Raw genomic sequence first — 54,969 nt, 5'->3', positions numbered from 1 at the left:
CGCCGCCCACCGCGCGGGGATGCCGCTGTCCTCGCACTACCTCTACCCCGCCGAGCACATCGGCATGGACGGCATGGAGCACACCGGCGCCACCAACCGGCTCGGCTACTCGCACACGGTGTCCCGGCTCGGGCGGGCCTATTCCGACGCCATCACGCTCTTCGTGCGCTCCGGGATGTCGATCACCCCGACGCTGTTCAACTCCTCGGTCATGTACGCCGACGACCGCTCGCTCGTCGAGGACCGGCGCACGCGCACGCTCTACCCGTCGTGGGAGTACGAGCGCCTGGTGAAGAAGGCCGACGACGCCAAGCTCCCCGCCGCCGAGGCCGTGCGCGCGCTGCTCAAGTCCAATGTGGACATGGTGCTGCGCGTGCACCGCGGCGGCGGCCTGGTGATCTCCGGGACCGACGCTCCGCTGGACAACCCCGCGATCTCGCTGCACACCAACCTGCGCGCCATGGTCCGCTACGGCTTCACCCCGCACGAGGCGCTCACCACCGCGACCGGCAACACCGCGAAGTGGCTCGGGCACCAGGGGCGCCTCGGCGTCGTCGCGCGCGGCGCCATGGCCGATCTGTCCTTTGTGGACGGTGATCCGCTCGCCGACATCAACGCCGCCGCAGCCGTTCGCCAGGTCATGGTCGGCGGGGTGCTGCACACGGTCGAGGACCTCCTCAAGCCCTTCACCGCCCCCGCCGCCCGCATGGCCCCAGCCAAGGTCCTCCGCACCCCCGCTCTCCGCCACGAGCACTCCGACACCTGGTGGCACACCCCCGAATGGCAACAGCAGGTCTGCTGCGGCGCCCCCCACTAGCCCCCGTCCCGCAGGCCGCAGGGTTCGCCGGTCTTCAAGACCCACAAACCCCCGCCCCAACCGTCTCCAACGACAGCAAACCCCGCAAGACCGCGGGGTTTGAGGCGGTTAGCGATGATCAACAGGGCGGTTTGCTGGTCTTGAAGACACCTCAACCCCGGCGGCACTGTGACCGGAATCCGCAGCGCAACCACCTACAGGACAGGCCTAGCCCCCGCCCCGCAGGCCGCAGGGTTCGCCGGTCTTCAAGACTGGCGAACCCCCAGCTCAACCACCCGCAGGAGGGAAGCGGTGGCCAGCGGAGAAAGGCGAAGGCGCCGCGTCCCGGGTGGGAGCGCGGCGCCTTCGGAGGTGGAGAGGGACAGCGGCGGAGTGCTACTGGCCGCTGGCGGCCTGGCTGGAGACGACGGCGGCGACGACGGTCGCGGTGACCGCGGCGTTGATCGCGGCCAGCGCCTGCGAAACGCCCTTGGCCGCGGCGTCGTCGCTGGCCAGCTCCTTGAGGCGGGAGCGGGCGTCGCTGCCCTCGCCGCCGGGGTAGACGTGGCGGCCGAGCTTGCAGGCGTGCAGCAGCGCGCCGAGCGCGGCGGTGCGGTCGTCGCCGTCGGCGCCGCCGAGCACGACCTTGTCCAGGCGCGCCTTGATCTCCGCCTTGGCGGCGGCGTCCTTGACGGGGAAGCGGTGCACGGGGATGAGGCCGAGGACCTTCTTGCTGTTCTCCTCGATCACACCGGCGTTGGACAGGCGGTCGGCGTAGGTGTCGCGGGTGTGCTTCTTCGCCTTGTTCAGCCACGAGGACGGCTTGACGGGCTCGCCCTTCTCCACCAGCCCGGCCAGCGCGGAGTCGAGCGCGGCGTCACCGACGGGCTTCGCGTCGGTGACGACGATCTTCTTGTCCTCGAACGCGATGCGGTCGGCGAGTGCCAGTTCGGTGAGCTCGGCGCCGGCGAGGCCGAGCACGACAGCGTCTCCCGAGTGCAGCTTGCCGTCCTCGTCGTCGAGGGCGAGCAGGAACAGTTCCTCGGGAAGGGTCCTGGAGGTCATGTCGCGCATTGAACCACGCCTCACGTTTGCCCCATCGACGGTATGTCCATCGGAAGATGGACCAAGCGGCCCAATGTCCTCCGGTGTTCGCCGGGTGTTCCCAGAGCGAGCTGGCCGACCTTTGCCCGCTTGAGCGAAAGGTGCGCCGGGTGCTCCCAGGTCATGCCGATCCCGCCGTGCAGCTGAACGGTTTCCTCGGCCGCGCGAACGGCCAGCTCCGAGCACTCCGACTGGGCGAGCGCCACTGCGACATCGGCGTCGGCCGAGCCCGTGGCCAGCACGTCCGCCGCGTGCCGGGCGGTGGCGCGGGCGCACACGAGCTCCAGCCAGAGGTCGGCGAGCCGGTGCTTGATCGCCTGGAACGAGCCGATCGCGCGCCCGAACTGGTGACGCTCCTTGACGTAGCGGACCGTCTGCTCCAGGCACGCTTCCGCGATGCCGACCTGCTCCGAGGCCAGCAAGCCCGCGCCGACGCGCAGCGCGGACTGCACCGCGGCCGTGGCGCGATCACCCGATGCGATGACAACACCTGGGGTGGATGCCAAAGACACGTCGGCGATGCGGCGCGTCATGTCGAGCGACACCACCTCGGTCACGGTGACCCCGGGGGAGTCGGCGCGCACCGCGTACAGCGCTGGACCCTCCACCGGAACGACGAGCAGCGAGGCCGCCCCCGCGTCCACCACAGACGTCACACGCCCGGTGAGCAGGCCATCCTCGACGGAAACGGTTGCGGGGAAAGGAGATCCTGGCGCCGTGGTGAGCGGAACGGCGAGCGCCCCAACTGTGGTACCCGAAGCGAGCGAAGCCACCAGGTCGGACTCGCACGCCACCAGCGCGGTCGTCGCGAGCACCGCGCTGCCGAGGAACGGAACCGGCGCGGTGAAGCGGCCGAGTTCCTCCAGCACCACAGCTGTCTCGCGCAGCGAAGCGCCCTGGCCGCCGTGTTCCTCCGGCACGTGCAGCCCCAACGCGCCGAGCGAAGCGAGCAGTTCCCACAGGGAAGCGTCGTACGACGAATCGGACTCCAGGCGCGCGAGCACCGCCGAGGGCGGGCAGTGGTCGGTCAGCACCGCGCGGACGCTCGCTCGGAGATCTTCCTCGATCTCGGTGTACAGCAGGTTCATCGCGGGAGGTCCTTCCACGGGCCGGCGTCGGAGCGCGGTTCGGTCGGCAGGCCGAGCACGCGCTCGGCGATGATGTTGCGCAGGATCTCCGAGGTGCCACCCTCGATCGAGTTGCCCTTCGCGCGCAGGTAGCGGTAGCCGGGCCCGCGCCCGGTGAAGTCGACGATGTCCGGCCGCCGCAACGTCCAGTCGTCGTAGCGCAGGCCCTCCTCGGCCATCAGCTCGACCTCGAAGCCGGAGATGTCCTGCGCGAGCTTGGCGAAGGCCAGCTTCATGCCGGAGCCCTCCGGACCCGGTCCGCCCGCCGCGAGTTGCTGGCGCAGGCGCACCCCGGTCAGCCGCAGCGCCTCCGCCCGCGCCCACAGCTTGACCAGGCGCGCGTGCAGTTCGGGTGTGCGCAGCTCCGGGCGCTCCCGCCAGGTGCCGGCGACGATGCCGATCATCCCGCCCTCGCGCGGGATCGCGGCGCCGCCGATCGCCACGCGCTCGTTCATCAGCGTGGTCCGCGCGACCTTCCACCCCTCGCCGACCTCGCCGAGCCGGTGCGCGTCGGGGATCCGCACGTCGGTCAGGAAGACCTCGTTGAACTCGGCCTCGCCGGTGATCTGGCGCAGCGGTCGCACTTCGACGCCGGGTGCGCTCATGTCGCAGACGAAGTAGGTGATGCCCTGGTGCTTCGGCAGCTCGGGATCGGTGCGGGCGAGCAGGATCGCCCAGCGCGCGGAGTGCGCGCTGGAGGTCCACACCTTCTGCCCGGTGACGATCCAGTCATCGCCGTCGCGCACCGCGCGGGTGCCCAGCGCCGCCAGGTCCGAGCCCGCGCCCGGCTCGCTGAAGAGCTGGCACCACACCTCCTCGCCCGTCCACAGTGGACGAAGGAAGCGGTTCTTCTGCTCCTCGGTGCCGTAGGTCAGCACGGTCGGCGCGGCCATGCCGAGACCGATGCCGATCCGGCGCGGGTCGTTGTCGGGCGCCCCTGCCTCTTCCAGCTCCGCGTCGACGACCCGTTGCAGCTCCCTGGGCGCGGCCAGCCCGCCGAGCCCGACCGGGTAGTGCACCCACGCCAGGCCCGCGTCGAAGCGGGCGCGCAGGAACTCCAGGCGATCGGTGCTGCCGGGATCGTGCGCGGCGAGCAACTCCCGCACCCTGTCCCCGATGTGCGCTGAATGACTCATTGAGGGAATCTAGCGTCCCCAATGACTCATTCAGGGAATCCGAGGTTTACGCCAGGCGGGTGATCTCCACATCCACCTCCAGCGCGGAGGCGGCGCCGCCGGAGTAGATCCCCTTCAGCGGTGCCACGTCGGAGTAGTCGCGGCCGAGCGCCACCCAGACGTGCCGGTGCCCCACGGGGATCGCGTTGGTCGGGTCGTAGCCCCACCAGCCGCCGGTCCACGCCTCCACCCACGCGTGGCTCTCACCCTTGACCGTCTCACGCACTTCGCCGTCGGGGTTGGTGTGCAGGTACCCGGACACGTAGCGCGCGGGAATCCCTATGGCGCGCAACAGCAACAGGCTCAGGTGTGCGAAGTCCTGGCAGACGCCCTCCTTGGCCTGCCAGGCGTCAACGGCCGAGCTGCGCACGCTCGTCCGGCCCGACTGGTAGGTCAGGTGCTCGTGCACCCAGTTGGCCACGTTGAGCACCGCGTCGGCCGGGCTCGCCCCACGACGCAGCTCGCGCGCCACGGCGGCCAGCTCGCGGTGGCGGGGCACGGTCGAAGTCGCCTCCAGGTACTCGGTGTAGCGGTCGATGACGTCCTCGGAGCGCAGCCGGTTCCACGTCGCGGTGGTCACGGGATCGCCCGCCGCCGCGGTCTCCACCACTGACGAGCCGACGATCTTCAGCTCGGTGTGCGGCGCGTGCAGGTCGAAGGAGGTCACCGTGTTGCGCCAGTAGTCGGTGTAGCGGTAGGCGCGCGTCGCCGGAGTGGTCTCGACGCGGTTGACCACGACCTCCTGCCGGTGATCACCGCGCGGGGTCAGCCGCACCTCGTTGAAGGACTGCACGACCGGCGCGGAGTAGCTGTAACCGGTGCTGTGCACCACGCGGACGCGCCAGCTCACGAGACCACCTCCGCGTTGTTCCACGCCACCCACGGCGCGGAGTGGAAGTACTGCAACGACACCGCCTCGCCGACCTCGTGGATCATGTCCTGCAACGCGCCGAGCCGACTGGGCAAGTCCTCCAGCAGGTCGGCCGGGCGCAGGAACTCCAGGTCGCTGCGAGCCCGCCCGAGCAGCCGCAACGCCTCGGCCTTGGCCCCGATCCGCACGCTCGGCCGCTGGTCCAGTTGCTCCAGGCACGCCTCCGCCTGGCGCAACGCGTGGAAGACCGAACGCGGGAAAAGCCTGTCCAGCAACAGGAACTGCACAACACGGCCCGCGTCGATCGCTCCGCGATAAGTCCGCAGGTAGGTGTCCTGAGCGCCAGCAGACCGCAACACCGTGACCCACCCGGGCGAGGAGAGCTTGTCACCGACGCGGGACAACAGCAGCCGCACCACCATGTCCACGCGCTCCACCGAGCGGCCCAACACGAGGAAGCGCCAGCCGTCGTCGCGGCTCATCGTGGAGTCGGCGAGCCCGGCGAACATCGCGGCGCGCTCCTCGATGAAGGAGAAGAACGCGTGCGGACCGACGCGCCGGGCGTAGCGCTGCCGCTCGGCAATCGCGTTCCAGGTCGCGTTGAGGCACTCCCACATCTCCGTCGAGACGACCTCGCGCGCGCCCCGCGTGTTCTCCCGTGCGCTGGTCAGGGACGACGTGATGGAGCCGATCTGGTCGGGGGAGTAGGCGACGAGTTCGGTCAGCGACCACGCGTCCAGTGACAGGTGCTCGGGCGGCGCGATGCCCAGAACGCCGAGCAGCTGGCGGCTCGTCGAGTCGGGGTTGACCGTGGCGTCTTCGAGCAACTGGTGCACTGAGACGTCGAGAATGCGGGCGGTGTCGTCGGCGCGTTCGACGTAGCGGCCGATCCAGTACAGCGATTCCGCGTTGCGTGCGAGCATGTCGTCCTCCTCCCGGTCACTGCTGCTGTTGTTGCGCGGCTGTCAGTTCCGGTCCCTGTTCGGTCACTCGGCCGTCCACGGCGTGCGCGCTGACCAGCCCGGGATCGCCCAGTTCACGCTCCACAGTGGACGATCGCGACGCCAGCACCCACGTGTCCTTCGAGCCGCCGCCCTGCGAGGAGTTCACCACGAGGCTGCCCTCCGGCAGGGCGACCCGCGTCAGCCCGCCAGGCAGCACGAACACGTTCTCGCCGTCGTTGACCGCGAAGGGACGCAGGTCCACGTGTCGCGGCGCGAGCCGATCACCGACCTTCGTGGGCACAGTGGACAGTTGCACCACGGGCTGCGCGATCCAGCCGCGCGGGTTCTTCCTGACGCGCCTGCGCATCGAGGCCAGCTCGGCGCGCGAAGCGTTGGGGCCGAACATGATCCCGTAGCCGCCCGATCCCTCCACCGGCTTGATCACCAGCTCGTCCAGGTGGTCCAGCACGTGCGCGCGCTCGTCCGCCAACCAGCACCGATACGTGTCCACGTTGGGCAGCAACGGTTTCTCGTTGAGGTAGTACTGAACGATCTCCGGAACGTAGGTGTACACGAGCTTGTCGTCCGCGACGCCGTTGCCCACCGCGTTGGCGATGACCACGTTGCCCGAGCGCGCCGCGTTGATCAGCCCGGCGACTCCGAGCACCGAGTCCGGCCGGAAGTGCACCGGATCCAGGAAGTCGTCATCGAGCCGTCGGTAGATCACGTCGATGGGCCGCTCGCCCTCGGTGGTGCGCAGGTAGACCACGTTGTCCCGGCAGAACAGGTCGCGGCCCTCCACCAGCTCCACGCCCATCTGCCGCGCCAGCAACGAGTGCTCGAAGTACGCGGAGTTGTGCACGCCCGGCGTCAGCACCACCACGGTCGGATCAGCTGCGTTCGGTGCTGCCGAGGCCCGCAGCGCGCGCAGCAGGTGCACGGCGTAGTCGGAGACCGGCCGAACGCGGTGCCGCGCGAACAGATCGGGGAACACTCGCGCCATCGTGCGACGGTTCTCCATCACGTACGACACCCCGGACGGGCAGCGCACGTTGTCCTCCAACACCCTGAACGTGCCCTGCTCGTCGCGCACGAGGTCGATCCCCGACACGTGCAGCCGCACCCCGTTGGGCGGCGAGATCCCGAACGCCTCGCGGTGGAAGTGCTCGCACGAAGCGATCAACCTGCGCGGTAGTACTCCGTCCCGCAGGATCTGCGCGTCCCCGTAGATGTCGGCCAGGAACGCCTCCAACGCCCGCACGCGCTGCACGATCCCGCGTTCGAGCTTCGCCCACTCGGAGGCGGTGATCACGCGGGGGATGAGGTCCAGCGGGAACGGCCTCTCCTGTCCGGACAGCGAGAACGTGATGCCCTGGTCGACGAACGCCCGGCCCAGCGCCTCCGCCCGCGCCCCGAGATCGGCGATCTCCGTCGGCGCGATCGACTCGTACAGGCTCTTGTAGGCCGGACGGATGCCGAAATCCGTCGCGAACATCTCGTCGTAGGCACCCGCGTACGGTCGCGTCGGGTTGAGGTAGCCGTCGAACAGCGCGCTCGTGGTGACCGGGGACCGCGTGGCTCGATTCATCGTCCACATCCTGTCTGAGCTGGGCGGCACCTCCAGTTAGGACAGTGTTAACGACGGGTTTCCGCGCGAACACCCCTGAACGGCTGATCAGGACGTGGGCCGTGGTTCTGAGCGGTGGCTGAAGGTCACACCCCGGGAGCGGCTGAGCGGACTTAGGGTTGGGCGTGACCAAGGAACTGAGTCAGCTCGGCGCTCACTTCACCCTGGCCGAGGCCGCCAGGGTGGGGCTGACCGCGAGCGATCTGGGCGACCTCATCGACCAGGGCGAGGTGTTCCAGCGCGAGCCGGGAGAGCGCTACGCCAGGGCGGGCTCGCCCTCGGCGCTGTGGCTGGACATCTGGGACGCCACCACCGCGCTGAAGGGCTCCGTCGCCTGCCTGGAAACCGCGCTCGCCTGGTACGGCCTCGCCCCCGAGATCCCCAAGCGCACGCAGATCGCCGTGCCGCGCGGCAGCGCCACCGAAGCGAACTTCCGGCTTCCGGTCGAGGTGTTCGAGTACGACCCGGACACCTTCGACGTCGGCGCGGGCCTGGTGGAGGTCAACCGGGGCTGCGACGCACCGATCTACACCGACCACCGCGCGGTGGCCGATGTGATCACGCGCCGGGACCTCGTCAGTGAGGAGCGCGCGCGAGAGATCGTGCGCCGCTACAAGCCGCGTGCCGACAGCCACATGACCCACACCGCCCGGCTGCTGGGCGTGGAGAGCCAGGTCGCCGAGTTCCTTGCGAGCACGACGTGAACGACAAGCTGAACGGGCTGTCCGCGTACTTCACCGCAGAGGAGGCAGCGGCTGTCGGGTTGGGCGAAGCTCGGCTGCGGTCTCTCCTCGCCAAGGGCGAGATCGCCAAGCGGGAGGACCTGGACCACTACTACCGGATGGGACACCGGGAGTCGCTGTGGCTGCTCATCCACGACGCCACGGCCTCCGTGTCGGGATCGGTGGCGTGCTTGGGAAGCGCGCTCGCCCGGCACCACCTGACCGACGTGATCCCGAAGCGCGTGCAGATCGCCGTTCCGCGAGGGACTGTCGTGACGAGGCTGCCGTGGTTCCCGGTCGAGGTGGTCGAGTACGACCCACAGACGTTCATGGTCGGCTGGTGCCTGGACGAGGTGAACCGCGGCTGCGACGCGCCGGTGTACTCCGTGGAGCGCACGCTCATCGACGCCATCGTGCGACGTGATCACGTTTGCGAGGACATCGCGAGGGAAGCCGTCCGCCGCTACAAGGCCAATCCTGCGAGCCACCACGAAGAGCTGACCCGGACCGCATTGCAGCTCGGGGTGGAGCGCCATGTCTCGGAGTTCATGGTGGGCACGACATGAGCTGGAGCGGGACGTCACTGGGGATGCGCATCTACCGCGCCGCGGGCGGCGTGCCGGGATCGGTGGTCTGCCTGGGAACCGCGCTCGCCTGGCACCACCTGGCCGACGCGGTCCCCAGGCGGGTGCAGCTCGCGGTGCCCCGTGGCAGCGAACCGCGAAGACGGCTCAGCATCTCGTTCCAGGTGATCGAGTACGACCCGGAGACCTTCACTGTCGGCGTCAGCCACGCGGAGCCGCTCCGGGGGGCCGACACACTGGTCACCGGCGTGGAACGGACGCTGGTCGACGCGATCGTGCGCCGAGACCACGTCCGCGAAGCCGTCGCGCGGGAGGCGGTGCGGCGCTACAGGACGAGATCGAGGAAGTGGACATCGGCCGACCGGGCGATGCTGTTCCAGGTGGCGCGGATGGTCGGCGTCGAGGAACGGGTGACGGAGTTCTTCGAGAGCACGATCTGAGCACAGTCCACAGTGGAGACAGGGGAGTGCGAACCCGGTGCGAGCACCTGAGCTGAGCCCAATACCCTTGGCGGATGCGCAGGAACACCAAGGCGGGGGAACGCGCCGTCATGCTGGGCGCCCTGGTCGCCTCAGTGGCAAGGGACGTCATCGTGGAGTCCGAGTGCGGGCTCACCGAGTCCGAGGTGCGGCTGCTGTGGATGGTCGACCCCACGGCACCTCCGAAGATCATCGGCGAGTACGCCGAGCTGATGCGCTTCGACCGGGGCTCGCTGAGCCTGATCGGCGGCAAGCTGGAGCGCATGGGCCTCGCCGAGCGCGTGCCCTTCCCGGGCGACCGGCGCTTCCGCACGCTGAAGCTGACCACGGCCGGGCGCAGGCTCCGCACCCGCCTGATCAAGAGCGCCGCGGCGCTGCTGCCGCTGGAGGCCTTGACCGCCAAGGAGCAGGAGCGCCTGGTCACCCTGTTGACCAAGGTCCTCTCAGCCGTCTGAGGGCAGCTCCAGCGTGACGACCGCGCCGTCCCCTGCGTCGGCGTTGGCGAAGCGCAGCTCTCCGCCGAGCACGCGCGCCTGCGCGACCGCGATCGTCAGCCCGAGCCCGTGCCCGCCGCCGCGGTCGCTGCTGCCCGTGCGGAACCGGCTCGGCCCGTCGCGCAGCAGCTCCGCGGAGAAGCCGGGCCCGTGGTCGCGCACGCGCAGCACGGCTCCGTCGACCTCGACGATCACCGGCGGCTTGCCGTGCTTGCGGGCGTTGAGGAGCAGGTTCACCAAGACGCGCTCCAGCCGCCGGGGATCGGTGCGCACGGGCTCCTGCCCCGCGACCACCACCTCAGCCTCTGGCAGGATCGCCGCGACCCGACGCCGGACGAAGTCGCCGAGCACCAACTCGGTCAGCTCCGCGCGCTCGGTCGCGGTGTCCAGGCGGGCGACTTCGAGGATGTCCTCGACCAGCCCGCGCAGCACGCGCACCCGATCGCGCACCATCTCCGCCGGGCGCCCCGCAGGCAGCAACTCCGCCGCAGTCACCAAGCCGGTCACCGGAGTGCGCAGCTCGTGGGCGATGTCGGCGGTCACGCGCCGCTCCGCGACCAGCCGCTCCTGCAACGCGTCGGCCATCGCGTCGACCGCGCGCGCGAGGTCGCTGGTCTCGTCCTGCGGCCGGTCACCGATCGCGTCGTGCACGCGAACGTCCTTCTCGCCGTCCGCGACGTGCCGAGCCGCCACCGCCGCCAGCCGGAGTCGTCGGGACAACCGCGCGCCGAGCACCACGCCGAGCAGCGTGCCGACCCCGACCACCGCCGCCGAGCTGAGCAGCAGGACCTCGTCGAGATCGGCGAGCGCGGTGTCCCGGTCCTGGTAGGAGCTGCGCAGCGAGAGCACCTTGCCGTCGATCTCCGCCGCCGCCCAGATCACCGAGCCGCCCGGAGTGCGCTCCAGGTAGGTGGCGCGCTGACCGCCGCGCACGGCCTGCAACAGCTCGGCGGGCACGTCGGGGGAGTCCAGCGTGCTGCCCAGCACCGCCTGCCCGGTCCGCGCGTAGTCGCGCAGCACCAGCTGGATGCGCTCGTCCTGCAACCGCCGCGCGTCATCGACCTGCATGCTGATGAACTCCGTGCGCACCAAGACGCTCAGCGCGATCGCGACCAGCGCGCTGACCACGGCGATCACCGCGCTCAGCCGCCACCGCAGCGTGGTGGGGAACAGCCTCACGGAGCGCTCTTGAGCTTGTAGCCGAAGCCCCGCACGGTCTCGATCCGATCCTGGCCGATCTTCGCCCGCAGCCGCTGCACGTGCACGTCCACCACGCGCGAGTCGCCGCCCCACTGGTAGTCCCACACCTGCTCCAGCAGGACCTCGCGGGTCAGCACGTTGCCGGGGGACTCGGCGAAGCACAGCAGCAGCCGCAGCTCCGTCGGCGTCAGCTCCAGCCGCCGCCCCGCGCGCCGCACCTCCAAACCGTCCTTCTCGATCTCCAGATCACCGAAGGACAGCTGCTTCGCCGAAGGCTGCTCAGCCCGGCCCATCCTGCGCACCACCGCCCGGATGCGCGCCACCAGAACGGTGCTGTCGAAGGGCTTGGTCACGTAGTCGTCCGCGCCCGCCTCCAGGCCCAGCACCACGTCCACGGGGTCCGCCCGCGCGGAGAGCATGATCACCGGAGTCGGGCTCTCGTCGCGGATCTGCCTGCACAGGCTCACCCCGTTGATGCCCGGCAGCATGATGTCCAGCAGCGCCACGTCCGGCCGCTGCGCGCGGAAGGCGGCCAGACCCGCGATCCCGTCCTCGGCCACGGTCACCCGGAAGCCGTCGCGCTCCAGGCTGAGCTGCGTGGCCTCGCGGATCACGTCGTCGTCCTCGACGAGCAACACGTGCGTGGTCATCGGCCCGCCTTCACGAACGCGGTCCCGTTCCACGAGTACACGGTCGTCTCCTCACCGCTGGGACAGCACGAACGATCACCCGCGCGGTACCGGCCGCGCACCAGGACCAGGCCGGAGCCGGGGTCGGGCTGCATGACCACACCGGACTCCTCGACGGCGAACAGCTGCGCGGGCGGCTGCCCCGGTGGCAACGCGTAGACGTAGGCGGCCCGGTTGTAGCCGTAGGCGGTGTAGGTGACCGCACGGCACTCCTGCACGTTGAGCACGACCTCGCTGACGCCGTCCCCGGTCACGTCGACGTAGCGGCTGTCGACCGGGTAGCGGCCGCTCTCGCACGGGCTCAGCATGAGTTTGATCTTCTCGTTGACCTTCGGGTCGCCGCGCAGCAGGCCCACCACGTCCACGGTGACCGGCTGCCCCGCGATCGTGGTCGGCACCGGGCGCTCGACCTCGGCGGCCCTGCCCTCCACCCGCACCCCGCTCGGGGCGGCGCACCCCGCCAGCGCGGCGATCAGGGCCGCGCAGCCGAGCACCGTTCTCGCCGTCCGCACTCCACCATTCTGCCCATGCCCGAGTGACCGCCCTCACCGGAACGCGCCGTCGACGTGCGCTGTTACCCAGCCGAGGGCCAGGTGCCGGAGGACTGTTACACGACTGAGGGGAAGCGGCCGGAAAGCGTCCATAGCGTCGAGGACGAGCGAGCCGAGGGGACGATCATGGAGCAGGTACGACAGCCGCGACGGGTGCTGGCCGGGGTGGGCAGGGCCGTCGTCGTGCTGGTGTCGGCGACCGCGCTGGGGGCGAGCGCCCTCGGCTGGACCGCCTATCGCGGAGTCACCGTAGCGGTCACCACCGATGACGTGATCGCCGCCCCCGCGACTCCGCCGAGCCGGGAGAAGGCCGCCGCCGCCGACACCACGTTCCTGCTGGTCGGAGTGGACAGCAGAACCGACGCGCAGGGCCGCCCGCTGTCCAGGGAGATCCTCGACGAGCTCCAGGCGGGCAACCCCAGCGGCGAGCAGAACACCGACACGATGATCGTCGTGCACGTGCCCGCCGATCCCACCAAGAAGGCGTTCGCCGTGTCGTTGCCGCGCGACTCCTACGTCGACATCGCGGGCGGCTACGGCAAGCACAAGCTGAACTCGGCCTACTCCAGGGCGAAGAACGCCAACGGCGGCAGCGCCACGGCGGGCAGGCGCAACCTGATCGAGACGGTGAACAACCTGACCGGGTTGCGCGTGAACCACTACGCCGAGATCAACATGTACGCGTTCAGCCAGATCACCAAGGCGGTCGGCGGCGTGCCGATCTGCCTGAACAAGGCGGTCAAGGACAACTACTCCGGCGCCGACTTCCCGCAGGGCGAGCAGGTTCTCCAGGGAGCCGACGCGCTGAAGTTCGTCCGCCAGCGCCACGGCCTGCCCAGGGGGGACCTGGACCGGGTGCGCCGCCAGCAGGCGTTCCTGGCCGGGCTCGCCTCGCGGGTGCTGTCGGCGGGCACGCTGACCGATCCCGGTAAGGTCACCGCGCTGCTCGACGCGATCAAGACCTCGGTCGTGCTGGACCAGAACTGGAACCTGCTCAGCCTCGCCGAGCAGGTGCAGGGCCTCAGCGGCGGCCGGATCGAGTTCCACACGATCCCGACGCTGCGCTCGGACCTGGCCACGCCCGCCGACGGCACCGCGGTCGAGGTGAACCCCAAGCAGGTCAAGGCCTTCGTCCAGGACCTGCTCACCGCGGTCCCGGCACCGCCGGTCCAGATGCGCCAGGGCCTCGGCTCCGGCACGGTGGCGCCCGAGCAGCACCAAGAGACGATCACCGCGAACGGAGTGCACTGTGTCAACTGATCGGCTTCGCCGGGGGTCACCTGATCGGCCTCAGGCCCACCGCCGGGGACTGCCGTGGTGGGCGGTGGCGCTGGCCGGGATCGCGGTCACCGGCGCCGGAATGGCCCTCGGCGAGACCTACTTCCCGTTCGCCCTCGCGGGCGGGTGCGTGGTGGCCGCGCTGCTGGCCGATCGCTCCGCCCTGTTCACCGCCGCCGTGCAGCCGCCGCTGATCGCGCTCGCCGTGCTCGGCGCCGCCGCCCTGTTCAGCGGGTCGCTGCTGCGCTCGGCCTCGGTCTTCGCGTCGGTGTTCCCGATCCTGGCGGCCACCACCGGCGGCGTGGTGCTGATCGTGCTCGTCCGCGTGCTGCTCAACCGCAGGAAGACCGGCTCAGACGCCCAGTAGCTCGGTCTCGGCGCGGCGAAGGCGGGTGGTCCGCCACCCCAGCGCGACCGCGCCGGCAACCAGCAGCGGAGGTCCGGCCAGCAGCACCACCGCCGCGCCGATGTCGATGCCCGTCCCACCGGCGGTGAGGACCCGGCCGAAACCGCCGAGCAGCCCGCCGAGCAGGAACGCGCCGAAGAACTGCGCGAGCCAGCGGCCCCGGTCCGGCGTGATGGCGGTGACCAGCAGCGTCGCCGCGGCCAACGCCAGCGCCACGCTGCCGAACAGCACATCGATCGCCGGGCTCATCGAGACGTACGGCAGCGGGTGCACCAGGTAGTCCAGGTCGATCCCGGGCTCCGGCGTGACGCTCAGGTCGCCGACGAGCCACCACGCCGCGACCGCTCCGCAGGCCAGCAGGTGGGCTTGAGCGCGCATCGGCACCCGCGCGGGGTGGCGATCCGCGACGGACTCCGGGTCGCGGATCAGCAGCCAGGTCCGCCGCACGAGCACGAACGTGACGAACAGGATCGTCGGCAACTCGATCACCGCCACGAAGAGCGCGCCCATGTTCAGCCAGACCCCGCCCGCCGCGATGATCCGCCCCGCGTGGCCCAGGTAGCCGCCGATCGCCAGCGCGACGAGCAGCAGCGGGTACCACCGCCGGTCCAGCTCGGGCGTGGTGAGCACCTCCACCAGCAGCGCCGCGACCAGCAGCAGCGCGCCGAAGGCCAGCACCATGTCGATGATCGGATTGCTGGTCAACGGCCTGACCAGGTAGTCCATCCGGATCCCGACGGGGAGCCCTGTGGACTTCTCGCCGGTCAACGCCCAGCCCGCGACCACCCCTGCGACCAGGAGGAGGAGCTGGACCCGCAGGGGCGCCCCGCGCACCCCGGCGGGACGGCCGTAGTCGTTCATGGTCACAGCGTGGCGCTTGAACGGTCCAGAAGGCCAGGGGACTATAGATTTTTTAGCGAGAGAATTCGTTATTCGGAGGCGATCTCGCGTTCGAGCGGAGTTCGGAAGCGCGGTGTGAATCGGACCTCGCCGATCCACGTCCGCAGGCGTTCCACCTCAATGTCCACCGCTTTCACCACCGCGCGCGGCTGCTTGCCGAACAGCCGGACGCCGATCGTGCCGTCCTTGCGCTGAGCCCAACCGCCGATCACCTGGCCGTCGCGCCACACGGTCGGCCCAACATTGCCGGTGGAGTCGAACAGCGCAGCTCGGTGGGCTTGCGGCAAATACCAGTCACGGTGCTTCCACCCCATTGGTGTGGGGTCCAGCGCGGGCAACAACGCGACCCACGTTTCAGTTTCCACCTCAGCTGAATCGCCGGCCAGCAGGAAACCTTCGACTGTGTTATCGCTCGACCCCGCAAGCGGGTCATCGGTCTCCACAATGACTGCCTCCGCCCCAGCAGCGTGAAGCGCTTTGCGCGTATCTCCGAGTCCCCATCCGGTCCACCACTTGATGTCTTCCAGCGTTGCGGGACCGAAGCGCTCCAGCCACCGGCGCACCAGCTCCGCCCTGGCCTCGGCGGCGGGCGGCTCGGGCGGTCGCGGCGGCGCGAGCGTCCACCCGAACTGGTTGCTGGTCCACGACCCGCGCGGAGCCGTCCTGCGGATCGCGCCGTCCACCGCCAGCACCCGCAGCACGCGTGAGCACACGTTCTGCACCGCCTCGTAGGGCTTCCCGGCCGCGACGACCACCTTCTCCCGCAGCTCGGGAACGGCCGCCGAGAGCTCCGCCGCCGTCGCCTGGCCGCGCTCAGCGAGCACGTCGAGCACCGCGCCGTGCGCCCGCGACAACCACTTCTCGTCCCAGCCGCCGCCCTCGTGCAGGTACTTCACCAGCAGTGTCCGCTCTCGCGCCGCGATGGTCCGCGCCGTCGAGGACCACACCGCCGGTGCCACGTCGGCCGACACCACGAACATGGTGCGGCGCATGCACAACAGCCGTTCCATGTCTTCGAAGAGGTGCTCGGTCAGCACCCGGAGATCCGGCGAGCGCATCCGTGCCCAAGCGGAGAGGAACACCGTCGCCGGGTCGGTCGCGTGCAGGGCGAGCACGGCATCGGCCACCTCGACGACCGAGTCCACCCGCCGCGACGGGGCCAAGAGGTGCCGGGCGCCGATCAGGGCGCGGCGCTGCGGGGCGGTGATCTTTCGCATCACGCGTCCATCTTCGGCGCGGGAGCCGCTCAGCGCTTGAACGAACGCGTCACTCCGGCGGCCCGAACACGCTGTCCACGTGGTACTCCGCGATCCGCGCCGCGTCGTCCTTGTTCATCGAGCCCAGCACGACCGCTGCGCGCAACCCGTCCGCGACCGCGAGGAAGACCCCCGCCTCGCGGTGCGGATCGCGCTCCTCCGGGAAGCCGCCCATCGCCTGGAGCTCGGCGAACTGCGCCGCGAGCGACCCAAGGGATTCGGCGTAGATCCGCTGGTTGATCTCGGCGAGCCGGGGGGCCACGTGCGAGCGGGAGTCGAAGGCGATGATCACCCGTGCCTCCTCGACGCTCTCCTCGTCCATCGGCAGGCCCGCGACGGCGATCGCCCGGAACAACCCGCTGATCGAGGTCGGCGGCAGCAGCGGCTCCAACCGGGTGCGGATGCGCTCGCGCGCGCTCTCCACGATCCGCTCCAGCGCGAAGACGAGCATGTCGTCCTTGGTCTTGAAGTAGTGCTGGACCGAGCCCATGGACACCCCGGCCTCGCGCGCCACGTCGCGCAGGCTGACCGCTTCGAGGCCGTCCCTGCTGGTGATCCGCAGCACGGCCTCGGCGATGTGCCGCCTCCGCTGCTCGTGATCGACCTGCTTGGGCACGCGAGCACCACACTTCCCGACGGCGACGTCTTCCGCCAGCCATAATAATGCAGTCGCATTGGAACGTCGCGCAGCGCCGCCCGGCGAGTCGCCGAGACCCTACAACCCGGACCGCTGAGTCCACAAAGGACTGTCCACCGCTGTCCACCGTTCCGACGACACCGTCAACCCCCGCGCACGCGGCTCACCGATGGTTCACCAGTCTTCAAGACCCGCAAACCCTTGACCCCCACCAAGGTCGGCCACCGTTGAAGCCCCTCCGACGCGGGGTTCGCGGTAGTTGAAGACCCTCCAACCCTCGGCCTGGCCCAGGTAGGGCGCACTTAACGACCTCCAAGCCGGAGGTTCACCAGTCTTCAAGTACTACGAACCCCGGCTGGAGGTGTCCGCAACCGCGGCAAACCTCGGCGGGGCGAGGCGGCGGGCGGGGTGTCGGAGTGGGCTACTGGTCGGTAATGTCGCGGGAATGGTCGTCGAAGATCCAGTGCGCGCGCTCGTTGTCGACTACGGCGGGGTGCTCACCACGCCGATCGGCCCCTCATTCGCCACCTGGATGGCCGAGGACGGCATCGACCCCGCGACCTACGGCGAGATGCTGCGCGACTGGCTCGGTCGCGACGCGCCCCCGGACTCGCCGGTGCACCGGCTGGAGCGCGGGGAGCTGGACGTCGCGGAGTTCAACCGCCTCCTCGCCGCCCGACTGACCACAGTGGACGGACGAGAGATCGTGCCGGAAGGCTTGCTGGACAGGGCTTTCGCGACAGTTCACGCGGACGCCGACATGCTGGACCTGCTCAGGGCGGCGCGCGCGGCGGGACTGCGCACCGCGTTGCTGTCCAACAGCTGGGGCAACAGCTACCCGATGGACGTGCTCGCGCCGCTCTTCGACGAGCTGGTGATCAGCGGCGAGGTCGGCATGCGCAAGCCGGAGGCGCGCATCTACCACCTCACCGCCGACCGGCTCGGCCTGCCGCCGCGGCACTGCCTGTTCCTCGACGACGCGCAGCCCAACGTGGACGGCGCGCTCCTGGCGGGCATGCAAGCGTTGCTGCACAAGGACTCCGCCGTCACCATCCCCGCCGTCGCCGGGCTCGTCCCTGCGCTGGCCGACGAACTGCGAGAAGGAGCGTCGTGAGTCGACTACCGGGACTCGACCTGGCCGCGGCCGAGTCGTACCTGAGCCGCGAACGGCCCGGGCTGCTCACCGGCCCGCTCAGCGCGGAGCTGATCGCGGGCGGCAGGTCCAACCTGACCTACCTGCTCACCGACGCGGGCGGCACCGAGTGGGTGTTGCGCAGGCCTCCGCTGGGCCACGTCCTCGCCACCGCGCACGACATGGCCAGGGAGTACCGGGTGATCTCCGCGCTCGGCCAGACCCCCGTGCCGGTGCCGCGCGCGGAGCTGCTGTGCTCCGATCCCGAGGTGCTCGGCGCGCCGTTCTACCTGATGGAGCGCGCGCCGGGCGTCGTGCTGCGGCGCAGGGTACAGGCCGCGGCGCTGGGCGAGGACGGCGCGCACCGGCTCTCCGAGCAGCTCATCGACGTGCTGGCCGACCTGCACGAGGTCGACCCGGCGTCGGTGGGGCTGGGCGACTTCGGGCGGCCCGAGGGCTTCATGGCCCGGCAGCTCGCGCGCTGGCGCAAGCAGCTCGACGTCTCGCGCAGCCGCCCGGCGCCGGAGCTGGACGAGCTGAGCGAGCGCCTCGGAGCCGACGTCCCGGACAGCGGGCGCGCGGCGATCGTGCACGGCGACTACCGGCTGGACAACGTGCTGGTGGACACGACCGCCGGCGCGCGCATCAGCGCCGTCCTGGACTGGGAGATGGCCACGCTCGGCGACCCGCTGGCCGACCTGGGCCTGCTGGTCGTCTACTGGGAGCGGCTCGCCGGGATCGGTGACGCGATCGCGGACAGCTTCGCGGACGTGCCGGGCTTCCCGTCGGCGGCGGAGCTGATCGCGCGCTACACCGCCCGTCGCGACGTCGACCCGGCCGAGCTGCCGTGGTACGTCGCCTTCGGCCACTTCAAGCTCGGTGTGATCGTCGAGGGCATCCACTACCGGCACACCCAGGGCAAGACCGTGGGAGCCGGGTTCGAACTGCTGGGACAGATGGTCGGGCCGCTGGCCAAGGGCGGCGTCGCCGCGCTGGAGGGGGAACTGTAGATGGACTTCGCCACCGACGAGACCACCCGGGAGCACCAGGCCCGGCTGACCGCGTTCATGGACGAGCACGTGTACCCGGCCGAGGCCGCGCACCACGAGCAGCTGGCCGCCGAGCCGGACCGCTGGTCGGCGCCGCCGCTCATGGAGGGGCTCAAGGCCGAGGCGCGCAAGGCCGGGCTGTGGAACCTGTTCCTGCCCGACGCGCGGCACGGCGCCGGGCTGACCAACCTCCAGTACGCGCCGCTCGCGGAGATCACCGGCCGCAGTCCCGCCATCGCCCCCGAAGCGCTCAACTGCGCGGCGCCGGACACCGGCAACATGGAGCTGCTCGCCGAGTTCGGCAGCGAGGAGCAGCAGGACCGCTGGCTCAAGCCGTTGCTGGAGGGCGAGATCCGCTCGGCGTTCTGCATGACCGAGCCCGACGTGGCCTCCTCCGACGCCAGCAACATCGCCACCCGCATCGAGCGCGACGGCGACCACTACGTGATCAACGGCCGCAAGTGGTGGTCCTCGGGGGCGATGAACCCGAACTGCGCGATCTTCATCGTGATGGGGCAGACCGACCCCGATGCCGAGCGGCACCAGCGGCAGAGCATGGTGCTCGTGCCGAGGGACACCCCCGGCGTGCACGTCAAGCGGGGGATGACGGTGTTCGGCTACACCGACTCGGCGCACGGCGGGCACGCGGAGATCGAGTTCCGCGACGTGCGCGTGCCGGTCGCCAACGTGGTCGGCGGGCAGGGCAAGGGCTTCGCGATCGCGCAGGCCCGCCTCGGCCCCGGCCGCATCCACCACTGCATGCGGCTGATCGGGATGGCCGAGCGCGCGCTGGAGCTGCTGTGCCGCCGCGCCGTGGACCGGGTCGCCTTCGGCAAGCCCCTGGCGGACCAGGGCGTCGTGCAGGAGTGGATCGCCGAGTCCCGCGTGCGCATCGAGCAGGCTCGGCTGCTGGTGCTCAAGACGGCGTGGCTGATGGACACCGTGGGCAACCGGGGCGCGCACACCGAGATCCAGGCCATCAAGATCGCCACGCCGCAGATGGCCGAGTGGGTGATCGACAAGGCGATCCAGGCCCACGGCGGCGCCGGGATCAGCCAGGACTTCCCGCTGGCCCAGCTGTGGGTGCAGGCGCGGCTGCTGCGCTTCGCCGACGGCCCGGACGAGGTGCACCGCATGTCGCTGGCGCGGCGCGAGCTCAAGCCCTACCGGGCGCGGTAGGCGGGCGCGAAAACGGCCCCCCGGCTCAGCTGAGCCGGGGGGCCGTTCGGTGAAGCTTCAGGTACCCGAATCCTTAGACCGGGCGGACCTGCTGGGCCTGCGGGCCCTTCTGGCCCTGGCCGATCTCGAACTCGACCCGCTGGTTCTCCTCCAGGCTGCGGTAGCCGCTGGTCTGGATCTCCGAGTAGTGCACGAAGACGTCAGCGCCGCCGTTGTCCGGGGTGATGAAGCCGAAGCCCTTTTCGGAGTTGAACCACTTCACGGTGCCCTGCGTTGCCATTTACTGATCTCCTCGACAGGTGCCGGGGTAGGGGGTCGCGGTCGCGACCTCCTGGTCGGTACTGCACGCGACTTCTCCGGCCGAACCTGGAGAAAACAACGCCCGCATGTTCCGTTCCGCGAGCTTGAACCACACGAAACTTACGACCGCGCAGAGTCAATCACGAAGTCGGCTCATGAGCCACCGCTTCCTGACGGAATCCGTGCGCCGCTCTGTGGGCGGTCGGCGGCAGAACCGTCCCAAGAGGCCGGTGAGCTGGGGGATTCCCCTGCCGCACAGGCGATAGCGGATCTCGGTCCTGGTAACGATCATCACCCGGACGGCCGCACCCAGGGGCTGGGACGGCTTCTCGCGGCGTGTCGCACCGTGATGTTCTTGTGACGAAAAACCGGCCGAGTCGCGTCCTCAGGATGATCTGGCCAACGGTTCCTCCGCGACCTCGACCGCGCGCAGCAGGGCGTCCATGGACAGCCCGAGCGCCTCCGCGAGTGAAGCCACTGTGAAGAAGGCCGGGGTCGGGATGCGTCCCGTCTCGATCTTGCGCAGCGTCTCCGTCGAGATGCCCGCGCGCAGGGCGATCTCGACCATGCTCCGCCCGGCCCGCGCCTCCCGCAGCGCCCGGCCCAGCCGCACGCCGCGCTCCCGCTCCGACTCGCTCAACGGCACTCGCACCATGCTGTGATAGTAATACCGGTATAGTTATCCCACTTGGAAGGTGTGCCGTGATCGAGCTGAAGACCCCCGGGGAGATCGAGGCGATGCGCGAGGCGGGCCGCGTCGTCGCCACCACCCTCGCCGCCGTGCGCGAGGCCGCCCGCCCCGGCGTGTCCCTGCTGGAGCTGAACGAGGTCGCCGCGACCGTGATCGCCGAGGCGGGCGCGAAACCGGCGTTCCTGGGCTACCACCCGGACTGGGCGCCGAGCCCGTTCCCGGGTGTCATCTGCACGAGCGTGAACGACGCGATCGTGCACGGAGTGCCAGGGCGGTCGGTGCTCGGCGACGGGGACCTGGTCAGCATCGACTCGGCCGTCGTGCTGGACGGCTGGTGCGGAGATGCCGCCGTGAGTTTCGTGGTGGGCTCGGGCTTGGCGTCCGTGGCGGATCTTGCGGTGATCTCGGCGACCGAGCGGGCGTTGGCTGCTGGGATCGCGCAGGCGGTTCCGGGGAATCGGCTGGGGGATATCGCGCACGCTATTGGTGTGGTGGCGCGGGCTGAGGGTTACGGGATCATGGAGGGATACGGGGGGCATGGGATCGGGCGGACCATGCATGAGTCGCCGCATGTGGCGAATGAGGGTCGGGCGGGGAGGGGGATGGTATTGCGGCCCGGGTTGACGTTGGCTGTGGAGCCGATGTTCACGGGTGGGGGACTGGATTCTTATCGGACGGATGCGGATGGGTGGACTTTGCGGACCGTGGACGGGTCTCGGGCTGCGCATTCTGAGCACACGATTGCGGTTACTGGTGATGGGGTTGTGGTTTTGACTGCTTTGTAGCTCTTTGGGTGCGGGGTGCGGTTGGTCTGCCCGGTCGGGTTGGGTGCGTGGGGCGCGCCGGTGCCAGCGTGGGGTCGGCTTGACCTGGGGGCCCCTTGCGCGTGCCCCTGGGCCTTACAGGGGCACGGGATAGAACCCCGGCCCTCGCGCGAGCGTATGGCACGCGCACCCCAGGTAAAGCCTCGGTATGTCTTGCGCCTTACGTTCCAGCGTGGGGCGTTTCGGGCGGTGGGGCGCCTGGGAATTCATTCTTTAGAGCCATGATCCACTATTATTTGCGGGTATTATTGGGGGTATGACCCTCGATGAGCTTCTTGTTGAGGTTGAGGTGAAACAGGCCGCTCTTTGTCATGCGAAAGCGGAACTCGCCACAGCCTTGATCACATTCCACGTCGCCGCCGACGATCGTGATTACCGGTTTGTGCAGAATGAGATCGCCTGCGCCCTGCACATCTCCCGACGTGGTGCTGATCGCATCCTGTCCAACGCCTCCGCGCTGACCGAACGCCCCCGGGTGCTCGCGGCCCTGTCGGCCGGGAAGATCGATGAGAGCAAGGCGTTGTTGATCGTCGATCAGATCCGCATCCTCAAGGAACCCCAGACCTCCATCGCCGAAGCGAACCTGCTGGAGTACGCGCCGACCCGGACCTACACCTCCGTCCGGCGGCGTGCCCAGACGTTGATCCACAAGTTGGACCCGAAGGCCGCCGATCTCCGGCACGAGGAGAAACGCAAACGCAGGTTGGTCGAGAAGATCAACCTGGACGACGGCATGGCCGAACTCCGTCACACCATGACCGCGCATGACACCGCGATGGCCTTCGATCACATCGACCGCATCGCGAAATCCCTGCCCAAGGACGACCGGACCCTGGACCAGAAACGCGCCGACGTCGCCCGAGACCTGTTGCTGGGCCTGGACACCCCGGCACCACAGGGGCAGACGATGGTCTACCTCACGATGCCGATCACCGCACTCCTGGGTCTCACCGACGATCCCGGCATGCTGGCCGGGTACGGGCCGATCCCGACGAACGTCGCGCAGGACATCGCCAAGGGTGGCATCTGGAAACGGATCCTTACCGACCCGGTCACGGGGATGGCCGAGGAAGTCAGTGAGGCCTACCGGCCGTCGCCGAAGCAGCGGGAGTTGATCAACGCCCGGTACCCGCGCTGCACGGCGATCGGGTGCCAGCAGCCGTCACACCGCTGCGATCTTGATCATTGCTGCCCGTTCGACGGGACCAACACCACGCTCAAGAACCTGCGACCGAAGTGCAGGCACCACCACACCATGAAGACCCACTCGAACTGGCGGTGTGAGAACCGAGAAGACGGCACTCATCGGTGGATCACACCGGCCAAGCGCACCTATGACACGGAGCTGGAACCCATCGCGGAACCGGCGCCGTTCTGAAACTGGCGGCGGGACTGCTCGATGTGGCCCAGGTAGCGGTGGGTCCAGTCGCACATGGTGTGCACGGTCGCGCGCAAGGCCTGGCCGGGCTCGGTGAGGGTGTACTCGACGCGCGGTGGGACGGTGGGGTGCACGGTGCGGTGGACCAGGCCGTTGCGCTCCAGCATGCGGAGGTTCTGGGTGAGCATCTTGTGGCTGATGCCCTCGACCTGGGCGCGCAGCTCGCTGAAGCGGAGCGTGTCCTCGCCGAGCGCTTCGATGATCAACAGGGCCCACTTGTTGGCGACGTCGGAGAAGATCTCGCGGGCCAGGGAATCGGCGCGGCGGAGGTCGGCGTCGTCGGGCGAGCCCGTGAACTGCTTGGTCACCATCAGGTTCCCCAGTCACCGAAAAGTGCGTTCTTCCAGGTCGACGCTCACTCTCCTACGGTTTCCCGGTAACCACAAGAGAGCACGAGGAGCGACCTGCATGGCCATCACCCTGGTGAACCCCGAAGCGCTGCCGAAGATCGACGCCTACCGGCAGGTGTCCGTGGCGAGCGGCACGAAACTGGTCTTCGTGGCCGGGCAGGTCGCGTGGAGCGGGACGAACGACCTCGCGGCGCAGGTGGAGGAGTGCTACCTGAACGTGGCGGCGGCACTGGCGGAGGTCGGTGGGAGCTTCGACGACGTGGCGAAGCTGAACGTGCACGTCGTGGACTGGACACCGGACAAGATGCCGCAGCTGCTGGACGGGATCGCGAGAGCGGGGGCGAAGCTGGGCTCGACACCCGTGCCGCCTGCGACGCTGCTCGGCGTGGCGGCGCTCGACGTTCCCGAACACCTCGTCGAAGTGGAAGCCACCGCAGTTCTCGACTGAACGCTCAATCGCGACTCAGGCGAGCGCGGAGACGGTAGAACAGCATTTCCACCGCCTTCGCGGTAATGCCGAGATGCTCCGCTATGTCGGCGTGAGAATAGCCGTCGAGACGCAGCTCGATCGCAGTTCGCGTTCGCGGATCTTCCGTTTCGCGAAGGATGGCCGCAACGCGCATTCGGTCGAGCACCACGAGTTCCGTCTCCACCGGATCGGGCGGCTCATCGATCTCGTCGAGGCGGACGGAAGCGGTCGGCACGCCCGCGCGGTGCTCGCGGCGCCAGCGGCGGTACTCGTTGGGGAAGCACAACAGGCAGTGGCTGACGAAGAGAGTTTCCATCCTCGCCCCACGCGTGGCATCCCAGCCTTGAGAGCCGATCACCGTGCGGTGGAAGTGATTGAGGGCGACAGCGACGGTCAGCCCGGCGAGCTCGTCGGCGACGTCGGGCTCGCGCAGCACGGGTGACCACGGCAGGCCGATGCCAGTGACGGCACGGACCTGGCGCAGCACCGCGCCGGAGGCGATCCACGCGCTCAGCACGCCTTGGGCGTACCCGGCCAGCCGTGCCGCCGTCCCGTTCCACGGCTCGACCGGCGGACGCGGCGCCGGAATGACCGGGGCCGATATTTCGGATGCCAATTCCACGTCGCCACGTTCGCGCGAAACGGGAATGTGGTCAAGAACACGGCAGGGTGAGTCGATCATGCATTTACGGGAATTGTGACAATGTCAGCCAGGCCGAGCCGACAACGGGTCGACTCGGCCTGCCTGGGGCTCGTCAGACGTGGGGACAGGGCATTCTCAACGCGACGTTCTTCTCTCCGGAGTTGATCTGGTAGGTCTTGTCCTTCCAGTACGGGCCGTCTTGCTGGAACTGGAAGACCATGCGGTAGTCACCGCGACCCTTGGCAGGCACCGAATAGAGGCTGCTGCCGCCACTGTTGACCGTGGTCGGCGTGGTGTTCACGCCGTAGGGGAAGGTGTCGAAGCCACCGAGTCGCGCCTTGCCGAGGTACACCGTCGCGGTGAGGCGGTAGGTGTAGATGCCCTCGTTCGTGCCGCTGGGGCGGTACCAGGTCTTGAAGACACCGCGAGCCCACTGGGTGTCGTCGACCCGTGCACGCACCCACAACTTGCCCTCGCTGTTGGTGACCAGGCACGCGCGCAGCTTGACCCAGGTCCACTCGCCGCCGGCGCCGTAGAACTCCATGGCGGGCGAGCAGTACTCCCACTCCGTCGTGCCGTCGGCGGCGGCCCGGCCCTCGCACGCCGCGAACGCCTGCGGGGTGGCCGCGACCACCAGCGCCAGTGCCACCACGATGCCGGACAGAGCACGTGTCATTGCCAGACTCCTCACGGGACAACGCACTCGGCGTCGCTGTTGCAGCGGATCAGGGCCGTGACCAGGCCGTCGGTGTCCTCCGGGTAGTCCATCGGCACGACTCCGAGGCCGGGGCGGTTCTGCGTCACCGGGAACTTCTCCGGCCAGCTGACGGCGTAGTCGCGCAACTGCGGGTTGACGTGTCCGGCCACCGAGGACGGCGCGGCGCCGGCACCGGTCCCGCTGGCGAAGTTGACGTAGAGCTTGCCGTCGGTGGCCGACTGGGCCTTGGTGAAGTGCGCCAACACCTTTTCCCACTTGGCCTGCATGTCGAACAGGGTGGGCACGTTGTACTCGTCCTGGATGACGAGCCTGCTGCCGCCGCCCCACGGGATGCCGGGCAGGCCGCTGACGTTGGCCAGCAGCACGACCTTGCCGCGCACCTCGCCGACCGTGGGAATCCTGTTCTCCAGGAAGAAGAGCCGACGCCAACCCCGTCGATCGAGGTAGTCGTTGAAGATGCGCAGGAACACCGCGTCGCTCTCGCTGGAGTACTCCTGCTTGACGCGCATCAGGACCGACTCCTTCGGATGCGCCTTCAAGTACGTGTCGCACGCGATGAGCACGTCGCCGAACATCAGGTCCAGGTAGAGCAGGTCGTGGTGGATCGCGAAGGAGTCCCCGGTGACCCGGCAGCGGATGTCGAAGAACCGGATGCCGAGCTGCAACTGCTCGGCGAGCGTCAGGTCCTGGGTCCGCAGCCAGAGCGCTCCCTTGCGGGCTGCGGTGTCGTGGGTGCCGGGGATCGTCAGGTTGTTGAGCGCGATCTTGTCGGGGAGCGCCGACATCCAGTCCGGCACCGACACCGTCGCCGCCGCGGCCGTCGCGCGCCCACCGAGCACCCCGCTGGCCGCGACGGCCGCCATCACGCCGAGGAACCGCCTGCGCTCAACTCCCATGCCCCCTTATCTGTCCGCTCCCGCGCGACACCCCTCGCTGGAAGTCGGGCGCGGACCCCGGCCGGTTCGGGTGGGTGGAGCCGCGCCGGCGCTGGGACTGTCGTCGGATTAACCGCCCGAGAATTTCTGGACGGTGCTTCAGGATTTCCTGAAACGGTTCGACAGTAAATCGCGCTCCATGTGACCTTCCTGTCGTGAAAACTGGACACAAGAAAAAGGCGGCCATTGTCGCCGGACTGGTCAGCGTCGTCAGCCTGATTGGCTCGGGCAGCGTCTCAGCCGCGCCGCAGCCCGGTGCCACGACGGGCAAGCAGTGCGTGACCACGCTCAAGAAGATCAAGCCGGGCCAGGCGGAATCCGAAGTCGTCTCTCGCAAGTGCGGTGCCGACGCCGTCGTTGCCGCGCGTGCGGCGGGGAACACAGCCCTCCTCGCCACGATTTTTCAGCACAATCACTACGGTGGCGACTTGGAGTCGTTCTACGGGCAGGACGGGCCCTGTGACCGAAGTGGCTACGCCATCAACCGGGTCGGCTTCAGAATGGAGAACGAGACTTCGTCAATCACTGGCAACGCATGGTGCAACAACATCACGTTGTACAACTGGGTCAACCGTGACCCGCGCGGTGGCACCTACCGACTTCAGAGCGGCGCCTTCGTCACCGACTGGGAAGCGCTGCCGGGATTCAACGACATGACCTCCTCGCTCCACCTCTCCCGGAGCTGACCGAAGCAGGAACGGCACTAGGTCGCGGAGCCGCCGTCCAGGACGAGGGTCTGGCCGACCATGAAGGCGGCCGCGGGGGAGGCCACGTAGCGGACGGCGGCGGCGATCTCCTCGATGCGGCCGACCCGGCCGACGGGGAGCGCGGCGCGCAGGCGGGCGTCGCGGTCGGCCTCGGTCTCGCCGGGGCGCAAGGACATCGGGGTGTCGGTGGAGCCGGGGCTGACGGCGTTGATCCGCACGCCCTGCGCGATGTGGTCGAGCGCGGCGGCCTTGGTCAACGCGACGACGGCGGCCTTGGTGGCGCCGTAAGCACCCATGTTCGGCAGCGTCTTGTGCGCGCCGATGGACGACGCGACGTTGATGATCACGCCATTGCTCTGCGAGGCCATCTGACGGATCTCGTGCTTCATCGACAGCAGCACTCCGGTGACGTTGACGGTGAGCAGGCGATCCCACTGCTCCTCGTCGATGTCGGCCACCGGCCCGGTCGCGGTGAGGATGCCCGCGTTGTTGACAGCGACGTCCAGCGAGCCGTGGCGGTCGACGACCGTGCGAACGGCGGACGCCACGGACGCGGAGTCGGTGACGTCGGCGGTGACGAAGCTCGCGGTGCCGCCGGAGGACTCGACGAGCTTGACGGTCTGCTCCAACGATTCCTTGGAGCGGCCGAGCACCACGACGGTCGCGCCCGCCTCGGACAGCGCGAGGGCGATGCCCCGGCCGATGCCCGTCCCGCCGCCCGTGACCAGCGCCGTCGAACCCGAGAGTTCCGTCATCGCCTTACCCCTTGATCTAGACTGATCGATCCAATATCGGGGCACAAAACGAACCTGGCCCCCGAAGGAACCCTAGGCTCAACGAGAACGATCGGTCAAGATAGGGCGGGTTCGGTCAGCCGCAGCAGCCCGGCGTCGGCGTCCAGCTCGGCCTCCACGCCCAGCGGCAGGCTGAACTGACCGGCGCAGTGCCCGAAGTCGACCTCCCACGCCACGGGCACGCCGAGCCCGGAGAGGCGGTCCTCCATCAGTGCCCGCACCTCCGGCAGCTGACCGCAGTCGGTCCACGAACCGAGCGCGATCCCGGCGACGCCCTCGAACCACCCCGAGCGCAGCAACTGCGTCACCAGGCGATCGAGCCGGTAGATCTCCTCGGTCACGTCCTCAAGCACCGCGATGGCCCCCGAAGCGCGCGGTGGGGCCTCGGGGGCGCCGAGCGCGGAGACGATGAGGCTGAGGTTGCCGCCGGTGAGCACTCCGCGCGCCTTGCCGCCGACGATCGGATCACCCGTGCCCGCGCCGATGACCACAGCCTTCTCAGGCTCGAACAGCATGGCGCGCAACAACTCCGCGGCACGGGGGTCCTCGGTGAGCGCGACGCTGGCGGTCATCGGCGTGAACAGCGTCGACTGCCCCACGTAGGTCGCGAAGGCGTCGTGCAGCGCGGTCACGTCACTGGAGCCGGCGAAGACCTTGGGGGCGACCGCAGCGATCGCGGGCCAGTCGACGAGGTCCAGCATCCGCAAACAGCCGTAGCCGCCGCGCGCGCACAACACGGCGGCGATTTCCGGGTCGCACCAAGCCTTCTGGAAGTCGGCGGCGCGGTCGGCGTCGGTGCCCGCGAGATAGCCGAAGTCGGGGTGGCGGTCGAGCACGTGCTCGCCGACCTGGACCTCCAAGCCCCACGACTTCAGCAGGCGCACGCCGTCGTCGAGGACGTTCGCGGGCACGGGCCCCGCTGGCGCGACCACCGCGACACGATCACCGGGACGCAGCCGCCGCGCACGTTGCCGGACTCTCATCGGCTCAGCTCCAAGGTCGGGACACCCACGGGCACGAAGCCTAGGACCTGCCCGTAGAAGGACAACTCCGCTTCGAGCGACACCGCGACCGTCTCGGCCTTGCGGAAGCCGTGCTGTTCGCCCTCGAAGGTCAGGTGCGCGTGCTCCACGCCGGTCCCGGCGAGCTGGGAGGCGAAGCGCTCGCACTGCACCGGCGGGCAGATCTCGTCCTCAAGCCCTTGGAGCATCAGGATCGGCCCGGCGAGCTGGTCCACGCGCGTGCTGGGGGAGCGGTCGAGGTAACGGCGCTCGGTGTCGGGCAGCTTGCCGACGATGCTGTCCAGGTAGCGCGACTCGAAGTCGTGCGTCTCGCCGGAGGCCCAGCCCAGCAGGTCCAGGATCGGGTAGTACGCGGCGCCGCAGCGGTAGACCTTCACCGAGGTCAGCGACGCGGCCGTCGTCCAGCCGCCCGCGCTGCCGCCGCGGATCGCCAGCCGGTCGGGGTCGGCGGTGCCCTCCTCGGCGAGCGCCGTGGCGACCGCGGCGCAGTCCTGCACGTCCACGACGCCCCACTGCTCGCGCAGGCGCTCGCGGAAAGCGCGGCCGTAGCCGGTCGAGCCGCCGTAGTTCACCGCGACGACACCGATGCCCCGGCTGGTGAAGTAGGTGAACTCGTTGTCGAGCGTGCCGGAGATCCGCCCGGTCGGACCGCCGTGCACGTGCACGACGTACGGCGGCAGCTCGCCCTCGGGCGCGGCGAAGTCGGGATTGGTCGGCGGGTAGACGTAGGCGGGGATGCGCTCGCCGTCGGGCCCGGTGAACACCCGAGCCTCGGGCACCGGTAGCCAGGCCGGGTCGTCGAGCCCGGCGGGCGGCACCGTGACCTGGTCGCACTCGCCATTCTTGAGATCAACTCGATATACCGCGCCGTGGCTGGTCGACCCGCTGGCGATGCCAACGACGACGGAGCCGGACGCCGCCAGGGGAGACGACCAGGACAGCGACGGCACGTCGAGGTCGGTGACCGTGCCCGCGTTCTCGTCCAGCACGGCCAGCGTTCCCCCGCGCAGCACGGCGTGCCTGCCGTCGCCGAGCGGAGCGAACCAGCGCGCGCCGAGCTTCCACAGCGGCCCGCCCAGCTCGTCCTCGATCGGCGCGAGGTTGCGCGCGGTGCCGTCCAGGTCGATGCGGAACAGGTTCCACCAGCCGTCGGGGTCGGTGACGGCGTACACCGATCGGTTGTCGGCCCACTCGACCTGGCACACCGCCTCGCCGGGACCGCCCGCCAGGACGCGGTGCTCGCCGACGGAGCCGTCCGGGCCGACCGGCGCGACGCACAGCTCCGTGGCGTCCCACGGCATGTCGGGGTGGTTCCAGCCGATCCACGCCACGTGCGCGCCGTCGGGGCTGCTCTGCGGAGCGGTCATGAAGCGGTGGCTCGCGCACAGCTCGCGCAGGGAACCGTCCAGGCCGATCGCGACGAGGGAACGGCGCACGTCGGTGGGACCGGGACCGGTGATCTCCTCGCGCACGCACCACACCTCGGTGCCGCCGGGCGGAGCCACGAGGTCGCCGAAGCGCAGGCCGTGGCGCGTCTCCGGCTCCGGGGTGAGCGCGACGGGCTCCGAGCCGATCTCCAGCAGGTACACCCTCTGGTCGTCCCAGTTGGTGAACACCACCCGCGAGTCGTCGAGCACCACGTACGGGCGCCCGCCGTACTCGTGCACGCGATTGCGGACGTTCCACGGGGCGCTGAGCAGGCGGACCGGCGCCTCGCCGGAGAAGCGGCGGAACAGCGCGACGCGCCCGCCCTCGGTCGGCTGGCCCTCGGCCCACCACAGGTGCTCGCCGGAACCGGAGCTGTCGGGGTGCAGACCGGCCCACTGCGGACCGGACGCGACGGCGGCCGCCTCGGCCGAACTGATGGGGGAGGCCCAGGTCCCGTAGGGCGAGATCGTCACCACGCGGGGCAGGGTAGCCAGAGAATGACAGTCCACTGTGGACGATTATGGCGGTGGCCGAAAAGCGGTGTTCGACCGCCGACTGTTCACGCTCAGCGAAATCGCTCGGTCGGAGCAGCGGGGGGCGATCCTGGGCAAACCGGGCGGAGCCGACACCTCGAAGATCAAGAATCGGGCGGGGGAATGTGCCTGGACGCCGTTCGTGACCTAGGGTCGAGGGTGCCATGGCCAGGATCATTCATCTCTTTCGCGAGCCGGACCGTTTCGTCGCTGGAACGGTCGGGCAGCCCGGTGACCGCGTCTTCTACCTCCAAGCCTCCGAGGAGGGCAGGACGGTGAGCGTGTCGCTGGAGAAACAGCAGGTCGCCGTGCTCGCCGAACGACTGGGGGCGTTGCTGGAGGAGGTGCAGCGGCGCTTCGGCGCCGAGGTGCCCGCCGCCACCCCGGGCGAGAACGTCGACAACCAACCGCTGGAAGTGCCGCTGGACGAGGAGTTCCGCGTCGGCACCATGGGCCTCGGCTGGGACGCGGAGTCCCACGCCGTGGTCATCGAGCTGCTCGCGGTCACCGAGGAGGAGGTCGACGAGTCGGTCGTGCTCGACGACACCGAGGAGGGACCCGACGCGGTGCGGGTGTTCCTCACCCCGGTGCTGGCGCGCGCCTTCGCCCAGCGGGCCGAACGGGTCGTCGCCGCGGGGCGCAAGCCGTGCCCGCTGTGCAACGGGCCGCTGGACGCCGACGGTCACATCTGTCCCCGGCAGAACGGCTACCGCAGGAACGCGGTCGCCGACGCGGACGAGGCCGACGAGTAGTGCGCCCCGACGAGCCGGGCGCGCTGGAGCTGGTGCGGCACGGCCGCATCGAGGTGCAGGGGCGGCTGGTCGACGCGTCCAACGCCACGCTGTTCGGCTCGATCAGCCACGAGGGCGTCCACGCGGAGGCGGTCTACAAGCCGATCCGCGGCGAGCGCCCGCTGTGGGACTTCCCCGACGGCACCCTGGCCGGTCGCGAGGTGGCCAGCTACCTGGTCTCCGACGCGACGGGCTGGGGTCTGGTCCCGCCGACGGTGCTGCGCGACGGCCCGTTCGGGCCCGGCATGGTCCAGCTCTGGGTGGACGTCGAGCCCGAGGCCGACCTGGTCGACGTGATCTCCCCGGACGCCGTGCCCGAGGGCTGGCGCACGGTGCTGGAGGCGCACGACCGCTTCGGTGACCCGGCGGTGCTCGTGCACGCCGACCACCCGAGCACGCGCCTGCTCGCGGTGCTGGACGTCGTGCTCAACAACGCCGACCGCAAGGGCGGGCACGTGCTGCACGCCGAGGACGGCGCGGTCTACGGCGTTGACCACGGGATCTGCCTGCACCACGAGGACAAGCTGCGCACGGTGCTGTGGGGCTGGGTCGGCCAGCCGCTTCCGGAACAGGTGCCCGAGGTGCTGACGGTGCTGCGCGAGCGACTGGCGGGCGATCTCGGCGAGTCACTGGCCGAACACCTCACGCGCAAGGAGGTTCGGGCGACCGAGGACCGGATATCCCGGTTGCTGGAGACCGGCGTCTTCCCGGAGCCCTCCGGCGAGTGGCCCGCGATCCCCTGGCCCGCCTTCTGAGCCCCTGACCTCGCCGAGGGAGACCGATGATCGTCATCGCGCACATCAGCGACACCCACTTCGACGGCGAGGACCGCGCCACCGGCCGGGCGAAGGCGGTGATGGACTACATCAGGGGTCTGGCCGAGCCGGTCGACGCGATCGTGGTCAGCGGCGACATCACCGACCACGGCAGCGAGCAGGAGTACGAGCTGGCGCGCGAGGTGCTCGCCGCTGACGTGCCCGTGCTGATCGTTCCCGGTAACCACGACGCGCGCAGCAACTTCCGGGAAGTGTTGCTGCGCAAGGGCTTTGTCGATGACGCCGAGGGGGAGGACCCGACCGGCACCGACGCGCCGATCAACCGGGTGCGCGAGGTCGGCGGCGCGGTGTTCCTGCTGTGCGACTCGGTGATCCCCGGCCGCGACGAGGGACTGCTGGACGACGACACGATCGCCTGGCTCGACGAGCGCCTGACCGAGGTCTCCCCGGAGGCACCCGCGCTGATCTGCGTGCACCACCCGCCGGTGCGGCTGCACGATCCGTTCATCGACGCGCTCGGCATGCGCGGCGCGGACCGGCTGGCGCGGGTGGTCGAGAAGCACCCGAGGGTCGCGGGGGTGCTGTGCGGGCACGCGCACGCGGCGGTCGCGACGACCTTCGCCGGGCGGCCGTTGCTGGTCGCGCCCGGCGTGGTGTCGACCGGCCTGCTGCCGTGGGAGCACGGAGGGGTCAGCACCGAGCTGCCGCCCGGGCTGGCCTTCCACGTGCTCGACGACCAGAACCGGCTCACCACCCACTACCGGGTCGTGCTCCCGGGGGCCTGACCAGCGAGGTGTCCGTGCTGAGCCGGACCCCGTCGGGCACCTGGTAGCGGTGGGTTCCGCGTGACCAGTCGAGGTTGCCGCGCATCCACGCCCGCAGTCCGTGCGTGAAGTCCGCGAGCGCCGCGCGGTCTGCCGCGTCCAGGCCGAGCCAGTCCTCGGAGATCGCGGTCAGCTCGGCCTCGGCGCGGTGGAATTCCTCGACGTGCCGAGCGACTCTGCGGTAGACGGCGTCCACCGCGTCCTGGAGGCCGCCGCCGCGTTCTCGGGCGAGCACGAGCACGCCGTTGGTCGTCTCCCCGGCCACGAGTTCCTTGCGCAGCGACACGATGTCGTTGACCCACACCACGACGTCGGCCGCGTGGTTGTACATGGCGCGGAGCTGGTCGGTCTCGTGCAGCAGGGCAGGGACCTCGCGCCCGGTCGCGGCCTCCAGCAGGTCCAGCGACGGCGTGATGCCGCCGGAGGAGCGCCGGAGCTGGGCGTAGCCGCGCAGTTCGGGTGTGTGGCCGGTGCCGCGGTTGAGCGACTCGTACTTGAACGCGGCCAGGAAGTGCGTCATGTGCAGGCTGAAGCGCATCCGCCATGCCGGGCTCCGGTCGGCGGCGAGGCCGTGCCAGACCTCGGAGAGCAGCGCGTCCAGCCGCGTCGTCGCGGTGATCTTGGAGCCGTCCGGGGTGAGCACGCGCAGCATCCGTTCTGCCGCCGCGTCGTGCTCACCTCCGTTGCCTCCCAGGCTGTCCCCGTCGAAGCAGTCGTCGATCACGAAGGCCCAGGTGAACCAGCCCGCGACGGCGCGAAGGCGCGCCGGCTCGATCAGCGGGTAGGAGCGGGCGACCAGCTCGCCGAGCCGGGTGCCCGCGAGCTTGGCCCGGGCCTTCGCGCCGTCCAGCAGGTCGTAGTCGTCGGCCCAGGCGAGGATGTGCCGCTCCAGATCCGCGCGGTGCGGGGAGACGACGGGGGCGATCGCCAGCAGCGGGTGGTCGGGTTCCGGCCACGGGTGCAGCTCGGGAGGGGACTCCGTGTCGGTCACCCTCGGCCCTCCACGGTCATGGGCAGCGGGCCCGTGGTCAATTCGGCCTTCGCCACCGGGCGAATGGTGTGTCCGGGGACCGGGCGCAATCGGTAGCGTGCCACGATCGAGGCCAGTGCGATCGTCATCTCGTGGTTCGCGAGGACATCGCCGAGGCACTTCCGACTTCCGCCGCTGAACATGATCGGCGCGTTCTTGGGCAATTTTCTGACATTCTCCGGTAGCCACCGGTCAGGAATGAACTCGTTCGGATCGTGAAAGAGATCGGGATCGCGGTGCAACGCGTACGGGCTGAACAGGATGCTCGTTCCGCCGGGAATCGGGTGCCCGGCCAGGGTGGTGTCCTGGGTGGTCCTGCGGGTGATGAACCAGACCGGCGGGTACATGCGCAGCGCCTCGGTGGCCACGCGCGTGGTGTAGGGCAGCGAGGCCACGTCGTCGAAGCCCGCGGTGCGCCCGCCCAGCACCTCGTCGACCTCCTCGAGCAGCTCGCGCTCCACGTCGGGGTTCTGCCCGAGCAGGTAGAAAGCCCAGGTCAGCCCGGAAGCGGGGGTTTCCACCCCGGCGGCCAGGATGGTCATCAGCTCATCGCGGACGCCCTCGTCGGTGAGGCCCTCGCCGGTCTCCTCGTCCTTCGCGGAGAGCAGGATCGAGAGGATGTCGTCGCGGTCCTTGCGCGGATCGGCGCGGTAGGCCGCGACCATCTCGCTGATCACCCGCTCCAGGCCGGCCAGCGCCTCGTGGTAGGCCTTGTTGGACTTCGTCGGCGCGGAGTGCATCAGCGGCACCGGCAGGATCATCCGCCGGTAGATGCCCTTCCAGACCACGGGGAAGCAGCGCTGGACCTCGGCGATCGCCTCGGCGCCGATGTCGGAGGAGAACATCGCCTGGGCGGTGACGCGCGCGGTCAGCTTGCTCAGCTCGGTGCCGACGTCGATGCGCTGGCCGTCGTGCCAGGAGTCGACGAGCTCGCCGACGCGCTCCTGCATGACGGTGGAGTAGCGCTCCAGCTTGGCCTTCTGGAAGGCGGGCTGGATGAACCGCCGCTGCCTCTTGTGCGTGGTCGCGCTGCACGTGCCGACCCCGTCGCCGAGCAGCAGGCGCATCTTCTCGATGAACTCGCCGCCCTTGTCGAAGACGCGCGGGTTGTGCAGCACCTCCTGCACCACGTCGTGGGTCACGGCCATGTAGACGGTCTCGCGGCCGAGCTTCAGCCTGACCAGGTCACCCCGGTGACGCAGGTCCGGCAAGAAAGTGAGCGGGTTTCGGAAAATTTGCAGGGCATTCCCCAGGAAAGGGATGCCACCCGGCGCGGTGCCGAGCCTGTACGTGCGCGTGGCGGTCATCGAAACCTCGGCTCCGTCCGAAAGGTGGAGAATTCCCGTGCGACAGCTCTTGGCGAACGCCGACGCTACGGCGATGTCTGGAGAAATCGAAATACGGCGTTCGAGTGTTTTCTTGAAGCGATCTTCACGTATGTTGTTTTTCGGTCTTGTCCGAAATGTTGTTGCTATAAGGCTTGTTTTTTCGGAATGTGACCGTGGGCTACCCTGCGCTCACGCCGAGGAGGTGCGGGATGCTGGTTGGACTGGCTCTGGGCAATGGTGGGGCGCATGTGGACGCGCGGGACCTGGTCGCCGAGGCCGTGCGCGCGGAGGCTGCCGGGCTCGACTCGGTGTGGGTGATGGACCGGTGGCTGCGCCCGCACGCGGCAGTGGACATGCCCGGCGTGCCCGTCCCGGTGACCTTGCCCGCCGAGGCGTACTCGTGCGTGTTCGACCCGATCGAGACGCTGACCTTCATCGCCGCGCGCACCGAGCGCGTCCTGTTGGGCACCAGCGCGATCAACGCGCTCTACCACCCGCCCGTGCTGCTTGCGCGACGCCTGGCGACGCTGGACCAGCTCTCCGGCGGACGGGTCATCGCCGGGCTGACGTCGGGGTGGATGGCCGAGGAGTTCGCGGTCGCCGGGGTGCCGCGCGAGCGCACGGGCGTCGCGCTGGACGACCACATCGCGGCGATGCGCGCGGTGTGGGGACCCGATCCGGTGGCGCACTCCGGCGCTCACTACGCGATCCCGACCTCCGACATCGGGCCCAAGCCCTTGCAGGACAAGGGGATTCCGGTCGTCATCGGCTACACCACGCCTGCTGGGGCTCGCCGTGCCGCGCGCGTTGGCGACGGCGTTCACCCCTACCGGAACGACTTCGAGTCACTCGCCGGCGACATCGCGGTCGCGGCGGGCAAGCCCGTGGTGCTGCGCACCGACGTCGGTGGCGGCATCCTCCCGGGCTCCGCCGAGCGGTGGGGCGAGAGCCTGGCGCGGCTGGCGGAGATGGGCGTCGATCACGTGCTCGTGGCGCTCGACGACGACAACTCGGTGGAGGCCCTCGGGGCGGCGGTGCGCGCGCTGCGCTAGCCGGAGCAGCACGCGGGCGATCAGCGGGTCCCCGTCGGTGGAGATCAGCGACACCGGCTCATCCGTCCACAAAGGACGACCGTGGAACCCGGCGGGCGCGACGTCGTGCAGCCGGTCCAGGTGCTCGGCCAGCTCGCGGGGGACTGCGACGCGGTGCTGGAGGCGGTCGACCTCGGCGGGGGAGAGGCGGTGATCAGGGGTGCCCTCGCTGAGCACGCGGATCCCGGCCGCGAGGCGCGCGAAGCTGATCGCTCCGTCAAGGCTGTCGACGACCACGCGCAGCACGGGCGCCGCGCGCGGGCCGAGGACGCTCGCGATGTCGTTGCGCCGCAAGCCGGAGAGCAGGTCGACGGTGGCGCCGCCGCCCGCCGCGAGGGTGACCGTCCTGGTGCGCATCCCGGCCAGCCGCGCGACGGTGACGAGCCCGCCGCCGAGCTGCCGTCCGGAGAGGTCCAGGACGGTGACGCGGTGCCCGGCGGAGAGCAGCGACGCGCCGAGCGCCACCAGCTCCCGCGCCCGGCTGTGCCGACCGGCGGACTCCTCCCACAGGCGCGCGAGGACCTCCATCCGGTCGGGCTCGGCTAGAACAGTCGCTGGAGCCACGAGACCACGTGCTGGAACCAGTGCGGGTCGACGCGTTCGGCCACGAGCACGAACACACCGATCAGGAACGCCATGGCGGCCAGTGCGAGGACGAAGCCGATGATGCCGCCGAGCGCGCTGCCCCGGCGTTGCGGCTGGTAGTGGTGGGTGCGGCGGCCGAAGTTCTCCACGGCCCGCTGCGACGCCTGCTGCGAGGCGCGGCTGGCCGACATGCTCGCGTTGAACGAGGCCTGCCGCGCGTTCTGCGAAGCCTGCTGGGCGGCCTGCTGCGCCTGCCATCCAGGGGTGCTCATGTCCGGTCCTCCTCCGTTGTCGTGCCGGGCGCCCGCAGGCGTTCGAGCGTCTGCACCAGTTCGAGCCACCCGGTGAACGGGTGCGCCGTCCCGGCCGCGTCGCGCACGTCCCCCTTGATCGGCTCGGCGTCCTTCACCAGGTCGAGCTGGAGCCGTAACGTCTGGCCGTCGATCTCGAAAGACACCACCCGACGATGTCCGAGAAGCACCGCTACGACATCGTGGTACCCACCGAGAACATTGCGCCGCCAGTGCGGTCGCCGACGCATGGCGGGACGATGCGACTGATCGAACGTGACGGCGAACTCGCAGCTCAGAGCGCCGCGCTGGCCGAGGCTGAGGCCGGGCGCGGCTCCGTGCTGCTGGTCGAGGGAGCTCCTGGGATCGGCAAGACCGCCCTGGTGCGCGCCGCCGGGGAGCAGGCCCGCGAGCGGAGGTTCGGCGTGTTCACCGCGGTCGGTGGGGAGCTCGACCAGGAGCTGCCGTTCGCGGTTGTCCGGCAAATGCTTGAACCGGCGCTTCTTCTCGCCGATGCCGCCGCGCGGGCGGAGCTGCTCGCCGACGCGGCGGGCTTGGCCGCCCCGGTGTTCGGCCTCGGCGGTGAGCGGGTCGAGAACGCGGTCGGCAACGTCGTGCACGGGCTGTACTGGCTGTGCTCCAACCTGGCCGACCGAGCGCCGGTGCTGCTCGTGGTCGACGACGTGCACTGGGCCGACGAAGCGTCGCTGCGCTTCCTGTCGCACCTGGCGCGGCGGATCGCCGACCTGCCGGTGCTGCTCCTCGTGGCGGGCCGTCCCGGGCGGATGCTCGACGACTTCGTGGCCCGCGCGCTCAGCGGTGTGCCGCCGCGCACGCTGTGCCCCGAGCCGCTGAGCGCGGACGGCGTCGGGACGCTGGTGCGCCGCAACCTCGACGCGGAGGCCGAGGACGCGTTCTGCCGCGCGTGCGCCACCGCGACCGGTGGGAACCCGTTCCTGCTGGCCGAAGCGCTGACGAGCTTGCGCGCCGACGGCGTCCGCCCGGTCGCGGATGAGGCGCACCGCGTGGAGAACCTGCGGCCGGACACCATTTCCCGCACGGTGCTCGCGCGCATAGCCCGGCTCGGTCCGGACGCGGTGCGCCTGGCTCGGGCGGTCGCGGTGCTCGGGCAGAACGCGGATCTTCGCCACGTGGCACAGCTGGCCGAGCTCACCGTGCCGGCCGCCGCGACGTTGGCCGACACGCTGACCCGTGAAGCGATCTTCGCCCCGGGCCGGCCCGTCGGCTTCGTGCACCCGCTCGTCCGCACGGCCGTGTACCTGGACTCCAGCGAGGTCCTGCGCGCGTCGGAGCACAAGCGGGCCGCGCTGGTGCTGGCCAAGGGCGAGGTCGGCGGCGAGCACCTGGCGCCGCATTTGCTCGTGGCAGAACCAGAATCCGATCCGTGGGTGGTGGAGACCCTGAACTCGGCGGCCAGCACCGCGCTCGGCCGCGGTGCCCCCGAGCCTGCCGCTGCGTTCCTCCGCCGGGCCCTGGCTGAACCGCCCGTCCCGGCGCAGCGCGGTTCGCTGTTCGCGACGTTCGGCCGCACGTTGGGCATGGCGAACCGGCCGGTGGAGGCGGCGGAGGCGCTGCGCGAGGCGATCTCGCTGGCCGAACACCCGATGCAGCGCGTCGGCCTGCTGTTCGAGCTGGGCTTCGTGATGCTGCTGATCGGCAGGGGCAGGGAGGCCGTCGAGGCCTTCCGCGCCGCGCACGCGGTGGTCGACCAGCTCGACGTGGACCTGTCCTCGCAGCTCTCCGTCGCGCTCGCGCTGGCCGACTTCACCAACATCGAGCCGCCGAGCGCGTGGGTGCGACGGCTGGACGAGGCCGCCACCGGGCTGAGCGGCGAGGGCGAGCTGGACCGGATGATCATGGGGCTGCTGGCCTTCGGCGCCAGTGCCACCGGGGACCGCCCGGCCGGTGAGGTCGCGCGGCTGGCCCGCTCCGCCGCGACGGGACCGCTGCCGCCCCGCGACCAGTGGATGCTGGTCAACATGGCCAGCTCCGCGCTGGCGATCTCCGACCACCTGCCGGAGGCGTTGGAGGTGCTCGACCGCGGGCTCGACGAGGCGCGACGCCTCGGGGACGCTTCCGAGTTCCGGTACCTGTCCGTGCTCCGCTCGCACACCGGGTTGTTCGCCGGGCGGTTGCGGGAGGCCGAGGCCGACGGGCGCGCGGCGCTGGACCTGTGGGGTGAGAGCCGCCCCCGCGACACCCCGCTCGCCGCCGCCGTGCTGGTGGAGGCGTTGCTGGACAGGGGAGCGCTCGCCGAGGCGCAGCAGGTGCTGACCGAGCGCGGGCTCGACGGGGAGCAGCCGTTCGACCTGTTGATCGGGCACTTCGTGCTGCTGGCCCGGGGGCGGTTGCGGTTGCAGCAGAACCGCGCGGCCGAGGCGGTCGCCGACCTGCACCACTGCGGGGACAAGCTCTTCGAGCACGGCTACACCAACCCCAGCTTCGCGCCGTGGCGGCCCGAGGCGGCGCTGGCGCACCTGGCGCTCGGCGACATCGAGACGGCCGGGCGGCTCGCGGAGCAGGACCTTGAGCTGGCCAGGGCGTTCGAGGCTCCCCGCCAGATCGCGATGGCGCTGCGCGCGGGGGCGGCCGTCAGCGGTGGGCGCGCGGGGCTCGACGCGTTGGAGGAGGCCGTGACGATCTTGGAGTCCTCACCGGCTGAGCTGGAGAAGGCGCGGTGCCTCGTGGAGTACGGCGCGGCGATGCGGCGGGCCGGGCAGCGCAAGCAGGCGCAGGAGCCGCTGCGCCAAGGCCTCGACGTCGCTGCGCGGTGCGGCGCCCGGCTGGTGGTGGCCCAGGCGCGCGAGGAGCTGGCGGCGGCGGGTGCTCGGCCTCGGCGGGAGATGCTGACCGGGAGGGAGTCGCTGACCTCCAGCGAACTGCGCATCGCCCGGCTGGCCGCCGACGGCGCCACCAACAAGGAGATCGCCCAGACCCTGTTCCTGAGCAGGCGAACCGTGGAGATCCACCTGACCAACACCTACCGCAAGCTCGACATCACCAGCCGCCAGGCCCTGAAGCCCGCCCTGGACCCCGAGCCGTAGTTCACCAGTCTTCAAGACCAGCAAACCCGCCTGTTGATCACCGCTAACCGCGCCCTACTTCGGGCATCCCGGGGGTTTGCCGCCGTTGAAGACCGCTGGGACGGGGGTTGGCGGTACTTGAAGACCTGCGAACCTCCCGCCTTGCCGACCGTGACGTCGAAGGGGCGGGCTTGTCGGTGCTCAGTCCTAGCATCCGGGGCATGAAGCGGTATGTGGACGAGGATCTGCGCGGTGCTGAGTTCCGCGAATGCGATCTGACCGGGGCGCGCCTGATCGGCGTCGTCATGCAAGACGCCGTGATCGACGGGCTCGTCACCAACCTCGTGGTGAACGGTGTCGAGGTCACCGAGTACGTCGAGGCGGAGCTGGACCGGCGCCATCCGGTGCGCGCGCTGATCCGCTCCGAGGACCTCGCCGATCTGCGCGAGGCATCCCGGCAGCTCCACGCCGGATGGGCCGCGACGGTCGAGCGGATGCGTCGTGCACCCGGCATCGAGCACCGCACCGTGAACGACGAGTGGTCGGCGGTGCAGACGATGCGCCACTTGGTCTTCGTTCACGACTCGTGGTTTCGCCGCTGCTGCCTGGGCTCGACGGAGTTGTTCACGCCGATGGGCACCGGGCCGACCGTCGAGCCCTATCGCGGAGCGCACGGGCTTGACCTCTCGCTCGATCCGGGCCTCGATGAGGTCGTGAGCGTGCGTGAAGCACAGGCCGCCGAGCTTGAGGCCTGGCTCGACGAGGTCACCGCCGCGCAGCTCGCTACCGAGGCGCCGGTGCCGGACGACGATGTCTGGCCGCCGTACGCGCGGGGCCGCTCGGTGCGGCAGTGCCTCGGCACGGTGCTCAACGAGACCTTCGAGCACCACGGCTTCTGCGTCCGCGACCTCGATCTGATCGAGGAGCAGGACGCTACGCCAGCTCCAACCAGTCGGTGATCTCCTTGTGCAGCCGGGTTTTCAGGGCTTCCGGGGCGTAGGAGGCGTCGACCCCGGCGCGGGCGAACCGGGCCAGGTCGGCGTCGGAGTAGCCGAAGGCGTCGCGCACGCGGGCGTACTCGTCGCTCAGCGAGATGCCCATCATGTTGGGGATGTCGGTGTTCAGCGTGACGATCAGCCCGGCGTCGACGAGCCGGGGGAGCGGGTGCTCGGCGAGCGACGGCGCGACGCCGAGGATCACGTTGGAGGACGGGCAGACTTCGAGCGGTACGCCGCGTTCGCGGACCTCGGCAACCAGCGACGGGTCGTCGAGCACGCGCACGCCGTGCCCGAGGCGCGCGGTCTGTCCACTGTGGAGCGCTTCGCGGATGCTGTCCGCGCCGCAGTCCTCGCCCGCGTGGTGCAGCAGTTCGAGGCCCGCCTCCTTCGCCGCCGCGATCACTTCGACGAACGGCGCGAGCGGGTAGCTCTCCTCGCCCGCCATGCCGATCCCGATCACCGCGTCGTGCGCCTTGGCGAGCTTGAGGGTGTTCCACGCGCGGTCGACGGAGCGCCTGCGCGAGTGGTCCAGGATCACCCGGCACACGATGTCGTTGTCGCGCTGGCCCTGGTCGAGCCCGCGCAGGACGGCTTCGAGCGGCATCTCCAGGTCGCCGAGCCGCTCGCCGTGCGCCGCGGCGGTGAAGGTGACCTCGGCGTAGCGGGTGCCCTGCGCGGCCTCGTCCTCGCAGAACTCCACGGCGACGCGGGTGAAGTCCTCCGGGCGCAGCAGGCAGCTCCGGATGATCGAGTTGGCGTCGGCGAACTCGCGGAAGCCGGTGAAGGTCGTGCCTTCGTCACCGAGGTGCGCCGGGACCTCGACCCCGTTGGCCGCACCGATCTCGCGCAGCGTCTGCCACCGGATCGTGCTCTCCAGGTGCACGTGCAGGTGTGCCTTGGGCAGCTGCGTCAGGTCCCTCATGCCCGCGACCCTATTCGCACCGCCTCCCGCGAGCACGGGGATTAACCGGTGCCTGGATCTCGCAGGGTTTCGGCGCGGGCCCGGGTGACGAAGTTGTTCAGGGCGTGCTCGCGCAGCGCCAGGTTGCCCGCGAGCTGACCGGCGGCGGCGACCTGGAGGGACAGCGTCGCCCGGTGCGTCATGGCGCGGTTGAGCGTGGCGGCGTCGGTGATCTCCGCGACGTGCGCGGCGCCGTAGATCCCCACGAGCGGAGCGAGGTCGATCGCGGGATCCCCGGCGCAGAGGTGGTCCCAGTCGAAGAGACCGCTGATCCTCCCGTTGTGCCACAACAGGTTGTGCGGTCCGAAGTCGCCGTGCACGAGCCGGACGGGAGCGCGGAACTCGGTGACGATCACGGCCGCGACGACCTCGGCGGCGGTGTCGCGGAGGTCTCTGGGCAGCAGGGGCATCAGCTCGTCCGTCACGATGGCGGGCCACTGATCGCCGCCGCACCACACGCGCGGCGCGGGCAGGCCGGGTGGCAGCGCGACCGAGGACAGCGCGTCGAGCGCCTCCGCGAACTCCGCCACCGCCTCGGCCCACGGGATGTCGGGGTGGAACTGCCCGGCCAACCGCGACACCAGCACTCCGGTGCGGCCGTCGTGCGTGCGCGGCTCGGACAGCGGCTTAGGCACGGCAAAGGGGAGGTCGACGCCGTCGAGCAGTTGGGCGGTGCGGTGCTCGCGCGCGACGCGCTCGGCGTCCGTGGCGATCCTGGCGACCACCTCGGGCAGCACGAGCACGTCGTGGAAGGCGCCGTGCCGGTAGCGCGCGATCGACCAGTCGTGCTCCGGCCAGCAGGCCGCCGCGTGGTCCTTTGTGGACTCGACGAGGCGGTTGCCGACCGAGGACATGATCAGAAAATACCTATTTCCTGAGCTTGAGCAGCTCCGACACGGTAACGAACCGGTACCCCTGTTCACGGAGCCCGGTGACGATGCCGGGGATCGCGGCCCGGGACCGGGCCCGCCCCGGGTACATCACGTGCATCAGGATGATCGAACCGGGACGGGTCTGTTCGAGCGTGTTCCGCACGATCGTGGCGGCGTCGTGGTCCACGCCGGAGTCCGGCTCCACGTCCCACATAACGGTGACGCGGTCGTGCTCGGCGAGGTAGCTCGGCAGCGTCCACAGCTTCTTGCCGAACGGCGGCCGGAAGGTGATCTCGCCGTCCTGCCCGGCCGCGCGCAGCTCACGATCGGTGTCCTCGACCTCGCGCCGCACGAACTCCGGGCCGACGAGGGCCATCCGCTGGTGCGAGTAGCTGTGGTTGCCCAGCTCGTGGCCCGCCGCGCGGATCTGTTTGCCCAGCTCAGGCCGTGCAGCGAGGTCGTTGCCGTTGAGGTAGAACGTCGCGGGCGCACGAAGCTCGGCCAGCCCGCGCAGCACCTCCGGCGCGAGGTCCGTCGGCCCGTCGTCGAGGGTCAGCGCCACCACCTTCTCCTGCGTCTCCACGCGGTGCACCAGCTCGCCGAAGAGCTGGTAGGTGCGCGAGTTGGTGAGCTGGTAGAGCCCGAGAACGCCGATCCCGGCGACGAGCAGGACCACGGCGGTGATCACGACAGCCTTGCGCATGCCGGTCACGGTCGCAGGCGCATGTCGTACTGGTCGATTCCCGGGGCGAAGCCGTCCGGCACCACGTTCTCGGTGACGAAGCCGAAGCGCTCGAAGAACCCCGCGCTGTGCTGGCTCGTCGCCAGGAGCACCGTCGCGGGACCGGTCGCGGCGATGGCGTCCAAGCGCACCCGGAGCAGTTGGGCGCCGAGACCGCGCCGGTGGTGCGAGGCGGTGACCATGCCCCAGCACAGGGTCCACGTGCTCGGGTCGTCCCTTCGCGGCGCGTGGCCACCACAAGCGACGACCTTGCCTTCTTCACGGCCCACGAGGTAGTGGTCCCCGAAGTCGCCGAGGAACTCCAGGAACTCGGCGCGCTCGGACTCGGCGAAGTACCTCGGCACGTTGCTGTCGAAGACTTCGAGGACTTCTTGCTGGTCAGCGGCCCGGTAAGGGGAAACAAGCATGTATTGACGATCTCAAACCGTCATCGATTAACCAAATTGTGACGGCTGGCCGAAAGATTCCTTCTAAAGGGCCTTGCTTGAAACCTGGCACCGCGCGGAACGTGTTGGACGCCTACCTCATCCGTTTGGGGTTCCCTGCCCCCAATCCGAGGAGTAACCGCCATGGAACCGATTCTCGCGCGCCGCACCCTGCTCGGCAGCGGGCTCACCCTCACCGCACTCGGCCTGGTCGGCGCCTCGCCCGCGCTCGCGTCAGTGCGCGAGGCCGCGGCCGTCCCGGCCATCGCCGGGACCGGGGTGTGGGGGGCACGCGCCAACAGCGCCGCCATCACCGTGCTCGCCCGCCGCACCGCGAAGATCATCATTCATCACACCGCCACGGAGAACAGCAACGACTTCAGCCAGGCGCACGCCTTCGCGCTGTCGCGGTCCATCCAGAACCACCACATGAACGTCAACGGGTGGCTGGACACCGGCCAGCACTTCACCAACAGCCGCGGCGGGTACGTCACCGAGGGCCGCCACCGCAGCCTTGAAGCGCTCAACAGCGGCAACAAGCACGTCTCCAGCGCGCACACCAGCGGGCAGAACGACGTTGCCTTCGGCATCGAGAACGAGGGCCTCTACACCAGCGTCGGGCCGACCACCGCGCAGTGGAACTCGCTCGTACAGCTGTGCGCTTACATGTGTCAGAAGCACGGCATCGCGTCGTCGCAGATCTTCGGGCACCGCGACTTCAACAACACGGCGTGCCCCGGCAACACCCTCTACGCGCGCCTGCCCGAGCTGCGCACCGCCGTCGCCCGCTCGCTGGGCCGGGCCGCCGAGGCCGACCCGGTCACGTGGCGACTGCTTCAGCCCGGCGACACCGGCGAGCGCGTGCTGGTCGCCCAGTACCTGTTCCGCGCCATCGGCGAGACCTCCGTCCCGCTCACCGGCGTCTACGACCAGGAGCTCGACGCGGCGGCCCGCAGGCTCGAAGCCAAGCACGGCATCCCGGTCAGCGGCCTCGTCGGCGCCGAGACGTGGCCGTTGATCACCGCGCCCGTCCGGTCGGGGGAGCGCGGCGACGCGGTCCGCGCGCTGCAACTGCTGCTGACCGCGCACGGGATGGTCAACCGCTCGGACGGCGTCCTCGACGGCAACACCACGACCGCCGTGCGCAACTTCCAGGTGCGCAAGGGACTCCGCGCCGACGGCGTCGCCAACGCCGACACCTGGAAGCACCTGCTGTCCTAGTTCCGGTCACACCTGCCTCGTTGGCATGGTGACGACCGTCGGGAGGCTGACGTGGGCGGGGCGGGTCACCGCGAAGGTGATCAGTTCCGCCACGTCGGCGGCCCGCAGCGGTTGGCACGAGGCCAGCAGCGAACGCACTCCCGCGAGGGCGTCAGCGTCGGCGACGTGGTCGTAGATCTCCGTGTCGACCAGGCCGGGCTCGATGGTCGTGGTGCGCACGCCGTTCGGCGCGAGTTCCGCGCGGAGCACGTCGGTGGCGTGGCTGAGCCCGGCCTTGCTCGCGGTGTAGGCGACGGTGCCGGTGAACGTGCGCCGCGCGGAGATCGACGACACGGACACGATGTCGGAGACCCCGTGCCGAGCCGCTGACAGGAGCAGTTGGGGCAGGAAGGTGTTGACGGCCAGCAGAGCGCCGGTCAGGTTGACGTCGACGGTGCGCCGCCACGACTCGGGGTCGGACCTGCCCGGTTGGAACACGCCCGCGTTGTTGACCAGCACGTCGACCGGGCCGATCAGCTCCGCCGCCGCGGCGAGGGAGGCCGTGTCGGTGACGTCGGCCGGCACGGGGAGAGCCCTGGTGCCGACCGAATCGGCGATGTCCCTGAGGCGGTCGCCCCTGCGGGCCAGGAGGGCGACCCGGAAACCGGCTGCGGCGAGGGCGTGCGCGGTCGCTTCGCCGATGCCGCTGGAGGCGCCGGTGATGACCGCAGTGCGGAGTTCGTTGATCACGGGCGGAAGGGTCTCGGCCACGGCACGTGCCGGCCAGGGCGCGGTTTTCCTGGGACTGGCAGTACCAGGAACGGTGAACGCAGGACCGCCATACTTCGTCGGGTGGAGCATCAAGCCGAGATGGGGGAGTTCCTGCGCTCGCGCCGGGCTCGCCTCAGCCCTCAGGACGTCGGGCTGCGCAGCTTCGGCGGGCGTCGCCGGGTGCCTGGCCTGCGCCGGGAGGAGCTCGCGCCGCTGGCCGGGGTGAGCGTGGACTACTACGTGCGCCTGGAGCAGGGGCGGCCGGTCAACGTGTCGCGGACCGTGCTCGACTCGCTCGCGAGCGCCCTGCGGCTCACTCCGTCGGAGCGCGAGCACCTGCACAACCTGGCCCGCCCCGGCCGCGTGGTGGTGCCTCCGCGTCAGGTGCGCGAGCCGGTGCAGCGCTTGCTGGACGCGATGGCCGGGGTGCCCGCGTTCGTGCTGGGGCGCCGGATGGACGTGCTGGCGTGGAACGACCTGGCGTGCGCGCTCATGGGGGACTTCGGCGCGCGGGAGCCGGAGCGGCGGAACATGCCGTGGATCATCTTCATGGATCCGCGCAGCCAGGCGCTGTACCCGAACTGGGAGAAGGTCGCCCGCGAGGTCGTCGCCTACCTCCGCCTGGACGCGGGGCGGTACCCGGACGACGCACGGCTGGCCGCGCTCGTCGGTGAGCTGTCCGTCCACAGTGAACAGTTCCGCCAGTGGTGGGCCGGGCACAACGTCCAGGAGAAGGTCCACGGCAGCAAGGTCTTCCGGCACGCGGAGGTCGGCGAGCTGACCCTGGACTACGAGTCCATGACGTTGCCGAGCGACCCTGACACGATCGTCGTGGCCTACACGGCTTCGCCCGGTTCGGAGTCCGAAGAGCGGCTGAGGCGCCTGGCTTCGCTGCCGAAGCCCTGACGCGGCTACGCCCAGCTGTCCAGCGAGCGGCGCACGTAGGACTCGAAATCCCTTGGCGGGCGCCCGAGAACGCGCTCGACGTCGCCGGTGGTCCCGGTGATGGTGCCCTCGCGGACGGCCTCGAAGACCGTGCACAGGTCGCGGGCGTCGTCCGCCGGGAAGCCTTGCGCGACAAGCAGGTCCACGTACTCGGCGCCGGAGACCTCCTTGTAGTGGATCTCGCGACCGCTCTCCTTGGCGACGATCGCGGTGGCTTCGGCGAAGGAGATCCCGCGCGGACCGGTCAGCACGTAGGTCTGCCCGGTGTGGCCGTCCTGCGTCAGCGCGGCGACCGCGACGTCGGCGATGTCCTCCACGTCCACCATCGGATCGGGGTGGTCGCCGGTCGGCAGCACGACCTCTCCGGCGAGGACCGGCTCGCGCAGGACGTCCTCGCTGAAGTTCTGGAAGAAGTGGTTGGGGCGCAGGATCGTCCAGTCCACGCCGGATTCGCGGGCCGCCCGCTCCGTGCGCAGGATGCCCTGGAAGTGGTAGGTGTCCGAGCCGCGCCCTGACAGCACCACGATCCGGCGCACACCCGCGTCGACCGCGCGTCGGACGAACTCGTGCACGGGGCCGAGCCCGGGCGGCGGGATGAGGTAGAGCGCTCCGCCGCCGTCGAGCGCGGCCTCCCAGGTGTCGCGGTCCGCCCAGTCGAAGGGGATCTCGGTGGAGCGGGAGAGCGGGCGGGCAGGCAGGCCCAGCTCACGCAGGCGGGAGACGACGCGGCGCCCGGTCTTGCCGGTGCCGCCGAGGACGAGGTTCACGCTGGCTGTCATGAGCTCAGCCAACCGCGCCGAGCGTGGACGTTCCATGGCGAATGCACTCGAAACCATGTGCGATCGTCTACGTTGGGGGAGTGGACGCATTCGGAGACCTGTTTCGCGGAGTGCGGGCCGACGGCGCGCTGTTCGGCCGCACGGTCCTGACCTCGCCGTGGGCGCTGCGCTTCGTCGACGGCGCGTCGCTCACGATGTGCACGATGATCAACGGCTCGGGTTGGCTGATCTCCGCCGACGGCGAGCGCACGCACATCCCGCCTCGCGGCACCGTGATCGTCCGTGGCCCTGCGCCGTTCGAGATCGTCGACGACCCGACGCGCGTCATTGACGACGCGCTCGACATTCGTTGCGCCACAACGTGTTCCAGTACCCTCGGGGACGGCGACTCCGCGATGGTCGTCGGCGCTTACACCTTCGAGCGCGGAGTCGGCCGGCGGCTGCTCGCCGCGCTGCCGCCCGTGATCGTCGCCCCCGAGGAGTGCAACGAGGGCGATGACGCCGTGCTCCGCTTCATCGCCGAGGAGGCCGCCGCCGACCGCCCCGGCCAGCAGGTGGTGCTGGACAGATTGCTGGACTGGCTGCTCGTGTGCACGCTGCGCGCGTGGTTCGACCGGCCGGGCGGCGATCCTCCGGCCTGGTACCAGGCGCAGGGCGATCCCGTTGTGGGACAAGCACTTCGTGCCCTGCACTCCGATCCCGCGCGCACGTGGACCGTCGCTTCGCTCGCCTCCGAGGCCGGGGTGTCCAGGGCCGCGCTGGCGAAGCGCTTCACGGCGCTGGTGGGGGAGCCCCCGCTGACCTATCTCACGGGCTGGCGCATGGACCTCGCTGCCGACCTCCTCGCCGAGCCCGGCAGCACCGTGGCCGCAGTGGCCCGCCGCGTCGGCTACGCGGACGGCTTCGCCTTCAGCGCGGCCTTCAAGCGCGTGCGCGGAATCGCCCCCAGCGCCCTCCGCTGAACAGCACTTTCGCCCTCCGGCCGCTCCGCACGTCGCATAATCTTCTCAGCCACAATGACTTCAGTGTCGAATGAAATCAATCCGCCACAGCAAAACACCGCCAACCCCGCCCAGACATCAGGGAGCCGCCGAAGTTCGCCAGTCTTCAAGACCAGCAAACCCCCCTGTCGATCATCGTTAACCGCCCCAAACCCTCATGGGGTTTGGGGCGGTTGGAGACCTCGCGGAGGGGGGTTCGTGGGTCTTGAAGACTGGTGGACCCGATGGGGTGCGAGCGCGTCGATAGGGTTGGGGGATGAGCGATGTGGTGCTGCGGGTCGAGCGGGGGCTGGGGCGGATCACGCTGAACCGGCCGAGGACGCTGAACGCGTTGACGCCGGGGATGGTTCGCGAGATCTTCGGCGCGCTCGGAGACTGGGCCGGCGACGACGCGGTGCGCGCGGTGCTGATCGACGGAGCCGGTGAGCGCGGGCTGTGCGCTGGCGGGGACATCCGGGGCATCTACGAGCACGCGAAGGCAGGGCAGGACGGGCCGAAGACGTTCTGGCGCGAGGAGTACCTGCTCAACCACCGGATCTCGCAGTTCCCGAAGCCCTACATCGCCCTCATGGACGGGATCGTGATGGGCGGCGGGGTCGGGGTCTCCGGGCACGGCAGCGTCCGCGTCGTCACGGAGCGCTCGGTCGTCGGCATGCCCGAGGTGGGCATCGGGTTCGTGCCGGACGTGGGCGGGACGTTCCTGCTCTCGCGCGCGCCGGGTGAGCTGGGCACGCACGCGGCGCTGACCGCAGCGCGGTTGTCGGGGTCGGATGCGATCCACATGGGCTTGGCGGATCACTTCGTGCGCTCGGAGAGGCTGCCGGAGCTGGTCGAGGCGCTCAGCGAGGGCGAGCTGGACGTGCGGGCGTTCGCGGAGGAGCCGCCGCCGAGCGAGCTCGCGGCGCAGCGTCGGTGGATCGATCCGTGTTATTCGGCTGATTCGGTTGAGGAGATCGCGAGCCGGTTGGCGACCAGTGGTGAGGCTGCGGGGGAGGCGGCGGCGAAGGAGTTGCTGGGGAAGTCGCCGACGTCGTTGAAGGTGACTTTGCAGGCGTTGCGGGCGGCGAAGGTGCTCGATGATCTGGGTGAATGCCTCGATCTTGAGTATCGGGTGGCGTGTGCGCTGCTGGAGCGGCCGGACCTGGTTGAGGGGATTCGGGCGGCGATCATCGACAAGGATCGCGAGCCGAGGTGGAGTCCTGGGCGGTTGGAGGACGTGGACCGGTTGTCGGTGCAGCGGTGCTTCGCGTGGCTCGGGGAGGGTGAACTCGGGCTGGCGGTCCGATAGGGTCGGCGTCGCTGGTGGTTCGGCCGTCTCGCCAGGGCGGTCGTCGCAAGAGGGAACCCGGTGGGAATCCGGGACTGCCCCGCAGCGGTGAACGGGAACGACCGCCGTCATGAGCACTGGGTCCGCGAGGGTCTGGGAAGCGACGGCCAGTAGGAGAGCCGGTGTCGAGCCGGAGCCGCCCGTGAGTCCGAAGACCTGCCACCGGTACGCGCACCGAGGGTGTGCGTGGGTCCTACGGCCTCGCGGGTGGCCTGTGCGGACGGCGGCGCCTGCTGTTGATCAGAGGCGTCTGTCCTCGCGTGCGCTCGTGGGTCCGTGGTGGCTCGTCAGCGCGAGCTCGCGAGGAGAGAGCTGTGAACGTTGGAAGCACCGTGCTCGGGTATCCGCGGATCGGTCCGCGGCGTGAGCTGAAGCGGGCGCTTGAGGACTACTGGGCGGGTCGGACGCCGGTTGCGGCGTTGGAGTCGGTGGCCTCGGAGTTGCGGGCGCGGACGTGGGCGGAGTTGGCCGCGTCGGGGTTGGATTCGCTTCCTGGTAACACGTTCTCGTACTACGACCAGATGTTGGACACCGCGGTGATGGTGGGTGCGGTTCCCGCGCGGTACCGGGGTCTTGGTCTGTCCGATGTGGACACTTATTTCGCGATGGCGCGGGGCAACGATGCCGTTCCGCCGTTGGAGATGACGAAGTGGTTCGACACGAACTACCACTACCTGGTGCCGGAGTTGGGTCCGGATTCGGTGTTCTCGGTGGCGGACAACAAGCCGTTGCGGGAGTACCGGGAGGCTTTGGCGCAGGGTGTGACGACGCGGCCCGTGGTGATCGGGCCGGTGACGTTCTTGTTGTTGTCGAAGGCTTCGCAGGAGGGTTTTGCTCCGCTGGGCCTGTTGGACCGGTTGCTCGATGCGTATGAGGCGCTTTTGGCGGCGTTGGCGGAGGCGGGCGTCGAGTGGGTTCAGTTGGACGAGCCTGCGTTCTGCGCTGACCGGAGTCCTGTCGAGCTGGCGGCGTTGGCGACTGCTTATGAGCGGTTGGGCAGGCTGACGAATCGGCCGAGGATTCTTGTGGCGTCGTACTTCGGGACGTTGGGTCCGGCGTTGTCGGTGTTGGCGGAGAGTCCGGTCGAGGCGATTTCGGTCGACTTGGTGGCGGGTGGTCTTGAGGGCATCGCGTCGGTGACGGCGTTGCAGCACAAGACGGTTGTGGCTGGTGTGGTTGACGGTCGCAATGTGTGGCGTACTGATCTGAACAGCGCGTTGGCGAAGTGTGCGACGTTGTTGGGGTCGGCTGCGCGCGTTGAGGTGTCGACGTCGTGTTCGTTGTTGCACGTGCCGTACGACGTTGATGCTGAGTCGAACTTGGATTCGGCTGTGTTGCCGCGTTTGGCTTTCGCGCGGCAGAAGTTGGCTGAGGTTGTGCTGCTCGGGCGTGCGTTGCGCGAGGGCACGGACGGCGTGGCTGACGAGTTGGCTGCTGCCGCTGAGGCCGTGCGGGTGCGCAGTGGTCGTGATGACCGGGTGCGGGCGCGTGTTGAGGCGTTGCGGCCGGAGGATGCGCGTCGGGCGGAGTATGCGACGCGGGCGAGGGCTCAGCAGGAGCGGTTGAAGTTGCCGCCGTTGGCGACGACGACGATCGGGTCGTTCCCGCAGACGGGGGAGATTCGGAGGGCTCGGGCGGATTTCCGTGCTGGGCGGTTGGGTCCGAACGAGTATCGCCGGTTGATGCGTGCGGAGATCGAGCGCGTGGTGCGGCTGCAGGAGTCCATTGGTCTTGATGTTCTGGTTCATGGTGAGCCGGAGCGCAATGACATGGTGCAGTACTTCGCTGAGCTGCTCGATGGCTTTGCGGCGACGGAGTTCGGGTGGGTTCAGTCCTATGGTTCGCGGTGTGTCCGTCCGCCGATTTTGTTCGGTGATGTGTCGCGGCCGGAGCCGATGACGGTGGAGTGGGCCGAGTACGCGCAGTCGCGGTCGGAGCGTCCGGTGAAGGGGATGTTGACCGGGCCGACGACGATTTTGGCGTGGTCGTTCGTGCGTGATGATCAGCCGTTGGGTGAGACGGCGCGTCAGGTGGCTTTGGCGTTGCGGGACGAGGTTCGTGACCTGGAGGCGGCGGGGATCGCTGTGGTGCAGGTGGATGAGCCTGCGTTGCGGGAGTTGTTGCCGTTGCGGGAGCGGGATCGCAAGGAGTACTTGGACTGGGCGGTGGAGTCGTTCCGGTTGTCGACGGCGGGTGCTGCGGACAGCACGCAGATTCACACGCACCTGTGTTATTCGGAGTTCGGTGATGTGATTTCCGCGATCGATGGGTTGGACGCGGATGTGACGACGATCGAGGCGGCGCGGTCGAAGATGGAGGTGCTCGACGATCTTCGTGCGGTGGGTTATGGCCGGGGTGTCGGGCCTGGTGTCTATGACATCCACTCGCCGCGTGTGCCGGGTGAGGACGAGGTCGTGGAGTTGTTGACTGCTGCTGTGCGGGTGATTCCTGCGGAGCGGTTGTGGGCGAATCCGGACTGTGGTCTGAAGACGCGTGGTTATGCGGAGGTTGAGGCCGCGTTGACGCACATGGTCGCGGCGGCGAAGAAGGTTCGCGCGCAGCTGTGATCGGTGGGCGGTCGTGTGGGGCTCGCGGGTCTCACACGACCGTCGCGATCAGCAGGCGGGTGATGGTGTGCCAGCCGAGCTTGTCGTAGAGGTGTTTGCCCATCGGGCTCGCGACGAGGAGCAGCCGGGTCGTTTTCTGTTGTGCGGCGTGGTTGTGCAGGTGGCGCATGAGGTGTGCGGCGAGTCCTTTGCGGCGGTGGTCCTCGTGGACTGCGACGGAGTCGATGACGCCTGTGGTGTCGCGGAGGAGCATGGTGGCTGAGCCTGCTTCTTGTCCGTCCTTTGTGGACTTGTAGGTGGCGCGGACGGCTCCGGTGCCGAGGTGTTCGGTGGTGAAGGTGTAGCCGTCGACCGGTGCGGGTTCGGTGGATGTGGTGGGTTCGAGGCTCATGAGGTGTTCGATGTCGGCGCGGGCCCAGTCGAAGCCGGGTGGGGGTTGTTCGGCCTGGTCGTCGGTGAGGGGGATGGTGATCCAGTCGGTGTGCGGTTGGGCGCCTTCGGCGAGCAGGGCGGTGCGGAGCCAGTCGGGGTCGAGGCCGGGGGTGGTGACGAAGTGTTCGACGGTGCGTCCGCCTCGGCCGACGCGGACGGCGATGGTGGCGGCGAGGGTGGGGCGGATGTCGGTGAGCTGGCGGACGGCCGCCCAGTTCCGGGTCCATTCGATGATGGATTCGGTGGTGCCGGGGGTCATGGGCGCTTCCTTTGCGTCACTGGTTCGCTAAGCTGAGGCAGTGACGCTAGCACTGGATGTCGGCAACAGTCACCACGCGCTCCGGCTGGAGACCGCTGTGGCGCTGGTCAACGCGGTGACGGGGGAGAACCGCGGGGGTGTGCCCGAGCACCTGACCGAGGCGGAGGTTGGGCTGCTGGCCGGGCTGGCGGTGGATCTGCGCGCGGTGATCGAGGCGCTCGTCAGTGGTGATCACGACGCCGCGGCGGAGGTGCTGAACCGGTTGCTGGCAGACAGCGAGGCGCGTCCTCGGTTGCTGCGTGAGGAGGCTGGGCAGTGGCACCTGGCCTTTCACGACGCTGAGGCGGATGTCGTGCGGCGGTGGACTGCGGGGTTCGCGGTGGCGTTCGCGGCGGTGCTCGGTGATGACTCGGTGCAGCGGTTGGGGTGTTGTGCGGCGCCTCGGTGTGATCGGGTTTTTGTGGACGGAAGTCAGGGGCGGACGAGGCGGTTCTGCGGTGTGACGTGTCAGAACCGGGTGAAGGCGGCTGCTTATCGCAGGCGTGGAAAGGCCGTGGAGGTTCGGTGAAGGTGCGGTCGGCCGTGGTTGGGCGTGGCAAGGTCCTCGGTGTGAGAGTGAAGCTTGCTGCTGCTGCCGGGGTGTTGGTGCTGAGCGCGTGCACGTCCGCGCCGCCGCCCCCGCCGCCTCCTCCGCCGGTGCCTGATCCGTGTTTGAAGGTCACGACGGGGATCGTGGACGCGGCGTTGGGGTTCCGGCAGATGGGGTTGTACGTGACCAACTGCGGGACGAAGGTGGCTGAGCTGAACGGCTATCCGGCGGTGAAGTTCTTCGACAAGCAGGGGAATCTGCTCGATCTGACGGTGGGGCGCGGTGCGACC

59 protein-coding genes and 1 riboswitch (2 of these 60 cut by a window edge) are annotated in these 54,969 nt (G+C 69.8%); of the genes, 27 read left to right on the top strand and 32 right to left on the bottom strand.

Annotation, left to right across the window (positions count from 1 at the left end):
- Positions 1–817: the 3' portion of an amidohydrolase family protein gene (locus ABD798_RS25365; RefSeq protein ID WP_344879523.1), read on the top strand. It extends 2,288 nt beyond the left edge of the window; only the last 817 of its 3,105 coding nucleotides appear in the window; its start codon lies beyond the left edge, outside the window; the stop codon is at positions 815–817.
- Positions 818–1,192: 375 nt separating this feature from the next.
- Here the strand turns inward: ABD798_RS25365 and ABD798_RS25360 are convergent, their stop codons facing one another.
- Genes ABD798_RS25360 through ABD798_RS25335 form a run of 6 tightly spaced genes read right to left on the bottom strand, consistent with a single transcriptional unit; the run spans position 1,193 to position 7,605 of the window.
- Positions 1,193–1,861, bottom strand: a complete 669-nt coding sequence (locus tag ABD798_RS25360) for a GOLPH3/VPS74 family protein (protein WP_344879520.1) — start codon at positions 1,859–1,861, stop codon at positions 1,193–1,195.
- Between the two features lie 20 nt (positions 1,862–1,881).
- Positions 1,882–2,988, bottom strand: a complete 1,107-nt coding sequence (locus ABD798_RS25355; protein ID WP_344879517.1) for an acyl-CoA dehydrogenase family protein — start codon at positions 2,986–2,988, stop codon at positions 1,882–1,884.
- Complete coding sequence (locus ABD798_RS25350) at positions 2,985–4,163, bottom strand: acyl-CoA dehydrogenase family protein (protein WP_344879514.1); 1,179 nt, start codon at positions 4,161–4,163, stop codon at positions 2,985–2,987. Before ABD798_RS25350 ends, ABD798_RS25355 begins: the two co-directional genes overlap by 4 nt.
- A 46-nt stretch (positions 4,164–4,209) precedes the next feature.
- Positions 4,210–5,052 (bottom strand): transglutaminase family protein, encoded by an 843-nt coding sequence (locus ABD798_RS25345; RefSeq protein ID WP_344879511.1) that lies wholly within the window; start codon positions 5,050–5,052, stop codon positions 4,210–4,212.
- A complete protein-coding gene (locus ABD798_RS25340) occupies positions 5,049–5,996 on the bottom strand; it encodes an alpha-E domain-containing protein (RefSeq protein ID WP_344879508.1) in 948 nt (315 codons plus the stop codon). Before ABD798_RS25340 ends, ABD798_RS25345 begins: the two co-directional genes overlap by 4 nt.
- Positions 5,997–6,012: 16 nt before the next feature.
- Positions 6,013–7,605 carry a circularly permuted type 2 ATP-grasp protein gene (locus ABD798_RS25335; protein WP_344879505.1) on the bottom strand — a complete coding sequence of 531 codons (1,593 nt, stop codon included), beginning with the start codon at positions 7,603–7,605 and terminating at the stop codon, positions 6,013–6,015.
- Between the two features lie 164 nt (positions 7,606–7,769).
- On the opposite strand from ABD798_RS25335, the gene ABD798_RS25330 reads away from it, so the two are divergent.
- The 4 genes from ABD798_RS25330 to ABD798_RS25315 all read left to right on the top strand — a co-directional run bounded on the left by ABD798_RS25330 (position 7,770) and on the right by ABD798_RS25315 (position 9,884).
- A complete protein-coding gene (locus ABD798_RS25330; protein WP_344879502.1) occupies positions 7,770–8,348 on the top strand; it encodes a type IV toxin-antitoxin system AbiEi family antitoxin domain-containing protein in 579 nt (192 codons plus the stop codon).
- A complete protein-coding gene (locus ABD798_RS25325) occupies positions 8,345–8,932 on the top strand; it encodes a type IV toxin-antitoxin system AbiEi family antitoxin domain-containing protein (RefSeq protein ID WP_344879500.1) in 588 nt (195 codons plus the stop codon). Before ABD798_RS25330 ends, ABD798_RS25325 begins: the two co-directional genes overlap by 4 nt.
- Entirely contained in the window at positions 8,929–9,390 is a 462-nt protein-coding gene (locus ABD798_RS25320) for a type IV toxin-antitoxin system AbiEi family antitoxin domain-containing protein (RefSeq protein ID WP_344879497.1), read from the top strand. The genes ABD798_RS25325 and ABD798_RS25320 overlap by 4 nt, the downstream gene beginning before the upstream one ends.
- Before the next feature lie 74 nt (positions 9,391–9,464).
- Complete coding sequence (locus ABD798_RS25315; protein ID WP_344879494.1) at positions 9,465–9,884, top strand: MarR family winged helix-turn-helix transcriptional regulator; 420 nt, start codon at positions 9,465–9,467, stop codon at positions 9,882–9,884.
- Here ABD798_RS25315 and ABD798_RS25310 read toward each other — a convergent pair.
- From ABD798_RS25310 to ABD798_RS25300, 3 genes are read right to left on the bottom strand one after another with little or no spacing between them, the layout of a single operon-like run.
- Complete coding sequence (locus tag ABD798_RS25310; RefSeq protein WP_344879491.1) at positions 9,873–11,102, bottom strand: sensor histidine kinase; 1,230 nt, start codon at positions 11,100–11,102, stop codon at positions 9,873–9,875. The genes ABD798_RS25315 and ABD798_RS25310 overlap by 12 nt on opposite strands.
- A complete protein-coding gene (cseB, locus tag ABD798_RS25305; RefSeq protein WP_344879488.1) occupies positions 11,099–11,773 on the bottom strand; it encodes a two-component system response regulator CseB in 675 nt (224 codons plus the stop codon). The genes ABD798_RS25310 and cseB overlap by 4 nt, the downstream gene beginning before the upstream one ends.
- Complete coding sequence (locus ABD798_RS25300; protein WP_344879485.1) at positions 11,770–12,324, bottom strand: hypothetical protein; 555 nt, start codon at positions 12,322–12,324, stop codon at positions 11,770–11,772. Before ABD798_RS25300 ends, cseB begins: the two co-directional genes overlap by 4 nt.
- A gap of 165 nt (positions 12,325–12,489) precedes the next feature.
- Here ABD798_RS25300 and ABD798_RS25295 point away from each other — a divergent pair, with 165 nt between their 5' ends.
- Together ABD798_RS25295 and ABD798_RS25290 are read left to right on the top strand one after the other, a co-directional pair.
- Positions 12,490–13,623 (top strand): LCP family protein, encoded by a 1,134-nt coding sequence (locus ABD798_RS25295; protein WP_344879482.1) that lies wholly within the window; start codon positions 12,490–12,492, stop codon positions 13,621–13,623.
- A complete protein-coding gene (locus ABD798_RS25290) occupies positions 13,613–14,008 on the top strand; it encodes a DUF6542 domain-containing protein (protein ID WP_344879479.1) in 396 nt (131 codons plus the stop codon). Before ABD798_RS25295 ends, ABD798_RS25290 begins: the two co-directional genes overlap by 11 nt.
- Here the strand turns inward: ABD798_RS25290 and ABD798_RS25285 are convergent.
- The 3 genes from ABD798_RS25285 to ABD798_RS25275 form a co-directional block, all read right to left on the bottom strand.
- On the bottom strand, positions 13,994–14,908 hold the full coding sequence (locus ABD798_RS25285; RefSeq protein WP_344879476.1) for a hypothetical protein: 915 nt from the start codon (positions 14,906–14,908) through the stop codon (positions 13,994–13,996). The genes ABD798_RS25290 and ABD798_RS25285 overlap by 15 nt on opposite strands.
- 68 nt (positions 14,909–14,976) lie before the next feature.
- On the bottom strand, positions 14,977–16,164 hold the full coding sequence (locus ABD798_RS25280; protein ID WP_344879473.1) for a winged helix DNA-binding domain-containing protein: 1,188 nt from the start codon (positions 16,162–16,164) through the stop codon (positions 14,977–14,979).
- A gap of 49 nt (positions 16,165–16,213) precedes the next feature.
- Positions 16,214–16,819 (bottom strand): TetR/AcrR family transcriptional regulator, encoded by a 606-nt coding sequence (locus ABD798_RS25275; protein WP_344879470.1) that lies wholly within the window; start codon positions 16,817–16,819, stop codon positions 16,214–16,216.
- Positions 16,820–17,285: 466 nt separating this feature from the next.
- Between ABD798_RS25275 and ABD798_RS25270 the strand changes: the two genes are divergently transcribed.
- From ABD798_RS25270 to ABD798_RS25260, 3 genes are read left to right on the top strand one after another with little or no spacing between them, the layout of a single operon-like run.
- A complete protein-coding gene (locus ABD798_RS25270) occupies positions 17,286–17,954 on the top strand; it encodes an HAD family hydrolase (RefSeq protein ID WP_344879467.1) in 669 nt (222 codons plus the stop codon).
- Entirely contained in the window at positions 17,951–18,982 is a 1,032-nt protein-coding gene (locus tag ABD798_RS25265; RefSeq protein WP_344879464.1) for a phosphotransferase family protein, read from the top strand. Before ABD798_RS25270 ends, ABD798_RS25265 begins: the two co-directional genes overlap by 4 nt.
- The gene (locus ABD798_RS25260) at positions 18,983–20,200 is read left to right on the top strand and encodes an acyl-CoA dehydrogenase family protein (RefSeq protein WP_344879460.1); all 1,218 of its coding nucleotides are present in this window, start codon (positions 18,983–18,985) and stop codon (positions 20,198–20,200) included. It abuts the gene before it with no gap.
- Positions 20,201–20,273: 73 nt separating this feature from the next.
- On the opposite strand, the gene cspE is transcribed toward ABD798_RS25260, so the two are convergent.
- Positions 20,274–20,480: a transcription antiterminator/RNA stability regulator CspE gene (gene cspE / locus ABD798_RS25255; RefSeq protein ID WP_344879457.1), complete on the bottom strand. Its 207-nt coding sequence runs from the start codon at positions 20,478–20,480 to the stop codon at positions 20,274–20,276.
- A 405-nt stretch (positions 20,481–20,885) separates the two neighbouring features.
- Positions 20,886–21,155, bottom strand: a complete 270-nt coding sequence (locus tag ABD798_RS25250) for a helix-turn-helix domain-containing protein (RefSeq protein WP_344879454.1) — start codon at positions 21,153–21,155, stop codon at positions 20,886–20,888.
- 47 nt (positions 21,156–21,202) lie between these two features.
- On the opposite strand from ABD798_RS25250, the gene map reads away from it, so the two are divergent.
- Entirely contained in the window at positions 21,203–21,976 is a 774-nt protein-coding gene (gene map, locus ABD798_RS25245; RefSeq protein ID WP_344879451.1) for a type I methionyl aminopeptidase, read from the top strand.
- A gap of 295 nt (positions 21,977–22,271) precedes the next feature.
- On the top strand, positions 22,272–23,393 hold the full coding sequence (locus ABD798_RS25240) for an HNH endonuclease signature motif containing protein (protein WP_344879448.1): 1,122 nt from the start codon (positions 22,272–22,274) through the stop codon (positions 23,391–23,393).
- Here the strand turns inward: ABD798_RS25240 and ABD798_RS25235 are convergent.
- Positions 23,348–23,764 (bottom strand): winged helix-turn-helix transcriptional regulator, encoded by a 417-nt coding sequence (locus ABD798_RS25235; protein WP_344879445.1) that lies wholly within the window; start codon positions 23,762–23,764, stop codon positions 23,348–23,350. The two genes, ABD798_RS25240 and ABD798_RS25235, sit on opposite strands and share 46 nt — an antisense overlap.
- A 97-nt stretch (positions 23,765–23,861) precedes the next feature.
- Between ABD798_RS25235 and ABD798_RS25230 the strand changes: the two genes are divergently transcribed.
- Positions 23,862–24,251: a RidA family protein gene (locus tag ABD798_RS25230; RefSeq protein ID WP_344879442.1), complete on the top strand. Its 390-nt coding sequence runs from the start codon at positions 23,862–23,864 to the stop codon at positions 24,249–24,251.
- Positions 24,252–24,255: 4 nt separating this feature from the next.
- On the opposite strand, the gene ABD798_RS25225 is transcribed toward ABD798_RS25230, so the two are convergent.
- The 3 genes from ABD798_RS25225 to ABD798_RS25215 form a co-directional block, all read right to left on the bottom strand.
- Positions 24,256–24,954 carry a sigma-70 family RNA polymerase sigma factor gene (locus tag ABD798_RS25225; protein WP_344879439.1) on the bottom strand — a complete coding sequence of 233 codons (699 nt, stop codon included), beginning with the start codon at positions 24,952–24,954 and terminating at the stop codon, positions 24,256–24,258.
- Between the two features lie 73 nt (positions 24,955–25,027).
- Positions 25,028–25,591: a hypothetical protein gene (locus ABD798_RS25220; RefSeq protein ID WP_344879436.1), complete on the bottom strand. Its 564-nt coding sequence runs from the start codon at positions 25,589–25,591 to the stop codon at positions 25,028–25,030.
- Positions 25,592–25,602: 11 nt separating this feature from the next.
- Complete coding sequence (locus ABD798_RS25215) at positions 25,603–26,529, bottom strand: phosphatidylinositol-specific phospholipase C (protein WP_344879433.1); 927 nt, start codon at positions 26,527–26,529, stop codon at positions 25,603–25,605.
- Positions 26,530–26,723: 194 nt separating this feature from the next.
- Between ABD798_RS25215 and ABD798_RS25210 the strand changes: the two genes are divergently transcribed.
- Complete coding sequence (locus ABD798_RS25210) at positions 26,724–27,254, top strand: hypothetical protein (protein ID WP_344879430.1); 531 nt, start codon at positions 26,724–26,726, stop codon at positions 27,252–27,254.
- A 17-nt stretch (positions 27,255–27,271) separates the two neighbouring features.
- Here ABD798_RS25210 and ABD798_RS25205 read toward each other — a convergent pair whose 3' ends face one another.
- The 3 genes from ABD798_RS25205 to ABD798_RS25195 all read right to left on the bottom strand — a co-directional run bounded on the left by ABD798_RS25205 (position 27,272) and on the right by ABD798_RS25195 (position 30,995).
- On the bottom strand, positions 27,272–28,030 hold the full coding sequence (locus ABD798_RS25205) for an SDR family NAD(P)-dependent oxidoreductase (RefSeq protein ID WP_344879427.1): 759 nt from the start codon (positions 28,028–28,030) through the stop codon (positions 27,272–27,274).
- Positions 28,031–28,125: 95 nt separating this feature from the next.
- A complete protein-coding gene (locus tag ABD798_RS25200; RefSeq protein WP_344879424.1) occupies positions 28,126–29,052 on the bottom strand; it encodes a S66 peptidase family protein in 927 nt (308 codons plus the stop codon).
- Entirely contained in the window at positions 29,049–30,995 is a 1,947-nt protein-coding gene (locus tag ABD798_RS25195) for a prolyl oligopeptidase family serine peptidase (RefSeq protein ID WP_344879421.1), read from the bottom strand. Before ABD798_RS25195 ends, ABD798_RS25200 begins: the two co-directional genes overlap by 4 nt.
- Positions 30,996–31,216: 221 nt before the next feature.
- Between ABD798_RS25195 and ABD798_RS25190 the strand changes: the two genes are divergently transcribed.
- Genes ABD798_RS25190 through ABD798_RS25180 form a run of 3 tightly spaced genes read left to right on the top strand, consistent with a single transcriptional unit; the run spans position 31,217 to position 33,404 of the window.
- Positions 31,217–31,804, top strand: a complete 588-nt coding sequence (locus ABD798_RS25190; RefSeq protein WP_344879418.1) for a DUF3090 domain-containing protein — start codon at positions 31,217–31,219, stop codon at positions 31,802–31,804.
- Positions 31,804–32,598 carry an SCO1664 family protein gene (locus tag ABD798_RS25185; protein WP_344879415.1) on the top strand — a complete coding sequence of 265 codons (795 nt, stop codon included), beginning with the start codon at positions 31,804–31,806 and terminating at the stop codon, positions 32,596–32,598. Before ABD798_RS25190 ends, ABD798_RS25185 begins: the two co-directional genes overlap by 1 nt.
- A 26-nt stretch (positions 32,599–32,624) precedes the next feature.
- On the top strand, positions 32,625–33,404 hold the full coding sequence (locus ABD798_RS25180) for a phosphodiesterase (protein ID WP_344879412.1): 780 nt from the start codon (positions 32,625–32,627) through the stop codon (positions 33,402–33,404).
- Here the strand turns inward: ABD798_RS25180 and ABD798_RS25175 are convergent.
- Both ABD798_RS25175 and ABD798_RS25170 read right to left on the bottom strand, forming a co-directional pair.
- Complete coding sequence (locus tag ABD798_RS25175) at positions 33,367–34,434, bottom strand: terpene synthase family protein (RefSeq protein WP_344879409.1); 1,068 nt, start codon at positions 34,432–34,434, stop codon at positions 33,367–33,369. The two genes, ABD798_RS25180 and ABD798_RS25175, sit on opposite strands and share 38 nt — an antisense overlap.
- Complete coding sequence (locus tag ABD798_RS25170; protein WP_344879406.1) at positions 34,431–35,780, bottom strand: cytochrome P450; 1,350 nt, start codon at positions 35,778–35,780, stop codon at positions 34,431–34,433. The genes ABD798_RS25175 and ABD798_RS25170 overlap by 4 nt, the downstream gene beginning before the upstream one ends.
- Positions 35,781–36,010: 230 nt before the next feature.
- Here ABD798_RS25170 and ABD798_RS25165 point away from each other — a divergent pair, with 230 nt between their 5' ends.
- Entirely contained in the window at positions 36,011–36,853 is an 843-nt protein-coding gene (locus ABD798_RS25165) for an LLM class flavin-dependent oxidoreductase (protein WP_344879403.1), read from the top strand.
- Positions 36,854–37,434: 581 nt separating this feature from the next.
- On the opposite strand, the gene ABD798_RS25160 is transcribed toward ABD798_RS25165, so the two are convergent.
- Together ABD798_RS25160 and ABD798_RS25155 are read right to left on the bottom strand one after the other, a co-directional pair.
- A complete protein-coding gene (locus ABD798_RS25160) occupies positions 37,435–37,749 on the bottom strand; it encodes a hypothetical protein (RefSeq protein WP_344879400.1) in 315 nt (104 codons plus the stop codon).
- The gene (locus tag ABD798_RS25155; protein WP_344879397.1) at positions 37,746–37,934 is read right to left on the bottom strand and encodes a hypothetical protein; all 189 of its coding nucleotides are present in this window, start codon (positions 37,932–37,934) and stop codon (positions 37,746–37,748) included. The genes ABD798_RS25160 and ABD798_RS25155 overlap by 4 nt, the downstream gene beginning before the upstream one ends.
- 9 nt (positions 37,935–37,943) lie before the next feature.
- On the opposite strand from ABD798_RS25155, the gene ABD798_RS25150 reads away from it, so the two are divergent.
- Positions 37,944–40,832 carry an ATP-binding protein gene (locus ABD798_RS25150; protein WP_344879394.1) on the top strand — a complete coding sequence of 963 codons (2,889 nt, stop codon included), beginning with the start codon at positions 37,944–37,946 and terminating at the stop codon, positions 40,830–40,832.
- A 200-nt stretch (positions 40,833–41,032) separates the two neighbouring features.
- A complete protein-coding gene (locus ABD798_RS25145; RefSeq protein ID WP_344879391.1) occupies positions 41,033–41,770 on the top strand; it encodes a DinB family protein in 738 nt (245 codons plus the stop codon).
- Here ABD798_RS25145 and add read toward each other — a convergent pair.
- Genes add through ABD798_RS25125 form a run of 4 tightly spaced genes read right to left on the bottom strand, consistent with a single transcriptional unit; the run spans position 41,745 to position 44,791 of the window.
- Positions 41,745–42,731 (bottom strand): adenosine deaminase, encoded by a 987-nt coding sequence (gene add / locus ABD798_RS25140; protein ID WP_344879388.1) that lies wholly within the window; start codon positions 42,729–42,731, stop codon positions 41,745–41,747. The two genes, ABD798_RS25145 and add, sit on opposite strands and share 26 nt — an antisense overlap.
- A 41-nt stretch (positions 42,732–42,772) precedes the next feature.
- Positions 42,773–43,624, bottom strand: coding sequence for a phosphotransferase family protein (locus ABD798_RS25135; RefSeq protein ID WP_344879385.1), 852 nt, complete (start codon positions 43,622–43,624; stop codon positions 42,773–42,775).
- Between the two features lie 13 nt (positions 43,625–43,637).
- Complete coding sequence (locus ABD798_RS25130; RefSeq protein ID WP_344879383.1) at positions 43,638–44,345, bottom strand: polysaccharide deacetylase family protein; 708 nt, start codon at positions 44,343–44,345, stop codon at positions 43,638–43,640.
- A 5-nt stretch (positions 44,346–44,350) separates the two neighbouring features.
- A complete protein-coding gene (locus tag ABD798_RS25125) occupies positions 44,351–44,791 on the bottom strand; it encodes a GNAT family N-acetyltransferase (RefSeq protein ID WP_344879381.1) in 441 nt (146 codons plus the stop codon).
- 162 nt (positions 44,792–44,953) lie between these two features.
- Between ABD798_RS25125 and ABD798_RS25120 the strand changes: the two genes are divergently transcribed.
- Complete coding sequence (locus tag ABD798_RS25120) at positions 44,954–46,030, top strand: peptidoglycan recognition protein family protein (protein ID WP_344879378.1); 1,077 nt, start codon at positions 44,954–44,956, stop codon at positions 46,028–46,030.
- A gap of 6 nt (positions 46,031–46,036) precedes the next feature.
- Here the strand turns inward: ABD798_RS25120 and ABD798_RS25115 are convergent, their stop codons facing one another.
- Complete coding sequence (locus ABD798_RS25115; RefSeq protein ID WP_344879375.1) at positions 46,037–46,759, bottom strand: SDR family oxidoreductase; 723 nt, start codon at positions 46,757–46,759, stop codon at positions 46,037–46,039.
- 102 nt (positions 46,760–46,861) lie between these two features.
- Between ABD798_RS25115 and ABD798_RS25110 the strand changes: the two genes are divergently transcribed.
- Entirely contained in the window at positions 46,862–47,686 is an 825-nt protein-coding gene (locus ABD798_RS25110) for a helix-turn-helix transcriptional regulator (protein ID WP_344879372.1), read from the top strand.
- A gap of 5 nt (positions 47,687–47,691) precedes the next feature.
- Here the strand turns inward: ABD798_RS25110 and ABD798_RS25105 are convergent, their stop codons facing one another.
- Positions 47,692–48,504 (bottom strand): NmrA family NAD(P)-binding protein, encoded by an 813-nt coding sequence (locus tag ABD798_RS25105; protein WP_344879369.1) that lies wholly within the window; start codon positions 48,502–48,504, stop codon positions 47,692–47,694.
- Between the two features lie 80 nt (positions 48,505–48,584).
- On the opposite strand from ABD798_RS25105, the gene ABD798_RS25100 reads away from it, so the two are divergent.
- The 3 genes from ABD798_RS25100 (at position 48,585) to metE (ending at position 53,399) form a co-directional block, all read left to right on the top strand.
- The gene (locus ABD798_RS25100) at positions 48,585–49,466 is read left to right on the top strand and encodes an AraC family transcriptional regulator (RefSeq protein ID WP_344879366.1); all 882 of its coding nucleotides are present in this window, start codon (positions 48,585–48,587) and stop codon (positions 49,464–49,466) included.
- Positions 49,467–49,761: 295 nt separating this feature from the next.
- Entirely contained in the window at positions 49,762–50,793 is a 1,032-nt protein-coding gene (locus ABD798_RS25095) for an enoyl-CoA hydratase/isomerase family protein (RefSeq protein ID WP_344879363.1), read from the top strand.
- Positions 50,791–51,010: riboswitch (cobalamin riboswitch) on the top strand. Its footprint overlaps the gene before it by 3 nt.
- 136 nt (positions 51,011–51,146) lie before the next feature.
- A complete protein-coding gene (gene metE / locus ABD798_RS25090; RefSeq protein ID WP_344879360.1) occupies positions 51,147–53,399 on the top strand; it encodes a 5-methyltetrahydropteroyltriglutamate--homocysteine S-methyltransferase in 2,253 nt (750 codons plus the stop codon).
- Positions 53,400–53,430: 31 nt separating this feature from the next.
- Here the strand turns inward: metE and ABD798_RS25085 are convergent, their stop codons facing one another.
- Positions 53,431–54,090: a GNAT family N-acetyltransferase gene (locus ABD798_RS25085; RefSeq protein WP_344879357.1), complete on the bottom strand. Its 660-nt coding sequence runs from the start codon at positions 54,088–54,090 to the stop codon at positions 53,431–53,433.
- Between the two features lie 40 nt (positions 54,091–54,130).
- Between ABD798_RS25085 and ABD798_RS25080 the strand changes: the two genes are divergently transcribed.
- Together ABD798_RS25080 and ABD798_RS25075 are read left to right on the top strand one after the other, a co-directional pair.
- Positions 54,131–54,658 carry a CGNR zinc finger domain-containing protein gene (locus ABD798_RS25080; protein ID WP_344879354.1) on the top strand — a complete coding sequence of 176 codons (528 nt, stop codon included), beginning with the start codon at positions 54,131–54,133 and terminating at the stop codon, positions 54,656–54,658.
- A 41-nt stretch (positions 54,659–54,699) separates the two neighbouring features.
- A protein-coding gene (locus ABD798_RS25075; protein ID WP_344879351.1) for a DUF4232 domain-containing protein crosses the window boundary here: on the top strand, positions 54,700–54,969 show its 5' portion. The gene runs 228 nt beyond the window's last position; the window shows 270 of its 498 coding nt (coding positions 1–270); its start codon is at positions 54,700–54,702; its stop codon lies off the right edge, out of view.

It is taken from the genome of Allokutzneria multivorans (assembly GCF_039537405.1).
Taxonomy (GTDB): Bacteria; Actinomycetota; Actinomycetes; order Mycobacteriales; family Pseudonocardiaceae; genus Allokutzneria; species Allokutzneria multivorans.
Note: the sequence above shows the minus strand (reverse complement) of the source record. Positions and strands in the feature narration are given on the sequence as shown.

Coding starts and splice junctions, on each gene's coding strand:
- ABD798_RS25360 (WP_344879520.1), bottom strand. CDS start 1,861: ATGACCTCCAGGACCCTTCCCGAGGAACTGTTCCTGCTCGCCCTCGAC.
- ABD798_RS25355 (WP_344879517.1), bottom strand. CDS start 2,988: ATGAACCTGCTGTACACCGAGATCGAGGAAGATCTCCGAGCGAGCGTC.
- ABD798_RS25350 (WP_344879514.1), bottom strand. CDS start 4,163: ATGAGTCATTCAGCGCACATCGGGGACAGGGTGCGGGAGTTGCTCGCC.
- ABD798_RS25340 (WP_344879508.1), bottom strand. CDS start 5,996: ATGCTCGCACGCAACGCGGAATCGCTGTACTGGATCGGCCGCTACGTC.
- ABD798_RS25335 (WP_344879505.1), bottom strand. CDS start 7,605: ATGAATCGAGCCACGCGGTCCCCGGTCACCACGAGCGCGCTGTTCGAC.
- ABD798_RS25320 (WP_344879497.1), top strand. CDS start 8,929: ATGAGCTGGAGCGGGACGTCACTGGGGATGCGCATCTACCGCGCCGCG.
- ABD798_RS25315 (WP_344879494.1), top strand. CDS start 9,465: ATGCGCAGGAACACCAAGGCGGGGGAACGCGCCGTCATGCTGGGCGCC.
- cseB (WP_344879488.1), bottom strand. CDS start 11,773: ATGACCACGCACGTGTTGCTCGTCGAGGACGACGACGTGATCCGCGAG.
- ABD798_RS25295 (WP_344879482.1), top strand. CDS start 12,490: ATGGAGCAGGTACGACAGCCGCGACGGGTGCTGGCCGGGGTGGGCAGG.
- ABD798_RS25285 (WP_344879476.1), bottom strand. CDS start 14,908: ATGAACGACTACGGCCGTCCCGCCGGGGTGCGCGGGGCGCCCCTGCGG.
- ABD798_RS25280 (WP_344879473.1), bottom strand. CDS start 16,164: ATGCGAAAGATCACCGCCCCGCAGCGCCGCGCCCTGATCGGCGCCCGG.
- ABD798_RS25270 (WP_344879467.1), top strand. CDS start 17,286: ATGGTCGTCGAAGATCCAGTGCGCGCGCTCGTTGTCGACTACGGCGGG.
- ABD798_RS25260 (WP_344879460.1), top strand. CDS start 18,983: ATGGACTTCGCCACCGACGAGACCACCCGGGAGCACCAGGCCCGGCTG.
- cspE (WP_344879457.1), bottom strand. CDS start 20,480: ATGGCAACGCAGGGCACCGTGAAGTGGTTCAACTCCGAAAAGGGCTTC.
- ABD798_RS25250 (WP_344879454.1), bottom strand. CDS start 21,155: ATGGTGCGAGTGCCGTTGAGCGAGTCGGAGCGGGAGCGCGGCGTGCGG.
- ABD798_RS25240 (WP_344879448.1), top strand. CDS start 22,272: ATGACCCTCGATGAGCTTCTTGTTGAGGTTGAGGTGAAACAGGCCGCT.
- ABD798_RS25235 (WP_344879445.1), bottom strand. CDS start 23,764: ATGGTGACCAAGCAGTTCACGGGCTCGCCCGACGACGCCGACCTCCGC.
- ABD798_RS25230 (WP_344879442.1), top strand. CDS start 23,862: ATGGCCATCACCCTGGTGAACCCCGAAGCGCTGCCGAAGATCGACGCC.
- ABD798_RS25225 (WP_344879439.1), bottom strand. CDS start 24,954: ATGATCGACTCACCCTGCCGTGTTCTTGACCACATTCCCGTTTCGCGC.
- ABD798_RS25220 (WP_344879436.1), bottom strand. CDS start 25,591: ATGACACGTGCTCTGTCCGGCATCGTGGTGGCACTGGCGCTGGTGGTC.
- ABD798_RS25215 (WP_344879433.1), bottom strand. CDS start 26,529: ATGGGAGTTGAGCGCAGGCGGTTCCTCGGCGTGATGGCGGCCGTCGCG.
- ABD798_RS25205 (WP_344879427.1), bottom strand. CDS start 28,030: ATGACGGAACTCTCGGGTTCGACGGCGCTGGTCACGGGCGGCGGGACG.
- ABD798_RS25200 (WP_344879424.1), bottom strand. CDS start 29,052: ATGAGAGTCCGGCAACGTGCGCGGCGGCTGCGTCCCGGTGATCGTGTC.
- ABD798_RS25190 (WP_344879418.1), top strand. CDS start 31,217: ATGGCCAGGATCATTCATCTCTTTCGCGAGCCGGACCGTTTCGTCGCT.
- ABD798_RS25180 (WP_344879412.1), top strand. CDS start 32,625: ATGATCGTCATCGCGCACATCAGCGACACCCACTTCGACGGCGAGGAC.
- ABD798_RS25170 (WP_344879406.1), bottom strand. CDS start 35,780: ATGACCGCCACGCGCACGTACAGGCTCGGCACCGCGCCGGGTGGCATC.
- ABD798_RS25165 (WP_344879403.1), top strand. CDS start 36,011: ATGCTGGTTGGACTGGCTCTGGGCAATGGTGGGGCGCATGTGGACGCG.
- ABD798_RS25160 (WP_344879400.1), bottom strand. CDS start 37,749: ATGAGCACCCCTGGATGGCAGGCGCAGCAGGCCGCCCAGCAGGCTTCG.
- ABD798_RS25150 (WP_344879394.1), top strand. CDS start 37,944: ATGTCCGAGAAGCACCGCTACGACATCGTGGTACCCACCGAGAACATT.
- ABD798_RS25145 (WP_344879391.1), top strand. CDS start 41,033: ATGAAGCGGTATGTGGACGAGGATCTGCGCGGTGCTGAGTTCCGCGAA.
- add (WP_344879388.1), bottom strand. CDS start 42,731: ATGAGGGACCTGACGCAGCTGCCCAAGGCACACCTGCACGTGCACCTG.
- ABD798_RS25135 (WP_344879385.1), bottom strand. CDS start 43,624: ATGTCCTCGGTCGGCAACCGCCTCGTCGAGTCCACAAAGGACCACGCG.
- ABD798_RS25130 (WP_344879383.1), bottom strand. CDS start 44,345: ATGCGCAAGGCTGTCGTGATCACCGCCGTGGTCCTGCTCGTCGCCGGG.
- ABD798_RS25125 (WP_344879381.1), bottom strand. CDS start 44,791: ATGCTTGTTTCCCCTTACCGGGCCGCTGACCAGCAAGAAGTCCTCGAA.
- ABD798_RS25120 (WP_344879378.1), top strand. CDS start 44,954: ATGGAACCGATTCTCGCGCGCCGCACCCTGCTCGGCAGCGGGCTCACC.
- ABD798_RS25105 (WP_344879369.1), bottom strand. CDS start 48,504: ATGACAGCCAGCGTGAACCTCGTCCTCGGCGGCACCGGCAAGACCGGG.
- ABD798_RS25095 (WP_344879363.1), top strand. CDS start 49,762: ATGAGCGATGTGGTGCTGCGGGTCGAGCGGGGGCTGGGGCGGATCACG.
- ABD798_RS25085 (WP_344879357.1), bottom strand. CDS start 54,090: ATGACCCCCGGCACCACCGAATCCATCATCGAATGGACCCGGAACTGG.